This is a genomic window from Enterobacter sp. 4974935 (assembly GCF_058661735.1).
Window position 1 is genome coordinate 3,993,673 of sequence record NZ_JBZWGT010000003.1, and the last position, 56,651, is coordinate 4,050,323.

The following is a 56,651-nucleotide window of genomic DNA, read 5'->3' on the forward strand; positions in this document are numbered from 1 at the left end:
GGCTGATTGAGCTGCATACCGATAATCTTGATAAATTTTTCACGCCCCGCCCGAAGGTCGACTGGCCTGCTCATTCAGCGATGAGCAGCCACGACGCGCTGATGGTCGCCAGCGGCATCACCACGGTGCTGGACGCGGTGGCGATCGGCGACGTGCGCGACGGCGGCGATCGGCTGGAGAACCTGGAGAAGATGATCAATGCCGTGGAGGAGACGCAAAAGCGCGGCCTCAACCGCGCCGAGCACCGCCTGCACCTGCGCTGCGAGCTGCCGCACCACACTACCCTGCCGCTGTTTGAAAAGCTGGTGGGCCGCGAGCCGGTCTCGCTGGTTTCCCTGATGGATCACTCGCCGGGGCAGCGCCAGTTCGCCAACATTGAAAAGTATCGCGAATACTATCAGAGCAAATACGCGCTCAATGATGCCGAGATGGCGCGCTATGAAGAAGAGCAGCTCCAGCTTGCGGCGCGGTGGTCGCAGCCGAATCGTCTCTCCATTGCCGCGATGTGCCGTGACCGTAATATTGCCCTGGCCAGCCATGATGATGCCACGCACGACCATGTTCGCGAATCCCACCAGCTTGGGAGCGTGATCGCCGAATTTCCCACCACGTTCGAGGCGGCAGAGGCATCGCGTAAGCATGGCATGAACGTGCTAATGGGTGCGCCGAACATCGTGCGCGGCGGGTCGCACTCCGGAAACGTGGCGGCAAGCAAGCTCGCCTCCCTCGGCCTGCTGGATATCCTCTCATCTGACTATTACCCCGCCAGCCTGCTGGACGCGGCCTTCCGCGTCGCGGACGACGAAGGCAATAGCTTCACGCTGCCGCAGGCGATTCGCCTGGTGACGAAAAACCCGGCCACCGCGCTCAATCTTCACGATCGCGGGGAAATTGCCGAGGGGAAACGGGCCGATCTGGTGCTGGCGCACCGTAAGGGCGAGCACATTCATATCGACCACGTCTGGCGTCAGGGAAAAAGGGTGTTCTGATGGGAAGACTCATCTGGTTAATGGGCCCGTCCGGCTCCGGGAAGGACAGCCTGCTGTCGGCGTTACGGCAGCGGGAACACTCACAGCTGCTGGTGGCGCACCGCTATATCACGCGCGATGCCAACGCCGGAAGCGAAAACCATATCGCCCTGAGCGAGCAGGAGTTTTTTACCCGCGCCGGACAAAACCTGCTGGCGCTAAGCTGGCATGCCAACGGTTACTACTATGGCGTCGGCATTGAGATCGACCTCTGGCTGCACGCGGGGTTCGACGTGCTGGTTAACGGCTCACGGGCGCATCTCCCGCAGGCTCGCGCCCGGTACGAAGCGGCGCTGCTCCCGGTCTGTTTGCAGGTTTCCCCGGAGGTTCTGCGTAGCCGGCTGCAAAAGCGGGGGCGCGAAAACGCGCGCGAGATCGACCAGCGGCTGGAACGTGCGGCGCGCTACACCCCGTCGGGTTGCCATCTCCTCAATAACGACGGAAGTTTGCTACAGTCAGTCGAGACCTTTCTATCGCTTATTCGCCAGAAGGAGAAACAGCATGCCTGACTGCCAGCTTCGCCCCGCCACCGCCGACGATGCGCCGATCGTTTACGCTCTGATCTGCGAACTTAAGCAGGCCGAGTTCGATCATCAGGCGTTTCACGCCGGGTATCTGGCCAACTTGCAGGATCACAATATGCGCTACCAGCTGGCCGAGCTGGACGGGAAGATCATCGGGATGATCGGCCTGCACATGCAGTTTCACCTGCACCACGCCCGCTGGATCGGCGAGATCCAGGAGCTGGTGGTGATGCCGCAGGCGCGCGGATTGAAAGTGGGCAGCCAGCTGCTGGCCTGGGCAGAGGAGATCGCACGCCAGGCAGGCGCCGAGCTGACCGAGCTTTCCACCAGCGTGAAGCGCGTGGACGCGCACCGTTTTTATGTTCGTGAAGGATATACGCAAAGCCATTTCCGCTTCACCAAACCGCTGTAGAGGTGCGTTATGAGTCTGACGATCACGCTGACAGGAACCGGAGGGGCGCAGCTGGTGCCGGTGTTTGGCTGCGACTGCGCGGCGTGCCGACGGGCGCGTTTGCAGGAAAATTATCGCCGTCGCCCCTGCAGCGCGGCGGTGAAATTCAACGATGCGGTCACCTTGCTGGACGCGGGTATTCCACACCTGATGGACGACTGGCCCGCGGGGAGTTTCAGGCAGTTTTTGCTTACCCACTATCATATGGATCACGTTCAGGGGCTGTTTCCTCTGCGCTGGGGCGTGGGAGCGACCATTCCGGTTTACGGTCCGCCGGACGACGCAGGCTGTGACGACCTGTTCAAACATCCGGGCCTTCTCGATTTCAGCCACACGGTGGAGCCGTTTGTGACGTTTGAACTTCAGGGCTTGCGGGTCACGCCGCTGCCGCTCAACCATTCAAAACTCACATTTGGCTATCTGCTGGAGTCCGCCCACAGCCGCGTGGCGTGGCTTTCTGATACCGCCGGGCTACCGGATAAAACGGTGACGTTTCTGCTAAATAATCAGCCGCAGGCGATGATTATTGACTGTAGCCATGAACCGCGCCAGGAGACGCCGCGCAACCACTGTGATTTGAATACGGTGATTGCGCTGAACGAGGTGATTGGCTGTCCGCAGGTGATCCTGACGCATATCAGCCATCAGTTTGACGTCTGGATGATGGATAACCCGCTGCCGTCCGGCATTGAAGCGGGGTATGACGGGATGGTGCTGGTGCTGGATTAGGTTTTCTCCCTCTCCCGTGGGAGAGGGTTGGGGTGAGGGCAACAGGCCGCACTTAGCCGCGATCGTAATCGTCTTCCAACCGGCGCTCATCCTCCTCTAACCGACGCCGGTCGTCATCCAGCTGCCGCTGACGCTCGTCTAAGCGCTGGCGTCGGTCTTCTAACTGCCGGCGACGGTCGTCGTACTGGCGGCTGTCGGTTTGACGGCTGCGATCGTAACGATCGTCGTCATCGTCATTACGGCTGCTGCCGGGGTTATAGGCGTCGTTGATCGCCTGCTGAATATTGCCAATAGCATCATCAATCACATCGGCATGCGCCAGTTGGCTGGTTAAAGTCAGCAGACCCAATAACAGAGCGGTAGAGTAACGTTTCATAAGGCCAGACTCGCAGGTGAACTGGCCTTAAAGTAATGACTGGCTGTTAGCGGGAGTAGCGGAGGAATCTCAAATTACCATCACCTTGCGCAGCGCCTGCGCCAGCTGTGCGCGGGTGAACGGTTTTCGCAGTAACGGAACGTCCGGCAGCTGCGGGTTATGCGCCGGGCGCAAATCCTGCCCGCTGATCAGCAGAACCGGCAACTGCGGATAGTGGCTGCGTACATGGCCGATCACCTCCGCACCGCTCAGGCCGCCCGGCAACATCAGGTCGCTGATAAACATACCGATATCCGGCGACGCGTCCAGCATGTTCAGCGCCTGCTCGCCGTTTTCGGCTTCAAGTGTCAGGTAGCCAAGCTGGTGCAGTTGCTCGCACAGGGTCTGACGCACGCCCGCCTCATCTTCCAGGACCAGCACAAGCAGCTCACTTTCTGCCGGGGCCGTGGTCGCCAGCACGACATCATCGGAGAACGCGGGCAGCGTCGAGCGCGGCAGCTGGAGCCGCACGGTGGTTCCCTGCCCCGGCGCGCTTTCGATCTCAACGCGACCACCCGACTGGCGCACAAAGCCGTACACCATCGACAGCCCTAGCCCGCTGCCGCTGCCGGTCTGTTTGGTGGTGAAGAACGGTTCAAAGACCTGCGATTTCACCTCCTGCGACATCCCGCAGCCGTGGTCAATCACCTCCAGCGCGACCATATCCTGCCTGCGCCCGTCGCTGCGGGTCACACGCTGGTTCCAGGTGCGGATTTTGATCACACCGTATTGCCCCTCCATTGCGTCACGGGCGTTCATTACCAGGTTGATAATGGCGTTTTCCAGCTGGCTGACGTCAATCCATGCGGGCCACGCCGGGGTTTGCGCTTCAATATCCAGCGTCAGCGTGGCGGGAAGCGAGTGCCGCATCAGCTCGCTCAGGTTCTCCAGCAGCGGCTTCATCTCTACCGCATGGGGTTGCAGGGATTGCTTGCGCGAGAAGGCCAGCAGACGCTGGGTGAGCATGGCTCCGCGTTCCGCGGCTTTAAGCGCACGGGTGATGCGCGGCGCGTCCGGTGATGCCGAATCGGTCAGCTCCAGACTGCCGATAATCACCGCCAGCAGGTTATTAAAATCATGCGCCAGGCCACCCGTCAGTTGCCCGACCGCCTTCATTTTCTGGCTGTGCAGCAGCGCCTCCTCCAGCCCCTGACGTTCGATGCGGTCAACCTCCATCTGTGAGGTCTTCTCCTTCAGCAGCCGCGTGGTGTGCTCCAGCGAAGCGGTATTGCGGGCGAAAACGTTAAACGCGCGCGCCAGTTCCCCCAGCTCATCACGCCGCTGTAGCGCGGGCACCAACACATCCTGCTCCCCGTGAGCGAGACGCGACATCGCCCTTGAGATAGCCGTCAGGTTGGAGCCCAGATTGCGGTAAATATACCAGCAGGCACAGCCGGTGATGATCAGCGCCAGCACCGCGAAGATGCTGATAAACACGCTGATGGATTGCAGCTCGTGATGGCTCTGGGCCGTGCGAAGCCGGGAAGCCTGCGCCACCTGTTCAACGTACTGATTAATGTCGCTGTTTAATATCGCCACCAGCGCCTTGATGTGGAACATGTACCAGCTGATGGACAGATCGCTCTCCTCCAGCTGCGTCGACAGTGGTGCGAGCTTGCGCAGCTCATCATTAAAATCCGGGAGCACCAGGTTGGCCACCGGTTGCAGGGCGCTCGCGGATAACCCCGCGGTTACTGCATCCAGCTGCTGCACCGTGGCGCGCGGTGAAGGGGTATCAATGGCGGCAACGATCAGCCTGTCCATCTCTGCAAGCTGTCGGGCGTCTGGCACATTGCTCGCGTAACGGCGGTTGATATCCTGCAAATGACGCAGGTAGCTTTGGCTTTGATAGAGCGAGCTGAGCAGCGCGTTACGCTCCAGATGCCGCTTTTGCCCGCGCTCCAGCATTCCCGTCACGCTCTGCTGTAATTCATTACTCCTGCGAATAATTCGCGCCACCAGCGCCGGCTCCTGCTGCGCCAGCGGCGCATCGGCAAGTTGATCCAGCGAGTGGCGCAGCGCCATCTGCGTCTGTTTCAGCCGCTCGGCTTCGCCTTTGTACTCCAGCGCACCGACCACCTGCGACAGCCGCACCGCCGCCGTTGCCACATTTGCGGTATCACGGGCGAGGTTCATGCTGCCGGTCATGTCATCCAGCGTTTGCTGTTGGACCTGCTCCTGGATCTGGCTGGCGTGACGAAAGCCGAGCACCGCCACACCGCTGACCATCAGCGTGACGGCGACCACCAGCAGATTAAAAATCAGCAGGCGTCCGCGGGCGCTGGTGAAGAACGGGGGGCGTGAAGACATGGGTTTGGGCTCCTCTGCGGATTGGTGCCTTCACCCTGGCCCTCTCCCACAGGGAGAGGGAAAAGGAAAATGTGATGGCGATTAGCTATTCATAACTATGACAAATATGAACAGCTTCTGACATTTTGCATTTACGCGCCTGTGATGAAGTGCAGATATCGACATTCACAGGAGATCCGCCATGAGCAGAACCCCGGTTTTAGAGATGCGCCACATTGCCAAAACCTTTGGCAATTTCCACGCGCTCAAGGGCGTGGATTTGACGGTTTTCCCCGGTGAGATCCACGCGCTGATGGGGGAAAACGGCGCCGGAAAAAGCACGCTGATGAAGATCCTCGCAGGTGCCTATACCGCCAGCAGCGGCGACATCCTCATCGACGGTAAGCCGTTTCATATCAAAGGGCCGAAGGATGCGCTGGCCGCAGGCATTACCCTGATTTATCAGGAGATGCAGCTTGCTCCTAACCTGACCGTGGCGGAAAACATTTTTCTCGGCAGCGAGCTGTCGCGCGGCGGGCTGGTCCAGCGCAAAGAGATGGCTGCCCAGGCGCAGGCGGTCATTGACCGCCTCGGTGCGCAGTTCAGCGCCACCGACCTGGTCATGAAACTGACCATCGCCGAGCAGCAGCAGGTGGAGATCGCCCGCGCCCTGCACCGCAACAGCCGCATTCTGGTGATGGACGAACCTACCGCCGCCCTCTCCTCACGCGAAACCCACCGTCTGTTCGAACTGATTTTGCGCCTGCGCGATGAAGGCATGGCGATTATTTACATCAGCCACCGGATGGCGGAAGTGTATGAACTCTCTGACCGCGTCAGCGTGCTACGCGACGGGCAATACGTCGGCAGCCTGACGCGCGACAAGCTCAACGCCTCCGAGCTGGTGCGCATGATGGTGGGCCGTCCGCTCAGCGATCTGTTTAACAAAGAGCGCGATATTCCCCTCGGCAGCCCGCGTCTTAACGTCCACCACCTCACCGACGGCAAAAAAGTACAGCCGTGCAGTTTGCAGGTGCGCTCCGGTGAAATCGTCGGGCTGGCGGGGCTGGTCGGGGCCGGGCGTTCCGAGCTGGCGCAGCTGATCTTCGGCGTGCGCAAAGCCACCGGCGGCATGATTGAGGTGGACGGCGAACCGGTGGTGATCCACTCCCCGCGCGCGGCCATTGAGAACGGCATCGGTTTTCTTACCGAGAACCGCAAGGAGCAAGGTCTGTTTCTGGAGCTGGCGGCGCAGGAGAACATCACCATGGCGACGCTGGAGCGCGACGCCACCTTCGGCTGGCTGAACCGCAAAAAAGCGCAGTCTATTTCCGACGACGCCATCGCCCTGCTCAATATCCGCGTGCCCCATTCACAGGTGCGCGCGGGCGGGCTCTCCGGCGGCAACCAGCAAAAACTGCTGATCTCCCGCTGGGTGGCGATAGGCCCGCGCATTCTGATTCTGGACGAGCCCACGCGCGGCGTAGACGTCGGCGCAAAAAGCGAGATCTACCGCATCATGAACCAGATGGCGCGCAAAGGCGTTGCGATACTGATGATCTCCAGCGAGCTGCCGGAAGTAGTAGGGATGAGCGACCGGGTGTACGTGATGCGGGAAGGCAGCATTGCGGGTGAACTGCACGGGCGCGACATCTCTCAGGAAAACATCATGACGCTGGCAACCGGCGTAAACGACACACATCATCAGGCGGTGTAATTATGACAACTCCAACCCATCCGCAGCAGGTGGCGAAATCCGCCTCCGCCAAAAAAATGCTGATGAGCGATCTGATGCAAACGATCGGCATTTTGCCGATTTTAATCCTGATTGTGGCGGTATTTGGCTTTATCGCCCCGAACTTTTTCACCGAGAGCAACCTACTCAACATTACCCGGCAGGCGTCGATCAACATTGTGCTGGCGGCCGGGATGACCTTCATCATCCTGACCGGCGGGATTGACCTCTCCGTGGGCTCGATTCTGGGCACCACGGCAGTGGCGGCGATGGTAGTGTCGCTTATCCCTGAATTTGCGATGCTCTCCATTCCGGCGGCGCTGATGCTCGGTATGGTGCTGGGGCTGTTCAACGGTGCGCTGGTGGCCTTCGCCGGACTTCCGCCGTTTATCGTCACGCTCGGCACCTATACGGCGCTGCGCGGCGCGGCCTACCTGTTGGCGGACGGCACGACGGTTATTAACTCCAACATTAACTTCGAGTGGATCGGCAATAACTACCTCGGCCCGATTCCGTGGCTGGTGGTGATCGCCCTGGCGGTGATTGTGGTGTGCTGGTTCATCCTGCGCCGCACCACCCTCGGCGTTCACATCTATGCGGTTGGTGGCAACATGCAGGCGGCACGCTTAACCGGCATTAAGGTCTGGCTGGTGCTGCTGTTTGTCTACGGCATGAGTGGCCTGCTCTCGGGCTTAGGCGGCGTGATGAGCGCTTCACGTCTCTACAGCGCCAACGGCAACCTCGGCACGGGGTACGAGCTGGATGCGATTGCGGCGGTGATCCTCGGCGGCACCAGCTTCGTCGGCGGGATCGGCACGATCACCGGCACCCTGGTGGGCGCGCTGATCATCGCCACCCTCAACAACGGCATGACGCTGATGGGCGTCTCCTATTTCTGGCAGCTGGTGATCAAAGGGGCGGTGATCATCATAGCGGTGCTGATCGACAAATACCGTACCCGACACCATCAAAGTGCATAACAACAATACCCTACGTGAGGAATACAGCATGAGATTGAAGCCCTTAGTGACCGCGCTCTGTGCTGGCGCGCTGCTGGCCGCAACCCCGTTTGCGCAGGCAAAAGATCTGAAATCCATCGGCGTGACGGTGGGTGACCTGGCTAACCCATTCTTCGTGCAGATCACCAAAGGTGCCGAGCTGGAAGCGCGCAAGCTGGCGGGGGACAACGTCAAGGTGACGCTGGTCTCCAGCGGGTACGATCTGGGCCAGCAGGTGTCGCAGATCGATAACTTCATTGCGGCGAAAGTAGACATGATCATCCTCAATGCCGCGGATTCCAAAGGGATCGGCCCCGCGGTAAAACGCGCTAAAGAGGCGGGGATCGTGGTCGTGGCGGTGGACGTGGCGGCGGAAGGGGCCGATGCGACCATCACCTCCGATAACACTCAGGCGGGAGAAATGGCCTGTAAGTACATTACCGACCGCCTGAAAGGTAAAGGCAACGTGGTGATCATCAACGGACCGCCGGTTTCTGCGGTACAAAACCGCGTGGAGGGCTGCCAGACCGAGTTCAGGCGCCACCCGGATATCAAAGTGCTCTCGGATAATCAGAACGCCAAAGGCAGCCGCGAAGGCGGCCTGGAGGTCATGACCTCCCTGCTGGCGGCCAATCCGAAGATCGACGGCGTATTCGCGATTAACGATCCGACCGCGATCGGCGCCGATCTGGCGGCTAAACAGGCGCAACGCAATGAATTCTTTATCGTTGGCGTGGATGGCAGCCCGGATGGTGAAGAAGCCCTGAAGCGCGAAAACTCGCTGTTTGTTGCTACCCCGGCGCAGGATCCGCAGGTGATGGCGGCGAAGGCGGTGGAGATCGGCTATGACATTCTTCAGGGCAAACCTGCGCCGAAAGAGCCCGTGCTGATCCCGGTGACGATGATCGATAAAAAGAACGTCGGCACATATAAGGGTTGGACGGTTAAGTAAGCCCCTCACCCCGGCCCTCTCCCCAAAGGGGAGAGGGTGTTCAAGTTCCCTCTCCCCTTTGGGGAGAGGGTGTTCAAGTTCCCTCTCCCCTTTGGGGAGAGGGTTAGGGTAAGGGGGCGGCAAAAACTCAAGGAGTCCCCATGAAACGCTCCGACATAAATGAAATCCTCGGCCACACGCGGCAGTTCTTCTCCATGCACGGCGTGCATCTCCCGCCGTTTGCCAGCTTTCCGCCGACAAAATGGCAGCAGCTTGACCAGGCAGCATGGCAGGAGGTGTTCGACCTCAGGCTCGGCTGGGACGTGACGGCGTTCGGCGGCAACAGCTTTGCCACCCAGGGCCTGACGCTTTTCACCCTGCGCAACGGCTCCCCCAACGGCGTGCCCTATGAAAAGTGCTATGCCGAAAAAATCATGCATGTCCGCGACGGCCAGGTGACGCCGATGCATTTTCACTGGCGCAAGCGGGAGGACATTATTAACCGCGGCGGCGGGAATCTGATTATTGAGTTATGGAATGCGGGCGCGCATGAAGAGACCGAAAACACCGACGTGACCGTCACGATAGACGGCTGTCGGCAGACGCACGCGCCCGGCAGCCAGCTGCGCCTCACGCCTGGGGAGAGCATCTGTCTGACGCCCGGCCTGTACCACAGTTTCTGGGGTGAACGCGGCTTTGGTGACGTGCTGGTGGGCGAAGTGTCGTCGGTCAATGACGATGAACACGACAACCACTTTTTACAGCCCATTGACCGCTACAACACCATTGAAGAAGACGAACCGGCGGTGCTGGTGCTGTGCAACGAGTACACCCTCTTTCGGATATAAGGAGTGAATGATGCCATTGATTTCTCTTGCCGACGGTCTGGCCCACGCCAGGGAACACCGCTACGCCCTGGGCGCGTTCAACGTGCTCGACTCCCATTTCCTGCGCGCGCTGTTTGCCGCCGCGAAGCAGGAACGCTCGCCGTTTATCATCAACATCGCCGAAGTGCATTTTAAGTACGTGTCTCTGGAGTCGCTGGTGGAAGCGGTGAAATTCGAAGCTGCCCGTCACGATATTCCCGTGGTGCTTAACCTCGACCACGGGCTGCATTTTGAGGCCGTCGTGCGCGCCCTGCGCTTAGGGTTCAGCTCGGTGATGTTCGACGGCTCGACGCTGAGCTATGAGGAAAATATCCGCCAGACGCGGGAAGTGGTGAAGATGTGCCACGCGGTGGGCGTCTCGGTAGAGGCGGAGCTGGGCGCGGTAGGCGGGGATGAAGGGGGCGCGCTTTACGGGCATGCGGATGAAGCCTTCTTCACCGATCCGCGGCTGGCGCGCGAGTTTGTCGATTTAACCGGTATCGACGCGCTGGCGGTCGCCATTGGCAACGCGCACGGCAAATACAAGGGCGAGCCGAAGCTTGATTTTCCGCGTCTGGACGCCATTCGCCAGCAGACGGGCCTGCCGCTGGTTTTACACGGTGGCTCTGGCATAAGCGACACTGATTTCCGCCGCGCCATTGAACTCGGTATTCATAAAATCAATTTCTATACCGGCATGTCGCAGGCCGCACTTGCCGCCGTTGAGCAACGCATGGCGAACCGCCAACCGCTTTACGATGAGTTTGCCGAGCTGCTGCTGGGCATTGAAGAGGCCATTACCGATACGGTTGCGGAACAGATGCGCATCTTCGGCAGTGCGGGGCAGGCCTAATGGAACGCAAAGGGATCGTCGCCGCAGGCAATATGCTGGTGGATCACGTCCACCAGATCGTACAGTGGCCGGAGCGCGGCTGGCTGGCAGAAATCACCCACAGCGAACGCTCAACCGGCGGTGCGCCGCTCAACGTTCTGCTGACGCTGGCAAAAATGCACGTCGGCCTGCCGTTACAGGCGGTGGGGCTGATTGGGGAAGACAGCGACGGAGACTATATTCTGGCGATGCTCGACCAGTATCACGTCAATCGCCAGCGCGTGCAGCGCACGACGTTCTCCCCAACGTCGATGTCGCAGGTGATGACCGACCCCAGCGGACAGCGCACCTTTTTCCACTCGCCGGGCGCCAACCGCCTGCTGGATCTTCCCGCCTTCGATCGTTTAGACGGATCGCTGAAGATCTTCCATCTCGGCTATCTGCTGCTGCTCGACAGCCTGGATATGCCGGACGAGGAATTTGGCACCCGCAGCGCGCGGTTACTGGCACAGATGCACGATCAGGGGTATGAAACCTCGCTCGATCTGGTGTCCCGCAAGGGCGACCCGCGCTATCAGCCGCTGGTGCTCCCTGCCCTGCGCCATCTTGATTATCTGGTGATTAACGAGCTGGAAGCCGGTGAGTTTAGCGGGCTTGAGATCCGCGACAGCCATGATGCGCTGAACATGGCCCATATCGCCGACGCTGCCGCACAGCTGCTGGCGGCAGGCGTGCGGCAGCGGGTGGTGATCCACTGTCCGGAAGGGGCATGGGGTGAATCGCCGGGTGAAAAAGGGCAATGGGTTCCGTCGTGGAAGCTGACGCAGGACGAGATTATCGGCAGCGTCGGCGCGGGCGACGCGTTTTGCGCGGGCTTTTTATACGGCTGCCATGAATCCCTGCCGCTGACGGAGAGTATTTATCTGGCGCACGCCTGCGCGCGGGCCAGCCTGCTGGCGGCTAATGCAATTGACGGCGCGAAAACGCTGGCCGAGCTTCAGACGTTTATTCAGGAGAACGGTCAGGCGGCTTTCTCATGATGGGAAACGTCCGTGGCAAAAACATAGCCCAGACCGCGAATGGTTTTGATCAGCAGAGGCTGGTGCGGATTGACCTCAATTTTTCGCCGCAGCCGCATGATCAGCACGTCGATAGTGCGGTCAAAGACCTCGGCGCTTTCGCTGTGGGTCAGTTCAAGCAGCTGTTCACGGCTCAGTACCCGGCGGGCGTTTTGCGTTAATGCCAGCAGCAGGCCATATTCGCCCTGGGTTAACGGCACGGTATTACGCTGCGGATCGCTCAGCTCGCAGCGGGTGGTGTCCAGCGTCCAGCCGTTAAAAGCAATACCCTCAACGCGCGGCGCGGCAGGCTCCGCGGCCAGCGCGCCGGTACGACGCAGCACCGCCTTAACGCGGGCGACCACCACGCGCGGATTGAACGGTTTTCCGATGTAATCATCAGCGCCCATTTCCAGCCCGACAACCACATCTGATTCACTTCCCAGCCCCGTCAGCATCACCACCGGTAGCGACGGTCGCCGCTTTTGCATCTGCAGCAAAACCTGTAATCCGTTGATATCCGGCAGCATCATGTCCAGCAGAACCAGCGCAATGCCGGAGTCCTGCTGGACACGGTTCACCGCTTCCTGACCGGTGTGACACGTCAGCACGGTAAAGACGTGCTCGCTGAGCACATCCTGTAGCAGTTCGCAGACTGCGACATCATCATCAACCACCAGAATCGCCGGTTTCATCGCATGCTTCCGTCAGGGAATTATGTTAAGTCTGAACCATTCTGCCGCCGGCTCCAGCCGAATTGTTTTTTACGTGACGGAAATTCAATCCATGTCACATCCCCTGCCCTTTCGACACGTCAATTTTGACGATTGGCTGTTTTTCGTCAGGGTTTTGCCCCGCAAAGGGTCGTAAAGTCAGGAAATACCCATAGTAAAAACATGGCATAGAAGCTGCATATTGGGCAGGTAAGAACTGTTTAACTGGAGCAAAGCGATGAAAAAAGTCGTCACGGTTTGCCCTTATTGTGCCTCAGGTTGCAAGATCCACCTGGTGGTCGATAACGGCAAAATCGTCCGGGCGGAAGCGGCGCAGGGTAAAACCAATCAGGGCACGCTGTGCCTGAAAGGGTACTACGGCTGGGATTTTATTAACGATACCCAAATCCTCACCCCGCGCCTGAAAACCCCTATGATCCGCCGCGAGCGCGGCGGCAAGCTGGAAGCCGTCTCCTGGAATGAAGCGCTGGATTATGTTGCCACGCGCCTTAGCGCCATCAAGGCCAAGTATGGCCCGGATGCGATTCAGACCACCGGCTCCTCACGCGGAACCGGGAATGAAACCAACTATGTGATGCAAAAATTCGCGCGCGCCGTTATTGGTACCAATAACGTCGACTGCTGCGCTCGCGTCTGACACGGCCCATCGGTTGCAGGTCTGCACCAGTCGGTCGGTAACGGCGCAATGAGTAATGCCATCAATGAGATAGATAACACCGATCTGGTGTTCATCTTCGGCTATAACCCGGCGGATTCTCACCCTATCGTCGCGAATCACGTGATTCGCGCCAAACAGAACGGGGCGAAAATCATCGTCTGCGATCCGCGCAAAATTGAAACCGCGCGCATTGCCGATATGCACATCGCACTGAAAAACGGCTCGAACATCGCGCTGTTAAATGCAATGGGGCACGTCATTATTGAGGAGAACCTCTACGACCAGGCGTTTGTCGCAAGCCGTACGGAAGGGTTTGAAGAGTATCGCAAGATTGTCGAAGGCTATACGCCGGAGTCCGTAGAGGCGATAACCGGCGTCAGCGCACAGGAGATCCGCCAGGCGGCGCGGATGTACGCCGGAGCGAAAACCGCCGCTATTCTGTGGGGTATGGGCGTGACCCAGTTCTACCAGGGCGTGGAAACCGTGCGCTCGCTCACCAGCCTCGCCATGTTAACCGGCAATCTGGGTAAAGCGCATGTGGGCGTGAACCCGGTACGTGGTCAGAATAACGTGCAGGGCGCGTGCGACATGGGCGCGCTGCCGGACACCTATCCGGGCTACCAGTACGTCAAATTCCCGGAAAATCGCGAGAAATTCGCGAAGGCCTGGGGCGTGGAGAGCCTGCCTGAGCACACGGGGTATCGCATCAGCGAGCTGCCGCACCGCGCGGCGCACGGTGAAGTGCGTGCGGCCTACATCATGGGTGAAGATCCGCTCCAGACCGACGCCGAGTTGTCTGCGGTGCGTAAAGGGTTTGAGGATCTGGAGCTGGTGATTGTTCAGGATATCTTTATGACCAAAACCGCGGCGGCGGCGGATGTGATTTTACCGTCGACCTCCTGGGGAGAGCATGAAGGTGTCTATACGGCGGCAGACCGCGGCTTCCAGCGCTTCTTCAAGGCTGTCGAGCCGAAGTGGGATCTGAAAACGGACTGGCAGATCATCAGCGAAATTGCCACCCGCATGGGCTACCCGATGCACTACAACAACACACAGGAGATCTGGGACGAGTTGCGGCATCTGTGCCCGGACTTTTATGGGGCAACCTATGAAAAAATGGGTGAGCTAGGCTACATCCAGTGGCCATGCCGGGATGAGTCAGAGGCGGATCAGGGAACGTCGTACCTTTTTAAAGAAAAATTCGACACCCCGAACGGGCTGGCGCAATTCTTCACCTGCGACTGGGTCGCGCCGATCGATAAACTCACCGACGAGTATCCGATGGTGCTCTCCACCGTGCGTGAAGTGGGCCATTACTCCTGCCGTTCCATGACCGGCAACTGCGCCGCGCTGGCGGCGCTGGCGGATGAACCGGGCTACGCGCAGATCAACACCGCCGATGCCGAACGGCTCGGTATTGAAGATGAAGCGCTGGTGTGGGTGAACTCGCGTAAAGGCCGCATCATTACCCGCGCGCAGGTCAGCGACCGTCCGAACAAAGGCGCGGTCTATATGACCTACCAGTGGTGGATTGGCGCCTGTAACGAGCTGGTGACGGAGAACTTAAGCCCGATAACCAAAACGCCGGAGTATAAATACTGCGCCGTAAACGTGGAGCCCATAGCGGATCAGCGCGCAGCGGAACAGTACGTGATCGACGAATATAACAAGCTGAAAGCCCGCCTGCGTGAAAGCGCAATGGGATGAAGCTGTTAATTAATCGCTGACTAAATGGGGTGAGATATTCACCCCATTATTATTTCTGGCATCGCTATTAATAATATCAATATATTTCTCTGAAGACGTCTCGCAGAAAAATGTAATTTGCGCGAAAATTAATTACATCTTTGCATTTTAATTCAGAGGGATAAGATATGCGGCGGGTGCTTAAGACTTTCTGTCTTGAGCATTGTTGAGGGACAGAAAGTGGAAAGCCCCGGGAAATTTGCATTTACCCGAGGCTACCCCTCAACCCCCAACAGGTTGAGAGTAGCCTCTTATTCTTTTTTTCACAAGGAGTAAAAGGCATGACGCCATTAAAAACTGCGTTAGGCATCGTCTTTATTATTTGCCTGACGATAGTGATCTTTACCTTTATTACTCGCGGTAACTTATGTGAGTTTTCAATAAAGAGTGAACATCAGGAGGTGGCGGCTAAATTAGCCTGTAATGCAGGCTAACCTCTTCGGGCGGAACCCGTGTTCCGCCCGGCTTGTGGGATGCTGAGGTCTTAACGCACCCGTTTTTTTCTTCTGTCACCGCGATTATACTGCGCGGCGTGTACCCAGATGATAAGAATCCATGAAAACCCTTTTTCTGTTGTTGTTATTTTTAACCGCGTTTGCCCATGCCGATGAGATAGGCAGCCAGTATAAAAAGCAGGCTGAAGCGGGCGATGCGCGCGCACAGTATTATCTTGCCGATACCTGGTTCAGTTCCGGCGACAGCGCGCAGGCGGCGCTGTGGGCCGAGAAAGCGGCGAAAGGCGGCAATGTCGACGCCATGGCGCTGCTGTCGCAAATCCTCTTTACGCAGGGCGACTACGCACAGGCCAAAGCTCTGGCCCAACAGGCAAACATTGCGGGCAGCAAACGCGGCGCGATCATGCTGGCGCGGGTGCTGGTGAACACGCAAGCAGGCAAGACCGACTACCCGCAGGCCATTAAACTGCTGCAAACGTCGACCGAAGACATCGATAGCGACTCGGCGGTAGACGCGCAACAGCTGCTGGGGCTGATCTATGCCAACGGCGTTGAAGTCCCTCAGGATGACGTGCAGGCTGCGGCGTGGTTCAAGCGGAGTTCGGCTCTGTCCCGGACGGGCTATGCGGAGTACTGGGCAGGCATGCTGTTCAGGCAGGGTGAGAAAGGCTTTATCACACCGAATAAACAGAAAGCGCTTTACTGGTTAAACCTGAGCTGTACGGAAGGGTTTGATACCGGGTGTGAAGAGTTTGATGCGTTGAGCGGGGAGTAAATTATTGCCCGGTGGCGCTGCGCTTACCGGGCCTACGGTTATGTAGGCCGGGTAAGGCGAAGCCGCCACCCGGCATTTTTACATCACTGGTCAGCCGTTTTATCAAAACGACCCAGCACCTCGCGTTCATACGCCAGCGCTTTTTTACGGTCGAACTTGTGTTCCCACTTGGAGATTACCAGCACCGCCAGCGCATTACCCACCACGTTCAGCGCGGTACGCGCCATGTCGAGGATACGGTCCACACCGGCGATAAACGCCAGGCCTTCCAGCGGAATACCGACGCTGCCCAGCGTCGCCAGCAGCACCACGAAGGAGACGCCCGGCACGCCTGCGATACCCTTTGAGGTCACCATCAGGGTCAACACCAGCACGATTTCCTGCCACAGCGACAGGTCAATGCCGTACAGCTGAGCGATAAAGATTGCCGCAATACTCTGATACAGCGTTGAACCATCCAGGTTGAAGGAGTAACCGGTCGGTACAACGAAGCTGGTAATGGACGCCGGTGCACCGTAGGCCTCCATCTTCTCAATGATACGCGGCAGCACGCTCTCGGAGCTTGCCGTGGAGTACGCCAGAATCAGCTCATCTTTCAGAATGCGGATCAGGATCCAGATGCTCAGCCCGCACAGGCGCGCCACAATCCCCAGCACCACCAGCGCGAAGAACAGGATCGCGAAGTGCACCAGAATCACCAGCTTCGCCAACGGCCACAGGGAAGCAAAGCCGAAGTTCGCCACGGTTACGGCGATCAGTGCAAAAACACCCACCGGCGCATAGCGCATCACCATGTGGGTGACTTTGAACATGGTTTCAGAGATAGAGCGGAACACCGTTACCAGCGGTTCACGGTGCGTCGCGGGCAGGGAAGAAAGCCCCAGACCAAAGAGCACTGAGAAGAAGATGATCGGCAGCATCTCGCCCTTCGCCATTGACGCGATAATGTTGGTCGGAACCAGTGACAGAATTGTGCCCATCAGACCGTGCGAATGGCTCTGCACGTCGGCGGTGGTGCTTTGATATTTCGAAATATCCACCGTCGCCAGCTGCGACATATCAATCCCGGAACCTGGCTGGAACACGTTCGCCAGGGTGATACCAAGAATGATGGCAACCGTGGTGATCACTTCGAAATAGAGAATGGTTTTAACGCCGATGCGGCCTAACTGTTTCGCATCACCTACCCCGGCAATACCGACCACCAGCGTCGAGATCACAATCGGCACAACAATCATCTTGATCAGATGAATAAAGATATCGCCCGCTGGCGAGAGAAGGTTCGCAATCAGCCACTCGCGGCTGTCGCTATGGTAATGGAGGTAACTGCCCAGCAAGATGCCCAGCACAAGGGCCAGCAGGATCTGCCAGGCCAGGCTGACTTTCAAATTTTTCATAGAAACTGACTTCCTCAATGAAATCTCCGCACCAGCAAAACTGCATGAATATGGAGACATACTGAAAGGGTATGAATTGTGTTGCGTTGGTTTATGGGATTTTTTAACGCGCCGTATGAGTATCATTTGCACGGCATGCTGCGCAAGCCTTAAAGAACAAGGCATTTCACTGCAAAAAGCGTCATTGACGGTAATTAATAGCAATCCACATCAATAACCGATTGTTATGAAAAAACTTTTACAAACAAAAAAGTGAATAATTCTTCAGATGAATTATTTCCCTTCAAAGTTTCATTCGCTCAATTTTCATACTCTTCAGACATTGCGTGATCTGTCGCCCAAATACTAAACAAAGCTTGTAAAGCCCCTACTATTAACGTTTTTGCGACATATTATTAACATCTTACAAGGAGAAAAAAAGCCATGAGCCAAATACACAAACACGACATTCCCGCAAACATTGCGGACCGTTGCCTGATAAGCCCGGAGCAGTACCAGGAGAAATACCAGCAGTCCATTTCCAGCCCTGACGCATTCTGGGGTGAACAGGGCCACATCCTCGACTGGATCAAACCTTATCAGAAGGTAAAGAACACCTCTTTCGCGCCGGGCAACGTCTCCATTAAATGGTATGAAGACGGCACGCTGAACCTGGCGGCGAACTGCCTGGACCGCCATCTTGCCGAACGCGGCAACGAAACGGCCATTATCTGGGAAGGCGATGATGCCTCTCAGAGCAAACACATCTCATATAAAGAGCTTCATCGCGACGTCTGCCGCTTCGCCAACGTGCTGCTGGCCCAGGGCATTAAAAAAGGCGATGTGGTGGCGATCTATATGCCGATGGTGCCGGAAGCCGCGGTGGCTATGCTGGCCTGCGCGCGCATCGGCGCGATCCACTCCGTTATTTTTGGTGGCTTCTCGCCGGAGGCGATTGCCGGACGTATCGTCGACTCGAACTCAAAGCTGGTGATCACCGCTGACGAGGGCGTGCGTGCCGGGCGCGGCATTCCGCTGAAGAAAAACGTCGATGAAGCGCTGAAAAACCCGAACGTGAAATCCATCCATAACGTCATTGTCTTCAAACGCACGGGCGGCAACATCGACTGGCACGAAGGCCGAGACCTGTGGTGGAGCGATCTGATTGAAAACGCGAGCGACCAGCATCAGCCGGAAGAGATGAACGCGGAAGATCCGCTGTTTATCCTTTATACATCCGGATCCACTGGTAAGCCGAAAGGCGTGCTGCATACCACCGGCGGCTATCTGGTTTACGCGGCCACCACCTTTAAATACGTTTTCGACTACCATCCGGGCGACATCTACTGGTGTACCGCCGACGTGGGCTGGGTCACCGGTCACAGCTACCTGCTGTACGGCCCGCTGGCCTGCGGCGCAACGACGCTGATGTTTGAAGGCGTACCTAACTGGCCAACGCCGGCGCGTATGTGCCAGGTGGTCGATAAGCATCAGGTCAACATTCTCTACACCGCGCCAACGGCGATCCGTGCGCTGATGGCGGAAGGCGATAAAGCCATCGAAGGGACCGACCGCTCTTCCCTGCGCATCCTCGGTTCCGTGGGCGAGCCGATCAACCCGGAAGCCTGGGAGTGGTACTGGAAGAAGATCGGCAACGAGAAGTGCCCGGTGATGGACACCTGGTGGCAGACCGAAACCGGCGGCTTCATGATCACCCCGATGCCGGGCGCCACGCAGTTGAAAGCCGGTTCGGCCACCCGTCCGTTCTTCGGCGTGCAGCCCGCGCTGGTGGACAACGAAGGCAATCCGCAGGAAGGGGCCACCGAAGGCAACCTGGTAATCGTCGATTCCTGGCCTGGCCAGGCGCGTACCCTGTTCGGCGACCATGAGCGCTTCGAACAGACCTACTTCTCAACCTTTAAAAACATGTACTTCAGCGGCGACGGCGCGCGCCGGGACGAAGACGGTTATTACTGGATCACCGGACGCGTGGACGATGTGCTGAATGTTTCCGGCCACCGTCTGGGCACGGCGGAGATTGAGTCTGCGCTGGTGTCGCATCCGAAGATTGCCGAAGCGGCAGTTGTCGGCATTCCTCACAACATCAAAGGCCAGGCGATCTACGCCTACGTCACCCTGAACCACGGCGAAGAGCCGTCGCCAGAGCTGTATACCGAGGTGCGCAACTGGGTGCGTAAAGAGATCGGCCCGCTGGCCACGCCGGACGTGCTGCACTGGACCGACTCACTGCCGAAAACCCGTTCCGGCAAGATTATGCGCCGTATTCTGCGCAAAATCGCAGCAGGCGACACCAGCAACCTCGGTGATACCTCAACGCTTGCCGATCCTGGCGTGGTAGACAAACTGCTCGAAGAGAAGCAGGCCATCGCAATGCCTTCCTAGTGTTTTCTCCCTCTCCCCGTGGGAGAGGGCCGGGGTGAGGGCATCAGACCGCACCTTCCTTCCATCACCCTAACCCTCTCCCCATAGGGGAGAGGGGATAAAAACAAACCAACCTTACCTTTGGAGACTCTGTGATGAATAACGATATTTGTCAGCAGATAGAGAATAGTGCGCACTACAAGGAGCTCGTCGAAAAACGGCAACGGTTTGCCTTTATCCTTTCCATCATCATGCTGGTTATTTACGTCGGCTTTATTCTGCTGATCGCCTTTGCGCCGCAGTGGCTCGGTACGCCGCTGCACGCCGGAACCAGCGTTACGCGCGGCATCCCAATTGGCATTGGCGTTATCGTTATTTCGTTTGTGCTGACAGGTGTGTATGTCTGGCGTGCGAACGGTGAATTCGATCGTCTTAACAGAGAAGTTCTGCGCGAGGTAAAAGCATCATGAAGCGAGTCCTGACGGCGCTTGCCGCCACACTTCCCTTTGCTGCCCATGCGGCAGATGCCCTTACCGGCGAGGTCCAGCGCCAGCCAACCAACTGGCAGGCGATTATCATGTTCCTGATTTTCGTGGTGCTAACGCTTTACATCACCTACTGGGCGTCGAAACGCGTGCGCTCCCGTAACGATTACTACACCGCGGGCGGCAACATTACCGGCTTCCAGAACGGGCTGGCGATAGCGGGAGACTTTATGTCTGCCGCCTCGTTCCTCGGGATCTCCGCGCTGGTTTATACCTCGGGGTATGACGGCCTGATCTACTCCCTCGGCTTCCTCGTCGGCTGGCCGATCATTCTGTTCCTGATTGCCGAGCGCCTGCGTAACCTTGGCCGCTACACCTTTGCAGACGTAGCTTCATACCGCCTCAAACAAGGCCCCATCCGCATGCTCTCCGCCTGCGGTTCGCTGGTGGTGGTGGCGCTGTACCTGATTGCGCAGATGGTGGGCGCGGGTAAATTGATCGAGCTGCTGTTCGGTCTGAACTACCACGTCGCGGTGGTGCTGGTAGGCGTGCTGATGGTGATGTACGTCCTGTTCGGCGGCATGCTGGCCACCACCTGGGTACAGATCATCAAAGCGGTACTGCTGCTGTTCGGCGCCAGCTTTATGGCCTTTATGGTGATGAAACACGTCGGGTTCAGCTTCAATAATCTGTTTACCGAAGCCATGTCAGTGCACCCGAAAGGGGAAGCGATCATGAGCCCGGGCGGGCTGGTGAAAGATCCGATATCCGCGCTCTCGCTCGGTCTCGGCCTGATGTTCGGTACCGCTGGCCTGCCGCATATCCTGATGCGTTTCTTCACGGTGTCTGATGCACGTGAAGCGCGTAAAAGCGTGTTCTACGCCACCGGGTTTATGGGCTACTTCTACATACTGACCTTTATCATCGGCTTTGGCGCGATCATGCTGGTGGGGGCAAACCCGGCGTTTAAAGACGCGGCGGGCGCGCTTATCGGCGGTAACAACATGGCGGCGGTGCATCTGGCCGACGCGGTAGGCGGTAACCTGTTCCTCGGCTTTATCTCTGCCGTGGCCTTCGCCACCATCCTCGCGGTGGTTGCAGGGCTGACGCTGGCTGGTGCGTCTGCGGTATCGCACGATCTCTACGCCAACGTTTTCCGCAAAGGCGCAAGCGAGCGCGATGAGCTGAAAGTCTCCAAAATCACCGTACTGGTGCTGGGCGTCGTCGCCATCCTGCTGGGGATTTTGTTCGAGAAGCAGAACATCGCCTTTATGGTGGGGCTGGCCTTCTCGATTGCGGCAAGCTGTAACTTCCCGATCATTCTGCTCTCCATGTACTGGTCAAAACTGACCACCCGTGGGGCGATGATTGGCGGCTGGCTGGGGCTGCTGACGGCGGTGATTCTGATGATCCTCGGCCCGACCATCTGGGTGCAGATCCTCGGTCACGAAAGCGCTATCTTCCCGTATGAATACCCGGCGCTGTTCTCCATTGCCGTGGCGTTTATTGGGATCTGGTTCTTCTCAGCGACCGACAACTCGCCGGAGGGTAACCTGGAGCGTGAGAAATTCCGCGCCCAGTTTATCCGCTCGCAAACCGGCCTGGGTGTTGAGCAGGGCCGCGCGCACTAAACCTTTTCTCCCCGGTCGCTCTGGCCGGGGAACTTAAAACATCACCCACGCCACCAGCGGCGCGATTAATACCATTGTCACGCCCGAGAGCATCATCACCAGGCTTGCAACAACGCCTTCCTGCTGTCCCAGCTCATACGAACGTGCCGTCCCCGCCCCGTGCGACGCCGCGCCAAACCCCGCCCCTTTCGCCATCCCTTCGCGAATGGAAAGGCGCAGAAACAGCACATCCCCCACTGCCATGCCGAACACGCCGGTCACCACCACAAACAGCGCCACCAGATCCGGCTGTCCGCCGAGCGGTTTAGCCGCCGCCAGCGCGAACGGTGTGGTCACCGAGCGTACCGCCAGGCTGCGCTGGATTTCATCAGACAGGGTAAACAGCCGCGCCAGCCAGACCGAGCTGCACACCGCCACTACCGTCGCGGTGACGACACCCGCGCTGAGCGACATCCAGTGGCGTTTAATAATTGCCAGGTTGTCATACACCGGCACCGCAAAGGCGATAGTCGCCGGGCCGAGCAGCCACAGCAGCCAGTGGGATTCACCAATGTAGTTCTGCCAGGAGATATGGCCGAAGACCAGCATCAGCACCAGCAGGATCGGCGTAAAGACCAGCGGCATCAGCGGCAGCGTGCGAAAGCGGCGATACAGGCGCTTGTTGGCAAAGTAAATGACGACTGTCGCAATCAGGCATAGCACGCTTATCTGAAAGTTAGTCATGCTTCTGCCTGCTGATTTCAAAGCGATACACTTTATCCACCACCCAGGCGGTGGCGCCCAGCACCATCAGCGTGCTCAGGGCGATAACCGCAAAGATGCGCCAGCCGTCGACCATCAGCAGTTGCGCATAATTCACCACCGCCACCACGGCCGGAACGAAGAACAGCAGCATCTCCGCCAGCAGCCAGCGCGCACCGGCCCGCACCCAGCTAAGGGGCAACGCGCGACAGAGGATCAGCGTCAGCATCAGCACCATTCCCACCAGGTTGGCGGGTAAAGGCAGGTTCAGCCAGTCGACAAGATATTCAGCAAAAACAAATAGTCCCGCGTAGAGCAGTACCTGAACCGGTACCTGGAGTCGTTGAACAACGGCAGGCGTAACACGGCTTAACGCCACGGCCATGGGGGTTTTCCTCAGAAATGAGACGAGGCGCCAGTATAGTGAGCGTACGGTATCGACTGAAATGAATTAAAATCATCGAAGGTATAGTTTCGAGGAATAATCATGGACATAAGAACGCTGCGCTATTTTGTCGAGGTGGTTCGCCAGCAAAGTTTTACCCGCGCAGCGGAGAAGTTATTCGTAACCCAGCCTACCATCAGTAAGATGCTGAAAAACCTCGAAGATGAGCTGAACTGTACCCTGCTGATCCGCGACGGGCGCAAGCTGCTGCTGACCGATACCGGTCGCGTGGTGTTCGAGCGCGGGCTGGCAATTCTGGCGGAGTTCCGCCAGCTGGAGGCCGAGCTTGGGGACATCAACCACCTGACAAAAGGGCTGCTGCGGCTCGGCATTCCGCCGATGGTCGGCATGATGATGGCCGGACCGATTAGCCTGTTTCGCCAGCGCTATCCCGGCGTTGAGCTAAAAATTTCTGAATTTGGCGGCCTGACCGTGCAGCAGGCGGTGATGAACGGTGAACTTGACGTGGCCATGACGGCCCTTCCCGTGGAAGAAGAGAGCGGGCTGGCAACGCTGCCGCTGTTCAGCCACCCGCTGTGCGTGCTGGTGCCGCGCTCCGGCGACTGGCTGAAGATTGAATCAGTAAAACCCGAGCTGCTCGGCGAACACCCGCTGCTGATTTACAACGAAGATTTCGCCTTAAGCCGCCAGCTGATGGCGCTGTTTAACCAGCACAACGTAAAGCCGCGCATTGCGGTGCGCAGCGGCCAGTGGGATTTTCTGGCAGCGATGGTACAGGCGGGCGTGGGGATAGCCATTCTGCCGCAGCCGATCTGCGAGCGGCTGGATAAAAACACGCTGCGCTGGATCCCGCTGGAGAGCGATCTGCACTGGCAGTTAGGGATGATCTGGCGTGAAGGGGTGTATCTGTCGCACAGCGCACAGGCGTGGTTGCAATGCTGTGAGGGGTTTTGGGTACCCTCACCCTAACCCTCGCCCCTCCGGGGAGAGGGTTAGGGTGAGGGGAACATACGGCGGTGGTGGTCATTCCGTTCACTTTATGTTCCTTGCTACTCTGTAACGACATGACCGGTGAACGTGCCAGGGTGGCTCAGTCGCCACCACCCTGGCGACCCGGGCTCCCGGCGGTAAATCGCCGCTTCGCGGTGCCCTCGGCTTATTCCTTCCGGCTTATCGGGTACGGGCGGAGGCAACGTCCCTGTAAAGCCGCCCTCTCGGCGCATCCCTGCGCCTCGCCCCGGCCTGCAGGAAACGCCTCAGCGATTTACAGCCGGACCAGGGCATCGCTGACAGCCCTCAGCCATTTAGAAAGCAACTTTATTGCTTCTGCATAAAAAAATTACTGGGGATCCCTCAGCCCATAGGGAGAGGGAACCGATCGAGCACGTAGGCCCGGTAAGCGCAGCGCCACCGGGCAATTACAGCGCTACTGATTCTCTATCAACAACGCTTCCAGCAGATCCAGATCGTGCAGCAGCTTTTGCAGCGTCTCGTTGCTGATCTGCCGCGTCGCGCGCAGGTGATACAGCTCGGCACGCTCGGAGCGCAGCGCCGCCAGGCGGAAACGGCGCTCGAGGTTCTCTTCCTGCAACGAACTTTCCACGTCGTTACGTCCGTCAGCACGGCGACGCAAATTACCGATCACGCGTGAACTGACTTCCTTCAGCAGCTGGTTATCAATGTTCTCTTCGGCATCGGCGGCCAGACGCTCCTCCATCTTCTCGATGGCGACAATCGCTACTTCCGCCGTCGCCGCACGGGCAATCCGCTCTTCCTTATGCTGCTGCGAGGTGTCACCCGCATCAATATGCTGCAGCAGAATCGGCAGCATAATTACGCCGACAAACAGGGAGAAGAGGATCACGCCCGCCGCCAGGAAGACCAGCTCGTAGCGCGCCGGGAAGACGTCGCCCGTCGGCAGAAGCAGAGGAATGGAGAGCACACCAGCAAGGGTGATCGCCCCGCGAACGCCCGCGAAAGAGGCAATCAGCAGCTCGCGCGTGGTCCAGGAGCCGAACTCCATCGGCTTTTTGGTCAGGAAGCGAACGCTGAACTTCTTCATCGTCCACAGCCAGCCGAAACGCACCAGCATCAGCGAAAGGTAGATGAGTACGATATCGGTAAACAGCATCCAGACTTCAACGTTTGGATCCGCTTCGGCCGCGATCAGCGAAGATTCCATAATGCCCGGCAGTTGCAGGCCCAACAGCAGGAACACCATGCCGTTAAAGACAAACTCGAGCATCGCCCAGGTACTGTTCGCGCGCAGACGCATCGCCAGTGGCGCCCGGCGCATCACGCCGGAGCGGGTGATGGTCATCCCCGCGGCTACCGCCGCCAGAATGCCCGACACGCCGATATGTTCGGCAATCAGGTAAGAGGCGAACGGCAGCAGGAACAGCAGGACGATCTGCGTCGCCGGTTCATCGCCGCCCCAGCGGCTGAGGAAGCGCAGCGAACGACCGTACAGCCAGCTTACAACAAAGCCTGCGAGGATACCGCCAATCGCCACCTTGAAGAATTCGAGGGTTGCACCGCCGACGGTAAAGACCATGGTGCCCATGGCTACCGCCACGGCAAACTTCAGGGCGACCAGGCCGGAAGCGTCGTTCATCAGCGCCTCGCCCTGCAAAATGCCCATGATTTTCTTAGGAATGCGCCCTTCGCCCACAATGCCGGACAGCGCCACGGCGTCGGTCGGCGACAGCACGGCAGCCAGCGCAAAGGCGGGTATAAGCGGGATCCCCGGTACGGCCCAGTAGATCAGGAAACCAATCCCGACCACGGTAACGACCACCAGCGCCAGCGCCAGACCGAAGATCTCTCGCCCGTGCTCAAGAAATTCGCGCGTCGGCGTTTTCCAGCCATCGGCAAACAGCAGCGGCGGGATAAACAGCACGAGGAACAGTTCCGGATCGAACTCCACGTGCAGACCGAACGTCGGCCACGCCAGCAGCGCGCCGATAGCTATTTGCATTAAAGGCAGGGGGACCTGGAAGGGCAGTACGCGTGTAACCACCCCGGATAATGAGACCACAAGGGTCATGATGAGTATTGTGAAGAAAATTTCCATGCGTTCCCTGTTTGCTGTGTTTCTTTTCAAGCCAAACCTGAGGCGTCGTGCCTCTTATTCTATCCTCTCCAGAGTAACGTAAAAGACAACGGGATGGGTCCTGAAAATAAAAACGGGCGGCCTGAGCCACCCGTTTTCGCATCAATGGATAACTTAAATTGCCCAGCCGCCCGCGTAGAACGCTACCAGCGCAACGGCGATGACAACGGTACCGATGTTCAGCTTGCGCCACTCACCGGAGACCAGACGCCCAATCACCAGCGAGGCGAAACCGATCATAATGCCGGTCACGATGTTACAGGTCAGCACGATAAAGACCGCGGTGATCAGACCAGACATGGCATCAACAAAGTCAGCAAAGTCGATTTTCGCCACGTTGCTCAGCATCAGCAGGCCGACGTACATCAGCGCAGGTGCGGTCGCGTAAGCTGGCACCAGATAAGAGAGCGGAGAGAGGAACAGGATCAGCAGGAACAGTACGCCAACGGTAATAGCCGTCAGGCCGGTTTTGCCGCCTGCCGCCGTACCCGCTGCGGACTCAATGTACACTGCCGCTGGCGCTGCACCCACCAGGCCAGAGAAAACGCTGCTCAGGGAGTCGGTGGTCAGCGCTTTGCCGCCGTCAATGATCTGGCCGTCTTTGTCCAGCAGGTTAGCCTGCCCCGCCACCGCGCGGATGGTGCCCGTGGCGTCAAACACCGCGGTCATTACCAGCGCCAGCACGCTTGGCAGGATCACCGGGTTCAGCGCGCCCACAATATCCAGGCTGCCAATCAGGGAGTTACCGTTGTCATCGCTCAGCGACGGCATGGCGAAAATCCCGGAGAAATGAACGGACGGGTCGAAAATCAGGCCGACGATGGACACGCCGATAATGGTCAGCAGAATGCCGCCCGGCACTTTCAATTTTTCCAGGCCAATGATCACCGCCAGCCCCACCAGCGACATAATTACCGGGAAGCTCGCGAAGTTACCCAGCGCAACCGGCAGGCCGTCCAGCGGGTTCTTGATGACCAGACCCACGCCGTTGGCGGCGATCAGCAGCAGGAACAGGCCGATGCCGATACCGGTGCCGTGCGCCACGCCCTGCGGCAGGTTGCGCAAAATCCAGCTACGGATGCCGGTAGCAGAGATCACGGTGAACAGTACACCCATCAGGAACACCGCGCCGAGCGCTACCGGGACGCTGATATGCTGGCCCAGCACCAGGCTGAAGGCGGTAAACGCGGTCAGGGAGATGGCGCACCCGATCGCCAGCGGCAGGTTCGCCCACAGGCCCATCACAATCGAACCCACACCCGCAACCAGGCAGGTGGCAACAAAGACCGCCGCTGGCGGGAAGCCCGCTTTGCCGAGCATGCCCGGCACCACGATGACGGAGTACACCATCGCCAGAAACGTCGTCAGACCGGCAACAACTTCCTGGCGCACGGTGCTGCCGCGAGCAGAAATTTTAAACATGGCGTCAAGTGAACCGCCGGTACGCGCAGATGGCGTAGACATAGAAAACATCCCCTGAAAATTTTTATTGAAAGTCCGTAAGCGTGGTGGAGACTCCACTGCCAGCGAAACGTCAAATCCTTGTGCTGCGTTTGCGACGAAAGGGGCGTCACAAAAAAAGCAAACGTTTAGCTCCGCGCTTACAAAACGGGTGGTCAAATGTAGGCAAACGATTATCTAGCCTAATACCCGCCCTTTTCAACTGAACTTTCTCGTTTTTCGCTAAAATTGCCTCATGACGATGAAGAATTAAGCAGAGGATGCGCAAACGTTATCGTCCATGCGCAATTTCGTTACATTTCATCCCCCGCCGGGTATCGTCAGCGGGCCGCCTTTCGCAAGCGTTGTCTGCCAGCCCGGACGTGCCTCCACTCTCTGTTTCCACGCCGCTATGTGGTCGAGATTGTCGATGCCGCCTCTCGCCAGCAGGGCGAAGAGGGGAAAACTCATCTGGATATCAGCCATGGTCAGCGTATCGCCGGCAAACCAGCTGTTTTCGGCAAGATGGTCGTTAATAAAGCGCGCATGCGTTTCCAGCTGGCGGTTGAGATACGCTTTTTGCACCCCCTGCCCCAGCGCCTTACCCAGCGTGCGCAGGCCAAACGGGACGGGGGGTTTGCCGAGGCTGTTAAATACCAGCTTCATTAACAGCAGCGGCATCAAGGACCCTTCGGCGTAATGCAGCCAGAAGCGATACTGCACTTTATGGGCGGGATCTAACGGTTTGAATCGTGACGCCGAATCGTACGTTTCCTGAAGATATTCCAGAATCGCGCCTGATTCAGCCAGAACCAGTCCGTTATCTTCCAGTACCGGGGATTTTCCCAGCGGATGCACTTTTTTGAGCGCGTCTGGTGCGAGCATGGTTTTTTCGCGCTGGTAGCGCACAATCTCATATGTCAGACCCAGTTCTTCCAGCGCCCAGAGGACGCGATGAGAACGAGACTGGTTAAGGTGGTGGACCGTTAGCATGATGTTCTCCGGTGATTCATACTTTTTAACTATAGAAAACTGAACAACTTCACGAAAAAAATTCGGCTAAAATCTCATCATCTCCGGTGGCAAAAACGGCGGCCGGGCATAGAATTAAAGTGTCAGTACAAACCGGAACCTCCTCCACAAGCTCGACACGAGGAGTACTGATGTCGGGGGAAACCCTCCCGTGAGCCAGCGGGATAGAGAGAAAGACAAAGACCGGAAAAAACTAAAGCGCCCTTAGTGGCGCTTTAGTTCTTTATGCTTGTTGCCGGGTGGCGGCTGCGCCTTACCCGGCACACACCTCTCAATCCTCCTCCAGCAACCGCGCCCCTGTTCCCTGCTCGCCCAGCCTGTCACCCGGGTTACGCAGCGGACAATCGCTACGTGATAAACACCCGCAACCAATGCAGCCATCCAGTTCATCGCGCAGGGCCACCAGCGTGTGAATACGACGATCCAGTTCTTCTCGCCACTGGGACGACAGCTGCTTCCACTCTTTCGCGCTCAGCGAGTGTCCTTCCGGCAATACGCCGAACGCGTCGCCGATGGTAGCCAGGGGGATGCCGATACGTTGCGCAATTTTGATAATCGCCACGTAGCGGAGCACATCGCGGGTATAGCGCCGCTGGTTTCCGGCGTTACGGATACTTTTTATTAACCCTTTGCTTTCATAGAAGTGGAGCGCCGACACCGCCACGCCGCTTCGTTTCGCCACTTCACCGGGGGTTAACAGCGCTTTGATGCGCGGTAATCTCTTTTCCATAAAACCTCTTTACCTCAAGTTAACTTGAGGAATTATACTCCCCCGCAGAGAAAACGACGAATCAACCAGGACAGATGTCTCCACAGAGGGGTAACCTTATGTCGCATCAGCAAATTATTCAGACGCTTATTGAATGGATTGATGAACATATCGACCAGCCGTTGAACATTGATGTGGTCGCTAAGAAGTCGGGCTATTCGAAATGGTATTTACAGAGAATGTTCCGCACCGTAATGCATCAAACGCTGGGTGACTACATTCGCCAGCGCAGGCTCCTGCTGGCGGCGCAGGCGTTACGCTCAACTCAGCGGCCCATTTTTGATATCGCAATGGATCTGGGCTATGTGTCGCAGCAGACCTTTTCCCGCGTCTTCCGCCGCGAGTTTGACCGTACGCCGAGCGACTACCGCCATCAGCTCAATTAATGCGTGTTAACGCAAGGGTTGCTGCTGCCAGGCCATAAATGCCTGGGGCGGCATCGCTTTCGCGAAGTGCCATCCCTGACAATACTGCACGCCACGCTTCAGCAGCCAGCTCACCTGCTCCCCCGTCTCGACCCCTTCCGCAATGGTTTTCAGCCGCAGGCTTTGCGCCATCTCAATGATGTGCTCGGCAATCAGGTGGCTGGTGCTGTTGGTGGTTAAGGTATCGATAAAAGATTTGTCGATTTTCAGGATATCGACGTTCAGCGAATAGAGGTTATGCAGGTTAGAGTAGCCGGTTCCGAAATCATCAATCGCCACTTCATACCCCGCCTGGCGAAACGCCTGAATGACCGGCGTGGTTTTCGGCACGTCAATAAACCCCCGCTCCGTCACCTCAATTTTTATTTGCTGCGCGCGAACCGAGTAAAAGCGGGCTTTGTCGGAGATCAGGGCGATAAGACGCGAAGAGTGAAAATCCGACGCCGACAGGTTAATCGAGACATACAGATCGGGGTGAGCGGCAAGAAAATGGCCCAGATCGGTGAACACCTCCTCCACGACGTAATCCGTAATGCGCTCAATCATCCCCTCTTTTTCGGCCAGGGGAATAAATTCCGCCGGGCTCATAACCTGACCGTTGAATCCTGGCCAGCGCAACAACGCCTCTGCTCCCACGCACTGGTTATTTTTTATATCAATAATGGGCTGATAATGGACGCACAGCTGGCGTTTATTCAACGCCCGGTGCAGAAGTCGGCCAGGCGAATTGAATTCACGGTGTGTTCGCGACCACACCAGCAAAATAATAATGCTGCAAATCATCCCCAGCGGTAGCGTCAGAGTAGCCTGATGATAAAGCGTTTTATAAAAACGGGCATTGGAGGTTGAAACGATGGCCGCAATGGGCCTCTGCTCTGATTTTACAATCGTATAAAAACGGTCATCTTTCTGAAAAGTCGTTTCCTGATGTCGGAGCATCGAATGCAATAAAGAAATATTGGCTTTCTGACTCACAGAAAAGAATGCATTGCTGACGGTGTCATACACTCCCCACGACAGGGAACGATCGTCTGACATCACCTCACTGTACGAAAGCGGGTTGACCACTGCGACATAATTTCCGCGCTGCATATATATCATTTTATAACCATTAAAAAATGGTGTATCGCGAAAATAATAGATAGCAACGTCGGGTTTACGTGTGTAATTGGCAGCGGGGATGATGTAAGGATGATCCGGCGTAAAAAGGGTCGAGCAGAGAAAGTCCTGGCCTTCAGCATAAATTAAATCGGCAACAAAAAGGCGACCGCGGGAAACGTTCAACATATATTGACGATGCTCCGGCGTACACACTTTACCCTGATATTTTTCCGCGTCTTCCCGGGCCATATCAACCTGTTGAATAACCCGTTCAGTTTTGTTTAAAGCAAGTTCAGCAAACGTGCGCAGCTGAGCGCTGATTTCCGACACGGCTCTAAGCTGGGCAAACCATAGCGCAAGCATCACCGGCAGCATAACTACCATGATAATCCCGACCGCTTTGAGCATTTTGCGCCGCGCGCTACGATTCATTTCCCGCTCTGTATCCCTGCATGTTGTACGCCTGTAGCAATGAAGACCGGCTGCTTTGATAAACAGGTGATTACGTTGCATGAATCATGGGAAGTTAGCAACTGACTTTTGGTATTAAAAATCCTAAAATTCGTGATGCCGATAATATTTTCCCGTAAGCCAAACTAAAAGTATTCATTTCGTTTCTGATAAGGATAATAATTACCCGCGACAGGTGTGGAAAATTCGTTGGCTGAAATAGCCTGCTCTTTGTTCTTATGCTGATTTATAAATAATCAGACGCCAGAACCGTTTTTCCTCTTCCCGTACGCTTGGCGTCATATAATGCCTTATCAGCACGCATCAGTATGGCAGAAGTATCCCGTTGCCCCTGACAGACTTCAACCACCCCGGCGCTGAAAGAGAGTACCAGCGTTTTATCGCCCACACGCAGCGGTTTTGAGATCAGCGCGGCACGCAGCCGGGAAGAGAGCAACGTAGCGGCCATACCATCCGTACGCGCCAGCAGAAGAACAAACTCTTCGCCCCCTACCCGTCCCAGTGCTGACCCGGCCGGGCTCACTTCGCGAATACGGTCGCAAAAGTGAATCAATGCCGCATCGCCAACCTGATGTCCCCACCGATCGTTGATCTGCTTGAAATAATCGAGATCGAACATCAGGAGACAGAAATGGCTACTGACATCCTGCGGCGAACTGGCTGCCAGCGCCATTTTGAGCCGCTGTAAAATTGTCGAGCGATTCAGACAGCCCGTCAGATCGTCCGTGGTGGCTTTGACGGTCAGCTGCTGTTCTGCTTTTTTACGTTCGGTGATATCGAGGCCAATATTGAGAATGGAGTTATCCGGTAAAAGGATGTTTGACCAGAGGATGGTTAACGGCGTCCCGTCTTTACGCACCGGGTGCCATTCGTACATATCCTTAAGTGGTGCGAAACGAACCGACTCCTGCACGCGCTGTCGCTCCTCGGGATCCGGGTAAAACAGGGCCAGCGGATCGGGGTGCTCGCCGATTTCAGTCATACTCCAGCCAAAGACTTTTTCGCATTCGGCGTTCCACAATACACACCGGTTATGCCTGTCAAAGGCGTTCATCAATACCGGAGCACGTTCAAATAAAGTTTTATATTGCGTGACGACGCGCTGCATCTCTTGCGCTGTTTTTTCCCGCACGATGATGTCATCAAAATAATCTTTTAGCTTCTCGACCAATACCACCACGATATTTTTCAATATCGGCAACGAGGTCAGTTTTTCATTAAAAGCCAAAAAGAAATAACCACTGCACTGTCTGCCATGCGCTGAGAGTTTACACAGCACGCCGCTTTGCAGCCGCGCATAGCCAGGATGCTGAGGGGAAAATACCGCCCGGCCAATATGCTCTTTCCAGTAGATAACGCGCCAGGCGCGGTGATGCCGTTGCAACAGGGTGCTGGCAAGAAAATCCGCCACGTTGAAGGCGTGACACGTCACGTCGCCGGCACAAACCACGCGCGGCCCGTCTGCGGATTCGACACTGACCCACGAGAGATTTGCCCCCAGTGCGCTGTTGATGATTTCCAGCATTTCAACCGGCGAACACTGCGCGTTGAGTTGTGGCATCAGCTTCGCCAGGGCGTGCAGAGCCTGCATGCTGTCGTTAATAATCTCGCGTCTTTTTTCTTTCATTATCTTTTCGCAGGTCATTAATCGAGAGAGCAACCGCAATAACTCATATCTGAATAAAAGAATAAGACCACGAAATCAAAGAGTATGCTGAGTGTTAAAAAAGAATAAAAATCCAAAAAAACCAAATAATTCAATGTGATGAATTATTTTTGCGGGTACATTTATTGTTCCACACAAGCATAATCCATAGACATACTGCTGTAAACGCTATACAGCCGAGGGTGTTTTGCAAAGGTTTTGCTATCTGAATGAATTAAAAATAAAAATTCCGGCTTAGCGCCGATCTGAACGAGGACGATATATTTTACCCGGTTATAAACCCACTTTTACCTCATACGATACTGGCGAATAAAACAGCAAATGTGATATAGTTCACACATCTTATGTAACGAGAAACATTGTTTCATTCCAGTTCGTCTGTTTTGTCGAGGATGGGTTTTATGGCAACCATTACCACCAGTATGGTGCTCCTGCGCTGGCCGTTGTTGAGCGCGGTTTTGATGTTCCTGGCCAGCACGTTAAACATTCAGTTCCGAAAGTCCGACTACGCAGGTCTTGCTGTGATTAGCACCCTGTTAGGGTTGGGTGCCGCATGCTGGTTCGCGACAGGTTTGCTCGGCATTACGCTGGTGGATATGGCCGCCGTCTGGGAAAACATTAAAGTGGTGATGGTTGAAGCCATGAGCCACACTCCGCCAGACTGGCCGATGGTGATTACCTGATAGCCTGTTATAAAAAACCCAGACATTGTCTGGGTTTTTTGTGTTTCACGCGTCTGGATATCAGAACGGGATATCGTCGTCGAAGTCCATTGGCGGTTCGTTAGACGGTGCCGGAGCAGACTGCTGCTGAGGACGAGACTGCGCGCCGCCGCTGAACTGATTGCCGCCCTGAGGCTGTTGAGGCTGACCCCAACCGCCCTGCTGCTGGCCGCCACCTGCCGGTGCGCCACCGCCCTGACGACCACCCAGCATCTGCATGGTGCCGCCTACGTTGACCACCACTTCCGTGGTGTATTTTTCCTGACCGGATTGATCGGTCCATTTGCGGGTACGCAGCTGGCCTTCGATATAGACCTGAGAACCCTTACGCAGATACTCACCGGCCACTTCAGCCAGTTTGCCAAACAGCACAACGCGGTGCCATTCGGTCTGCTCTTTCATTTCACCGGTCGCTTTATCACGCCAGGATTCGGAAGTAGCCAGCGTAATGTTGGCAACTGCGCCACCACTCGGCATGTAGCGTACTTCCGGGTCCTGGCCCAGATTACCGACGAGAATCACCTTGTTTACGCCTCTGCTGGCCATGTTCGTGTCTCCTGAATACGTTTCTTAATAGTGTAAACGCGCGAGTGTACCATTTCCATGCGACACTTTGATAGTTGCGTAGCATGTTCCAGAGTTCTCTCGCGGACTCGACATTGTTACACAGTGAATCAGAAAATGCATTCCAATACTGTATATTCAAACAGGTCATTTTGTGTCATAATTAGCCGTTTCTGACAGCCGTTTGTCCTTCAAACAAATCAGGCAATCCGTGTTCCAACCGGGAAAGGTGAATGGATAAGATCGAAGTTCGGGGCGCCCGCACCCACAATCTCAAGAATATCAACCTCATAATCCCTCGCGACAAACTCATCGTCGTGACCGGGCTTTCGGGGTCTGGCAAATCCTCACTGGCTTTCGACACTTTGTATGCCGAAGGACAGCGTCGTTACGTTGAATCGCTCTCGGCGTACGCGCGTCAGTTCCTGTCGCTGATGGAAAAACCGGATGTCGACCACATTGAAGGGTTGTCTCCTGCTATCTCCATTGAGCAGAAATCCACATCGCATAACCCGCGTTCTACGGTCGGTACCATTACCGAAATCCATGACTACCTGCGTCTGCTGTATGCGCGCGTGGGCGAGCCGCGTTGTCCGGATCATGACGTTCCGCTGGCGGCCCAGACCGTCAGCCAGATGGTGGATAACGTGCTGTCTCAGCCGGAAGGCAAACGCCTGATGCTGCTGGCGCCAATCATTAAAGAGCGTAAGGGTGAACACACCAAAACGCTGGAAAACCTGGCAAGCCAAGGCTATATCCGCGCCCGTATCGATGGCGAAGTGTGTGACCTGTCCGATCCGCCAAAGCTGGAGCTGCAAAAGAAACACACCATCGAAGTGGTGATTGACCGCTTTAAGGTACGTGAAGATCTGGCGACGCGTCTGGCGGAATCCTTTGAAACGGCGCTGGAACTGTCGGGCGGCACGGCGGTGGTGTCAGACATGGACGATGCGAAAGCGGAAGAGCTGCTCTTCTCCGCCAACTTCGCCTGCCCGATTTGCGGCTACAGCATGCGCGAGCTGGAACCGCGCCTGTTCTCGTTCAACAACCCAGCGGGCGCGTGCCCGACCTGTGACGGCCTCGGCGTTCAGCAATATTTCGACCCGGACCGCGTGATCCAGAACCCGGAGCTGTCGCTGGCGGGTGGCGCCATTCGCGGCTGGGATAAGCGTAATTTTTACTACTTCCAGATGCTGAAATCGCTGGCAGAGCACTATAAGTTCGACGTTGAAGCCCCGTGGGCCAGCCTGAGCGCGAACGTACATAAAGTGATCCTGTTCGGTTCCGGCAAAGAGAACATCGAGTTCAAGTACATGAACGATCGCGGTGACACTTCCGTGCGTCGCCACCCGTTCGAAGGGGTGCTGCACAACATGGAGCGCCGCTACAAAGAGACCGAATCCAGCGCGGTGCGCGAGGAGCTGGCGAAGTTCATCAGCAACCGCTCCTGCGCCACCTGCGAGGGTACACGTCTGCGTCGCGAAGCGCGTCACGTGTTTGTCGAAAACACGGCGCTGCCGACCATCTCAGACATGAGCATCGGCCACGCGATGGACTTCTTCAACAACCTGAAGCTCTCCGGCCAGCGCGCGAAAATCGCCGAAAAAGTGCTGAAAGAGATCGGCGATCGCCTCAAGTTCCTCGTGAACGTCGGCCTGAACTACCTGACGCTTTCCCGATCGGCTGAAACGCTCTCCGGCGGTGAAGCCCAGCGTATCCGCCTGGCGAGCCAGATTGGCGCGGGCTTAGTCGGCGTGATGTACGTGCTGGATGAGCCGTCTATCGGCCTGCACCAGCGCGACAACGAACGCCTGCTCGGCACGCTGGTTCACCTGCGTAACCTTGGCAACACGGTGATTGTGGTTGAGCACGACGAAGACGCCATTCGCGCCGCAGACCACGTGATCGACATCGGCCCGGGCGCTGGCGTGCACGGCGGACAGGTGGTGGCAGAAGGGACGCTGAAAGACATTATGGCGGTGCCCGAGTCGCTGACCGGCCAGTACATGAGCGGCAAGCGCAAAATTGAAGTGCCAAAACAGCGCGTGGCGGCGAACCCGGAAAAAGTGCTGAAGCTAACCGGGGCGCGCGGCAACAACCTGAAAGACGTGACCCTGACGCTGCCTGTCGGGCTGTTTACCTGCATCACCGGCGTGTCCGGTTCCGGTAAATCGACGCTGATCAACGATACGCTGTTCCCGATTGCGCAGACGGCGCTGAACGGCGCGACGCTGGCCGAGCCTGCACCGTACCGCGACATTCAGGGGCTGGAGCATTTCGACAAGGTTATCGATATCGATCAGAGCCCGATTGGCCGCACCCCACGTTCCAACCCGGCGACCTATACTGGCGTCTTTACGCCCGTCCGTGAACTCTTCGCGGGTGTACCGGAAGCGCGTTCGCGCGGCTACACGCCAGGACGTTTCAGCTTTAACGTGCGCGGCGGCCGCTGTGAAGCGTGCCAGGGCGACGGCGTAATCAAGGTTGAGATGCACTTCCTGCCGGATATCTACGTGCCGTGCGACCAGTGTAAAGGCAAGCGCTATAACCGCGAAACGCTGGAGATTAAGTACAAAGGCAAGACCATCCACGAAGTGCTGGATATGACCATCGAAGAGGCGCGCGAGTTCTTTGACGCCGTCCCTGCGCTGGCGCGTAAGCTGCAAACCCTGATGGATGTGGGTCTGACCTATATTCGTCTGGGGCAGTCAGCGACAACGCTGTCCGGCGGTGAAGCGCAGCGCGTGAAGCTGGCGCGTGAGCTGTCCAAACGCGGTACCGGTCAGACGCTGTACATTCTGGACGAGCCGACCACCGGCCTGCACTTTGCGGATATCCAGCAGCTGCTGGACGTGCTGCACCAGCTGCGCGATCAGGGCAACACCATCGTGGTGATTGAGCACAACCTGGACGTGATTAAAACCGCGGACTGGATTGTCGATCTCGGCCCGGAAGGCGGCAGCGGCGGCGGTGAAATCCTCGTCTCCGGTACGCCAGAGACCGTTGCAGAGTGCGAAGCCTCGCACACCGCGCGCTTCCTTAAACCGTTGCTGTAATCGTTACACGGAGAGCTGCTGTCGGATCGTTTCCGGCAGCAGTTCTACCGCCTGTTGATACGACGCATCTACCAGGTAGTAAATTTGCGAATCTGGCAGCGAGCCGTCGAGAAACACCGTACTCCAGTGTGCTTTATTCAGATGCTTGCTTGGCCTGACATCATCGTGCTGCTGGCGCAGTAAGTCGGCCAGTTCAGGACTGGTTTTCAGCGATGCCGCAGGACGTCCCTCAACCTCTTTTACCATCGCGAACAACACATCACCCACTTTGATCTGCGTGGCTTTCCAGTCGCTGTGAACGCTCTGTTCTGCGCCCGGCTTGCTCATGCAGTACTGAAGTATCTCCGAAATTGTCATCTTTATTCCCCTTGTAGCGTTGCGATAATTTTACGCGAACCACCGTGAATGCGATGTTCTCCCAGCCAGATCCCCTGCCACGTTCCCAGCAGCAGCCGTCCGTTGTGGACCGGCAGCATCAACGAGACCCCCAGCAAAGAGGATTTGATGTGCGAAGGCATATCATCCGCCCCCTCGTAATCATGGTCATACGGGGCGTTATCCGGGACGGTTTTCAGAAAATGCCGCTCCATGTCAGACCGGACGGTGGGATCGCAATTTTCATTGAGCGTGAGAGAAGCAGACGTGTGCTGAAGCAGCAGATGCAGCAAACCCGTTTTGACGCGCGACAGGTCGCGGATTTGCCCGATGACTTCGTCCGTCACCAGGTGAAATCCGCGTGGTTTTGCGCTTAAGGTCAGGGTCTGTTGATACCACATGTGCTGCTCCGTGTTGAAAGATGAATCTTTCTAAGTGTGCAGCAAGAAAGCGAAAGGTAAAACCCGCGCGGCGAGATTTGCTTAAAAAAGCATTCACCCCGCCGTTAATGCATCAGTATTCGGAGTTAACGATCACCTCTTCACCAAATTTTCCGGCCATTGGCAGCGGCCGGTAGGTGGAGTTCGAGGCGCGTAACACCCGGATGCCTCTGGCTCCCACATCGTGCGCCGCGGTGATGTCGTTATCTGAATCACCGTAGAACACCTTGATATTTTTCTTTTCCAGCCACTGGGTTTTGGTGTTTTGCCCTTCCTGGTCCCCGGCAAAAATGACCGGATTCATGCTGGCCGCCGGGATCAGAAAATCATCCTGTAGCGTTTTCGAGACGGTTTCGGTTTTGGTCTGGCTACGTCCGGTCACGAAGTAAATGCTGTCGCCGCGCTTTACGTGCATGGCGATCAGCGCGCGGGCAACCTCTTTCGGGATACTGAACTCATCCCAGCCGTTGTTCATCTTTTCCCAGAATTCCGGGTTTTTCAGATAGGCTTCGCTCTCAGGGGAGTACGTTTTTTTGCCGCGCCAGAAACCGGGACTGGAGAAGAGAACGGTATCGTCAATATCGAAGCCCACGGCCATCGGCGGGCGACCCGTCAGGCTGTTTTCGATTTGTGCCACTGAAACCCAGTGAATGGGGGCCTGTTCGGCAAGAATGGCGGCGGTGGTGCCGGTATAAAGCGGCGTGGGTGCAGAAGCCCGCGCAACAACGGTACTATTAAGCGAGAACAATAAGCAGGCGGCGCTGAGCGCCAGTGTGATCTTGCGCATGTTTTCCCCTGAATATTCAGTTTGTTATCTTTTTATTTTGAGCGGATGGTCAAAAACTATCCGACCATAACCCCAGCGGGAGGGGAAGAAAAGGAGTTTTTACTTATGAAGCTGAATAAAAAGAAGACGATCACAAAGCGCAGAAGAAACGTGTAGACCCGGTAAGCGAAGCACCGCCGGGCAATGACTGGCACCGGCGCGAACAAAAAAGCCGGGTGGCGGCTGCGCCTTACCCGGCCTACATATAGCATGCAAGTAAGTGAATACTTACATTACGGATGCAAACGCCTGCGCCACGCGCTGGACGTTGCCAGCATTCAGCCCCGCCACACACATACGGCCGCTGGCGATCAGGTAGACACCGAACTCTTCGCGCAGGCGATCGACCTGCGCTGCGCTCAGTCCGGTATAGCTGAACATCCCGCGCTGCTTGAGAAGATAATCAAAGTTATGTCCAGGCACGGCCTCTTTCAGAACGTTAACCAGCTCCTGACGCATCGACAGGATGCGCTTACGCATGCCTTCCACTTCCGCAAGCCAGGTGGCTTTCAGCTGATCATCGCCCAGTACGGTCGCGACCACCTGCGCACCAAAGTTCGGCGGGCTGGAGTAAATACGGCGGACCGTCGCTTTCAACTGACCGAGTACGCGTCCCGCGGCTTCGGCGTCTTCACACACCACGGACAGACCGCCGACGCGCTCGCCGTAGAGGGAGAAGATTTTTGAGAAAGAGTTGCTGACCAGCGCAGGCAGACCCGCGCTGGCAATCGCGCGAATGGCGTAGGCGTCCTCCTCCATGCCCGCCCCAAAGCCCTGATAGGCGATGTCGAGGAACGGGATCAGGTTACGCGCCTTCAGTACCTCGATCACCGCATCCCACTGGGCATTGGTGAGGTCCGCACCGGTCGGGTTATGGCAGCACGGATGCAGCAATACGATACTGCGCTCCGGCAGGGTGTTCAGTTTTTCCAGCAGCGCATCAACGCGTACGCCGTTGGTTTCGCTGTCGAACCATGGATAGGTCGCAACCTTAAAGCCCGCGCCTTCAAAGATGGCCACGTGGTTTTCCCACGTCGGGTCGCTGACCCACACGCCGGAATCCGGGAAGTACTTTTTCAGGAAATCTGCGCCTACCTTCAGCGCACCCGAGCCACCCAGCGTCTGGATAGTCGCCACGCGCTTTTGCGCGAGCACCGCGTGATCCGCACCAAACAGCAGCGGCGCAATGGTATTACGGTAGGTATTTAACCCTTCCATCGGCAGATAAAGCGAAGCCCCGTGCGGGGTTGCGTTAAGACGCGCTTCGGCTTCGGCAACGGCTTTCAGTTGAGGAATGATGCCGTCCTCGTTGTAATAAAGACCGATGCTGAGGTTCACTTTGTCGCTGCGAGGATCTTCTTTGAAACGCTCCATCAAGGAGAGGATAGGGTCGCCGGCGTAGGCGTCTACTTTCTGAAACACGCGATGTTCTCCGGATTGTTATGAGGCAGGGCATTCAACAATAAACCGGAAGCGGAAGAAGATCGAGGGGATGTTAACAGAAGCGGGATGCATCGCATCCCGCTCATGCTTAGTCGACGTATTTCATTGCGACCCTTGAAGTAAGGCGCGTGATAAGTTCGTAAGCACTCACTTTTGTTATTTCAGCAATACGCTCTACCGGCAGGCCTTCGCCCCACATCACCGCATCGTCCCCCGCTTTATCCTGCGCGTCGGGTCCCAGATCGACACAAATCATGTCCATCGCCACACGGCCGACAATCTTCACTTCGCGACCATTGACCAGTACCGGCGTACCCGTTGGCGCGGCGCGCGGATAGCCGTCGCCGTAGCCCATCGCTACCACGCCAAGCCGCGTGTCGCGCTCACTCGTCCAGGTGCCGCCGTAACCTACCGGCTCCCCTGCTTTGTGCTCACGCACGGCAATCAGCTTTGAAACCAGCGACATCACCGGCTTAAAGCCGAAGTCCGGTCCCCAGGGTTTGTTCTCAAGCGGGGAAACGCCATACAGTATAATCCCCGGACGCGCCCAGTCGAAGTGCGACTGCGGCCACAGCAGAAGGCCGCCGGACGCCGCAATGGAGCGCATCCCCGGTTTGCCTTCGCAGAAGGTGGTGAAGATATCAAGCTGCTGTTCCGTTGCGCCGCATTCAGGCTCATCGGCGCGGGCAAAGTGGCTGACGATATTCACCGGTTGACGCACGTTCTTGCACTGGCACAGCCGCTGATAAAACGCTTCGGCATTCTCCGGGCGCACGCCCAGGCGGTGCATGCCCGTGTCGAGCTTCATCCACACGGTGACCGGCTCGCTCAGTTCGGCCGTTTCCAGTGCGGCCAGCTGTTCTTCGTTATGCACCGCCGTGTGCAGGTGCTGATCGGCAATGGTCGGCAGGTCCGAGGCTTCAAAAAAGCCTTCGAGGAGCAGAATCGGTTGCGTAATTCCACCTGCGCGCAGGCGGAGAGCTTCTTCGAGACGGGCGACGCCAAAAGCGTCGGCATCGGGGAGCGTTCGCGCGGTCTCAAGAAGACCGTGTCCGTAAGCGTTCGCTTTCACGACTGCAACGAGCTTACTGGCGGGCGCCAGTTCTCGCAGACGTTGCAGGTTGTGTCGCAGAGCGCGGCGGTTAATCACAACAGTTGCCGCTTGCATTTGAATTCCTTAGAAATTACTCATCATCATATTGAGGACCGGCATAGTTGTCGAAACGCGACCACTGGCCGTTAAAGGTCAGACGTACCGTACCGATGGGGCCGTTACGTTGCTTACCAATAATAATTTCGGCGATCCCTTTCAGATCGCTGTTCTCGTGATAAACCTCATCACGGTAGATGAACATGATTAAGTCGGCATCCTGCTCGATGGAGCCGGATTCACGCAGGTCGGAGTTGACCGGGCGCTTGTCTGCACGTTGTTCCAGAGAACGGTTTAGCTGCGACAGCGCCACCACCGGCACGTGCAGCTCTTTGGCTAACGCTTTGAGCGAGCGGGAAATTTCGGCAATCTCCAGCGTACGGTTGTCGGAAAGCGACGGAACACGCATCAGCTGGAGGTAGTCAATCATGATAAGGCCGATGCCACCGTGTTCACGGGCGATACGGCGCGCGCGGGAGCGCACTTCCGTCGGCGTCAGGCCGGAGGAGTCATCAATATAGATGTTCCGTTTTTCCAGCAAAATCCCCATGGTGCCGGAGATCCGCGCCCAGTCCTCATCGTCGAGCTGACCGGTACGGATGCGGGTCTGATCCACGCGCGACAGGGATGCCAGAGAACGCATCATGATCTGTTCTGAGGGCATCTCAAGACTGAAGATAAGAACCGGTTTATCCTGCAACATCGCCGCGTTTTCGACGAGGTTCATCGCAAATGTCGTTTTACCCATCGACGGACGCGCCGCGACGATAATCAAATCCGATGGCTGAAGACCTGCCGTTTTCTTGTTGAGATCGTCATAACCGGTGTTCACCCCCGTCACGCCATCGTGCGGCTGCTGGAAAAGCTGCTCAATACGCGCAACGGTGGCGTCGAGCACATCGGCGATGTTTTTCGGGCCTTCGTCTTTGTTCGCACGGCTTTCGGCGATTTTAAAGACGCGGGACTCGGCAAGATCAAGTAGATCTTCGCTGGTGCGCCCCTGGGGATCGAAACCGGCCTCGGCGATCTCATTCGCCACCGAGATCATCTCGCGGACAACGGCACGTTCACGGACGATATCAGCGTAAGCGCTGATGTTCGCGGCACTTGGCGTGTTTTTTGACAGTTCTGCCAGATAGGCAAACCCGCCGACACTGTCGAGCTGTCCCAGACGCTCCAGCGATTCTGCGAGTGTAATCAGGTCGATCGGGCTGCCCGACTCCTGCAAACGCGCCATTTCAGTAAAGATGTGGCGGTGCGGGCGGGTATAGAAGTCTTCCGCAACAACGCGCTCGGCGACGTCGTCCCAGCGTTCGTTATCCAGCATTAAACCGCCCAACACCGACTGTTCCGCTTCAATCGAGTGCGGCGGGACTTTTAACCCGGCGACCTGATAATCACGTTCACGGGGTTCAGTCTGTTTGTTGAAGGGTTTGTTTCCTGCCATAGTGAATGGAGTTACCGAGATAAAGAGTGGGTCGAAAGATTACCATAATTTTCTAACGGAGGGAGCATGGCAACACGCATTGAGTTCCAGAAACATGGCGGGCCAGACGTACTGCAAGCCGTGGAGTTTACCCCCACGGCACCTGGCGAGAACGAAATCCAGGTTGAAAACAAAGCGATCGGCATTAACTACATCGATACCTATATTCGCGGCGGTCTCTATCCGCCTCCGTCGATGCCGAGCGGACTGGGCACCGAGGCGGCCGGTATCGTCAGCAAAGTGGGCAGCGCGGTTAAGCACATTAAGGAAGGCGATCGCGTGGTGTACGCGCAGTCGGCGCTGGGCGCTTACAGCTCCATCCATAACGTTCCGGCCGAGAAAGCGGCGCTTTTGCCAAATGCGATCGGCTTCGAGCAGGCTGCCGCCTCATTCCTGAAAGGGCTGACGGTCTATTATCTGCTGCGCAAAACCTACGAAATTAAGCCTGACGAGCAATTCCTGTTTCACGCAGCCGCAGGTGGCGTAGGGCTGATTGCCTGCCAGTGGGCGAAAGCCCTGGGGGCGAAGCTGATCGGCACCACAGGCAGCGCGCAAAAAGCGCAGCGCGCGCTGGACGCGGGCGCATGGCAGGTGATCAACTACCGGGAAGAGAGCATCGTTGAGCGGCTGAAAGAGATCACTGGCGGCAAAAAGGTACGCGTGGTGTATGACTCGGTGGGGAAAGACACCTGGGAATCTTCGCTGGACTGCCTGCAACGTCGCGGGCTGATGGTGAGCTTCGGTAACGCCTCCGGGGCTGTCACCGGCGTGAACCTGGGCATTCTGAATCAGAAAGGGTCGCTGTATGTCACCCGCCCTTCCCTGCAAGGTTACATCACTAATCGGGAAGAACTTGAGGAAGCCAGCAACGAGCTGTTCTCGCTGATCGCCAGCGGGGTGATCAAAGTGGATGTAGCAGAAGCGCAGAAATATCCGCTGACCGATGCGCAACGTGCGCATGAGGTGCTGGAGAGCCGGGCAACCCAGGGCTCAAGTCTGTTAATTCCCTGAGCCATAAAAAGAAATTGGGCTTCCCATGGGAAGCCCTTTCTTTTTTTTAGTTCGGCTGTATGTAGGGTACAGCTCGATGAATTCTTTAGCGGCAGCCATAGTGACAGATTCGATAAGTAAATCCTATTCTGTTCTAAAGATTGCTGCCGGAAAAGTTGCAGGTATGTGACGTACCCCTCAATACCTTAGTAACGGAAGCGGTTATTACGCTGATAAGTCGGCAGTTTTGGTGATTTAATCGCCCGTATGGCCCATACCACCGCAATCGCCAGAAGTAACCACGGCAAGAGTTTAATCGTCAGGGCAAATAAACCGCCGACAAACATCACCACCGTGGCCACGACGAGCGCGGCCAGGATACCGAGCAGCGATACGCCCGTGACCATCAGCATGATAAAGAAGCCAATCACAAAAAGTAGTTCCAGCATGATGCTCTCCCACGAGTTCCCGAATGATGCTGCGATCATTACAAGAATCATGCCAAAAATAAGTTGTTGTTCTGAAAGCAAAACGCCCCGCAATGTGTTGCAGGGCGTGGCGTATTTGACCATCTTTTAGCGAAATTTAACGTTTATCCGCAACCAGACGCAGCGCGTGTTCCAGTACCTCAATATCCGCACCGGCTTTATGCGCGTTCTCGCTGAGATAACGACGCCACTGACGCGCACCAGGAATGCCCTGGAACAGGCCAAGCATATGGCGGGTAATGTGGCCCAGATACGTACCATGACTCAGCTCGCGCTCAATGTACGGATACATGGCGCGCACTACGGCCACGGGATCGGTGTCAGCACCCTCAACGCCAAAGATTTCCCGGTCAACCGTCGCCAGAATGCCCGGATTCTGATACGCCTCGCGTCCGACCATCACGCCATCCATATGTTCGAGGTGCGCTTTGGCCTCGTCCAGCGACTTAATACCGCCATTGATCGACATGGTCAGGTGTGGGAAGTCGCGTTTCAGCTGGTACACGCGCGGGTAGTCCAGCGGCGGGATCTCGCGGTTTTCTTTCGGGCTGAGGCCTGAGAGCCAGGCTTTACGGGCGTGGATGATAAACATCTCGCATTCACCCTTCCCTGATACCGTGTTGATGAAATCACACAGAAACTCATAGCTGTCCTGGTCGTCTATGCCGATACGGGTTTTGACCGTGACCGGGATAGAGACGACGTCGCGCATCGCTTTGATGCAGTCCGCCACCAGGTGCGCATTTCCCATCAGACACGCGCCGAACATGCCGTTTTGCACACGGTCGGACGGACAACCGACGTTGAGGTTAATCTCGTCATAGCCGCGTTCTTCGGCCAGCTTCGCGCACTGCGCCAGCGCAGCCGGATCGCTGCCACCGAGTTGCAGCGCAACCGGATGCTCCTCTTCGCTGTACGCCAGATAGTCGCCTTTGCCGTGAATAATTGCGCCGGTAGTGACCATTTCGGTGTATAGCAGCGTATGGCGGGAGAGCTGACGCAGGAAATAGCGGCAATGTCTGTCCGTCCAGTCGAGCATTGGCGCAATGGAGAAACGATGTGCAGGGAAAGCGGTCTGAAATTCTGACGACATGGCGAACTTTTAAGCATCTGGTGGAAAAGGGGCGCTACTATAGCACAAAGAAAAGCCGGAGGCGCAGCGCCTCCGGTGCACTTTAGAACGTCATGCTCAACTGTGCCCCTGCACCCCAGGTCTCGTCTTCGCCATAAAGCCCCATCAGGTCAACGTGGACGGAGTTGAACGGCGCGAAACCGACACCGCCGGTAAAGACGTTGCTGTCGTTCCCTTTCATATCCGCACGATAACCGGCGCGTACTGCCAGCCAGCTCAGTGGCGTGACTTCAGCACCGACGCCAACGTACTGGGAGGTGTCTTCGCTTTTAAAGCCCTTGGTTTCGGTCAGATCGCCATCTGCGGTCAGCGTGACCAGATCGTTGTGCCAGGCGGCCCCGGCAGTGACCAGCGGACGGATCTGATAGGTGTCTTTATAACTCACCACCTCTCCTGTGCGCCCGTTGCGAATTCGGATATCTTTGGTATCGATATCGCGCGACATCAGGTTTTGCCCGCTCACGCCGACCGTCCAGTTTTCACCGAAATCAGCAGCAATACCGGCATCGACGTTGAAGCCAGTGTCGTCGGTACGGTAGCGGCTGTCGTTCCACTTATTACTGTCGTAATCGTAGATTGAGGTAGTGTAGTTATAGAGCCAGGTTTTTTGCAGCTTCGGCGTGACGCCAACGGAAACCGGAACGCCGCCAAGATCGAACTGACGGGCTACCGCAATACCGTAGTCGGACACAATCGCCGCCCGGCCAGACGCCGTAGAGTTAAGGTTTTTGGTGATCTGATCGGAACCGTTTAGCGCGGCATCCAGCGCCACACCGGCAGCCACCGCATCGCTTCGTTGTATGCCGCGCAGATAATCAATGTCCTGCTGATCGATTGAAGAGCTGACGCGGCCATGTGCATAGCCTTTTGCCATAAAGGCCACGGAAAGGACATCGTTAGGGATACTGACGGCAATCCCCGCCCCTGCGGTGGCGTGTGCGGTTTTGCCTTTCAGGTAGTCCAGCTCATCAGCGAGATCTTTCGCTGCGCCCTGGAACTGATTGATCGAACCTAATGGATCCGTGATGATATCAATGGGGGTCAGACTATCAACCACGTCCTTGTAATGATTGATTTTATCGTTAATGGTATCAATCTCGTCCTGAAGATTGTCTTCATCGGTCACCTGCACGCCAACGGACGGCAAAATGACCGTCACATCATCCTCGGGCTTAGATTTTGCCAGTAACGCGGGGTTGATTAACGCCCCGCTGCCATAGCTCCCTGCCGCGACACCCGTTCCGCCCATTGCGTCGCTACGCGCTTCCGTCCAGGTAATGGCTGCTCCCGCCTGATTTGCCATAAAAAAGGAGACAGCAATGCTAACCATCGAAAATTTAAAATGTTTTTTCACAGTGTGCTCGTAAATAGTTTGTTATTAGTTAACCCTGTCTGTTATCACCCAAACAGGAACGAACTATTGCTGTGAATAAGTACAAAAAGACCCGCTATTTCCCTAAGTTAAATTCCATCCCGGCCTGTTCTAATGTGTGACGACCATCAATATTTATAGAAGAGGAAATTATTTTCGCCCAGGTTTTCCATCGTGCGGGCCAAAAAACTGAGGCGGATGGTCTACCCAGTGGTCTTCGCGCGTCACGGCATACACCGGATTGAGGGGATAGTAGATGCGGTTATGTTTTTTATTAGCCTCACCCACCACCAGTAAGCGCACCTCTTCATCGGTGTTGTTGATAAAGGTATGGCATACCCCCGTGCCGGCAGGAAATCCCACGCTGTCTCCGGGTTCAAGCTTCCACAGATAACCATTGATCCAGGCCTCAGGGTAACCCTCCAGAACGTAAACAAACTCCTCTTCGTCGCTTTCCGCATGCGGATAAGAAGTACGGCGTCCGGGCGGCAGCCGTTCATGGTGAATACCAATGCGGCCGAGACCCAGCTTGCGGGCCAGCGGCGCGCCAATAGAAAACCGTTCATTGCTGTCCGGATACGTTGCGTCATCGGCGCCTTCCACGTCCCGCCAGTGCCGAATACAATCAGGTCTTTTCATCATGCGATCTCCCGATTTGCGATGCGTCAGGTATAGCACAGCCCGGCGGATCTCGGTGTTTTTAGCAGAACATGATAAAGTGAGGGTTTTCACCCCTTACCACATCCGAGGTGCCCGATGGACAAGTCCACAAAAGAGCTGTTAGCGCAAGCTGAAAAGCTCTGTGCGCAACGCAATGTGCGCCTGACCCCGCAGCGCCTTGAGGTACTGCGTCTGATGAGCCTGCAACAGGGTGCCATCAGCGCTTACGATCTGCTCGACCTGCTGCGTGAAAGCGAGCCGCAGGCAAAACCGCCGACCGTCTATCGGGCGCTGGATTTTCTGCTGGAGCAAGGGTTTGTGCATAAAGTGGAATCAACAAACAGCTATGTGCTGTGCCATCTTTTTGACCAGCCTACTCACACGTCCGCCATGTTTATCTGCGATCGCTGTGGCGTGGTGAAGGAAGAGTGTGCGGAAGGTGTGGAAGATATTATGCATACGCTGGCAGCCAGAATGGGCTTTGCGCTGCGCCATAACGTGATCGAAGCCCACGGCTTATGTTCTGCCTGCGTGGAGGTGGAGTCATGCCGTCATCAGGATGCCTGTCAGCACGATCACTCTATCCTGGTGAAGAAAAAGCCGCGTTAAGGCCAAAGAAAACGGCGGCTCAGAGCCGCCCTTGGGGATAGTGCCGGTTACCAGCGGTAGTCGTTACGGGTTTCCCAGTCTTTGACTTCGTTTTCCGCCTGATCTTTTTCATAACCGTAGCGCTCCTGGATTTTACCTACCAGCTGATCGCGCTTACCTTCAATGACGGTCATATCGTCATCTGTCAGCTTACCCCACTGTTCTTTCGCTTTACCTTTGAATTGCTTCCAGTTGCCGCCGATTTCGTCTTTATTCATAATCGTGTCCTCGTGTTAAGCGTCTATGAGTGTCGTCCGCTTCGTTCTATTCTGCTGGACGTGATTATTATTGTAGTTAAGGATTCGGCATTTATTTTTATATTCGGAATCTTTAACCGTTACGATATATCGTGCGGGGCTGGAAACCAGGTATTGTTTCGCCAGTGACGACGCCAGATAACGGCCAGCGAAAGGCCACGCAGTGAGAGAAACACCGCCAGCGCGAGCCACAGACCATGATTGCCGAGATACGGCAAGGTCAGCAGCGTCAGGCCGAACCCCGCCGCAGCGACGGCCATGCTGTTGCGCATCTCCGCCCCTCGCGTCGCACCAATAAACATGCCGTCCAGCAAATAGCACCACACGCCCACCACCGGTAATACTACCTGCCAGAGGATGTAGCGATCGGCCAGCTCACGTAGCGCGGGCAACGAGGTGAGAAGCGCGACAATATGCCCACCAAAACAGGCGTAAACCAGAGCAAAGACCAGCGCCACCAGACCCGCCTGACGACAGGCAGCACGCCAGACTTCGCGTAACTGGCCGCTTTCACGCGCGCCATAAGCCTGCCCTGAATGCGCCTCGACGGCGTAAGCAAAACCATCCAGCGCGTAAGCGGTAAAGGTCAGTAACGTCATGAGCACTGCGTTGACGGCGACGATCTCAGGCCCAAGACGGGCACCAAAAACGGTTAATGCGCCGAAGCAGAGTTGCAGCAGGAGCGAACGGAGCATGATGTCGCGATTAAGCGCCAGCAGCTTACGCATATTGCCGCGCCAGGCCGATTTCAGCAGATCCAGGGTGATACCGCGCATCGCCAGCACGCGCCAGACCATCCCCAAACCGATCAGCAGCGTCCCGTACTCGGCAATTGCCGTAGCCAGCGCCGCGCCCCGGACGTTCATGTGCAGTCCCATCACCAGCCAGAGATCGAGCACAATGTTAAGCAGGTTGCCCACCACCAGCAGGATCACTGGCGCGCGGGCGTACTGCACGCCCAGCAGCCAGCCCAGAAGGACCAGGTTTGCCAGTGAAGCGGGCGCGCTGAGCCAGCGAATTTCGAGGAACCGCCGGGCTTGTTCCAGTACGGCATCGCTGCCGCCTACAATATGGAGCGCAAGATCAATCAGTGGCGTACGCAACAGAACGATTAACGCGCCAGCACCGAACGCCAGAATGAGCGGCTGAACCAGCGCACGCGCCAGACGCAGGGGATCTTTTGCACCATACGCCTGGGCCGTCAGGCCTGTCGTACTCATGCGCAGAAAAAGTAGCAGCATAAAGAGGAAGCTGGTCGCCGTTGCGCCGATCGCGACGCCGCCGAGATAAATCGGCGAATCGAGATGCCCGATAACTGCCGTATCCACCAGCCCCAGCAGAGGAACGGTAATATTGGAAAAAATCATCGGTAGCGCAAGACGCCACAACGCCTTATCGGCAGAAGTTAGCAATGCCATGGAAATTACCGGAATCAGAAAACAGGCCAGGCTGTAGAGGAACTACAGCCTGTCAGGAAGAGATTACAGCCATTCACCGTTGCGGATAACGCCGACCGCCAGCCCTTCAATAGAGAAGCTCTGCTCGCGGAGATCCACCACAATCGGGGAGAATTCATTGTTTTCAGGCAGAAGCTGCACGGTATTGCCTTGTTTTTTCAGGCGCTTAACCGTCACTTCATCATCAATGCGCGCCACCACGACTTGCCCGTTACGCACGTCCTGGGTTTTGTGTACCGCCAGCAGATCGCCATCCAGAATACCGATATCTTTCATGGACATTCCGCTAACGCGCAGCAGGAAATCGGCGCTCGGCTTGAACATGCCTGGGTCAACCTGATAGTGCCCTTCGATGTGCTGCTGCGCCAGCAGAGGTTCACCTGCGGCTACGCGACCCACCAGCGGAATACCGCTCTCTTCTTCCACCAGCAGACGGATGCCGCGTGAGGCGCCGGAAACAATCTCAATCACGCCCTTACGCGCAAGCGCCTTAAGGTGCTCTTCGGCAGCATTAGGAGAACGGAAGCCCAGACGCTGCGCAATTTCTGCACGCGTGGGTGGCATACCCGTCTGGCCGATATGATCCCGAATGAGATCAAACACCTCTTGCTGCCTGGTCGTTAACGCTTTCATACCGCCCCCTGGGTGTATATACAGTTATGCTGTGAGTATATACAGTCAAAGGCGATTTTGGAACCAAAAACTGCACAAAAAACCAGGGACTTAATTATTCCTCGAGGCTCATCGGAAATGCGACCAAAGTAGCGTGACCCAAGTGATCGCCGCCGTGATAATCGACAGCAGTACGGCAGCGGAACCCATGTCTTTCGCCCGGCCAGACAGTTCATGGAATTCCGACCCGATTCGGTCAACAACGGCCTCAATAGCGCTATTCAGAATTTCCACTATCATCACCAGAAGGACAGATCCGATGAGCAGTACGCGGGTGATAGCATCAACATCAAGGAAGCAGGCGATGACAACGGCAACGATTTCGGCAACCGCTTCCTGGCGGAAAGCGGCTTCATTAACCCATGCGGCGCGGAAACCTTTCCATGAATAACCGGCAGCTTTAATGATTCGAGTTAACCCAGTGGTATTATTGGCCATTAAAAGAACCTTTTATGATAAATAGCGTCAGTAACTAAAGCCGCAGCGCGTTTTGCTGCGACCTGAAGTATGACGGGTAACAACAGAAATTTTGCGCGCTTTCTGTTATCCTTGCGCCGCAATTGCATTATTAACCAGAGGCTTTACATCGTTTATGTCCGGCTGGCCACGAATTTACTACAAATTACTTAATTTACCATTAAGCGTACTGGTAAAAAGTAAGTCTATCCCAGCAGAACCTGCGCTGGAATTAGGGCTCGATACGTCGCGCCCTATTATGTACGTTTTGCCTTATAACTCGAAGGCAGACCTGCTAACGCTTCGCGCTCAATGTCTGGCGCACGATTTACCTGACCCGCTTGAACCGCTGGAAGTCGACGGTACGCTGCTGCCGCGCTACGTGTTCATCCATGGCGGACCGCGCGTGTTCACCTATTACACGCCGAAAGAAGAGTCCATTAAGCTGTTCCATGATTACCTCGATCTGCACCGCAGCAACCCCGATCTGGACGTGCAGATGGTGCCGGTGTCGGTGATGTTTGGCCGTCGTCCGGGGCGTGAAAAAGGGGAAGAGAACCCGCCGCTGCGTATGCTCAACGGCATTCAGAAATTCTTCGCCGTCTCATGGCTGGGACGCGACAGCTTTGTTCGCTTCTCGCCTTCCGTTTCACTGCGCCGCATGGCGGATGAACACGGTACTGACAAAATCATTGCGCAAAAGCTGGCGCGCGTTGCGCGTATGCACTTTGCACGTCAGCGTCTGGCGGCCGTTGGGCCACGTCTCCCGGCGCGTCAGGATCTGTTTAACAAGCTGCTGGCTTCCAAAGCGATTGCCCGTGCCGTAGAAGACGAAGCGCGCAGCAAGAAGATTTCGCACGAGAAAGCGCAGCAGAACGCAATCGCGCTGATGGAAGAGATCGCCGCAAACTTCTCCTACGAGATGATTCGTCTCTCTGACCGTATCCTCGGTTTCACGTGGAACCGCCTCTATCAGGGGATTAACGTCCACAACGCCGAGCGCGTGCGTCAGTTAGCGCATGACGGCCACGAGATTGTCTATGTGCCCTGCCACCGCAGCCACATGGACTACCTGCTGCTCTCTTACGTGCTCTATCACCAGGGCCTGGTGCCGCCGCATATTGCTGCCGGTATCAACCTGAACTTCTGGCCAGCAGGTCCGATTTTCCGCCGTCTGGGTGCGTTCTTCATTCGTCGTACCTTCAAGGGTAACAAGCTCTACTCCACCGTCTTCAGGGAGTATCTGGGCGAGCTGTTCAGCCGCGGTTATTCCGTGGAGTACTTTGTTGAAGGCGGTCGCTCCCGTACCGGTCGTCTGCTCGATCCGAAGACCGGCACGCTGTCGATGACCATTCAGGCCATGCTGCGTGGCGGTACGCGTCCTATCACGCTGGTGCCTATTTACATCGGTTATGAACACGTGATGGAAGTGGGCACCTACGCGAAAGAGCTGCGCGGTGCGACCAAAGAGAAAGAGAGTCTGCCGCAGATGCTGCGTGGTCTGAGTAAATTGCGCAACCTCGGTCAGGGCTACGTGAACTTTGGCGAGCCCCTGCCCCTGATGACATATCTGAACCATCATGTTCCGGAGTGGCGCGAGTCTATTGATCCTATCGAAGCGGTACGTCCGGCCTGGCTGACGCCAACGGTCAACGGCATTGCATCCGAGCTGATGGTACGCATCAACAATGCTGGTGCGGCAAACGCCATGAACCTGTGTTGTACCGCGCTTCTGGCCTCTCGCCAGCGTTCACTGACTCGCGAGCAGCTGACCGAGCAGATTGATTGCTATCTGGATATCATGCGCAACGTGCCGTATTCCGTGGATTCGACCGTGCCGTCTGCCACCGCCAGCGAATTGATCGATCACGCGTTGCAGATGAACAAGTTCGAAGTCGAGAAAGATACGATTGGTGACATCATCATTCTGCCGCGCGAGCAGGCCGTGCTGATGACCTACTACCGTAATAACATCACGCACATGCTGATGCTGCCGTCACTGATGGCAGCCATTATTACCCAGCACCGCCGTATTTCGCGTCAGGAGCTGCTGCGCCATATTCAGGCCATCTATCCGATGCTGAAAGCGGAGCTGTTCCTGCGCTGGAGTAAGGATGAGCTGGCGGCAGAGCTCGATAAAATGTCCGCAGAGATGCGTCGTCAGGGGCTGATTACCATCAGTGATGACGAACTGCATATCAATCCGTCACGTTCCCGAACCTTGCAGCTCCTGGCTTCCGGTGCGCGTGAGACGTTGCAGCGCTACGCCATTACCTTCTGGTTATTGAGTGCTAACCCGTCAATCAACCGCGGTACGCTGGAAAAAGAGAGTCGGACGCTGGCCCAGCGCCTGTCCGTTCTGCATGGCATTAACGCCCCGGAATTCTTCGACAAAGCGGTATTCAGCTCCCTGGTGCTGACGCTGCGCGACGAAGGTTACATTAGCGATACGGGCGATGCTGAGCCGGAAGAGACGATGAAGGTTTACCAGATGCTGGCAGAGCTGATTACCGCGGATGTGCGTTTAACGATTGAGAGTTCGACGCAGGGCGAGTGATGTTAAAGCCGGGTGGCGCTAACGCTTACCCGGCCTACATATTCTGCTAAATCGTAGGCCGGGTAAGGCGAAGCCGCCACCCGGTTTTTTTATGACCAGTAACTCATCGCCAGCCCCATAAACAGCACCAGCCCGACGTAGTTATTATTCAGAAACGCTTTAAAGCAGGCTTCACGCTCGCGCTTCACGATCAGCTTCTGCTGATACGCAAACAGCAGACCCGCCACCAGCACGGACCAGTAAAACTCCCAGTTCAGCCCGTTCAGGCGACCAATCGCCACCATCAGCGCCAGCACCGACACCTGCAATATGCCGATGATCAGTTTGTCGTGACGGCCAAACAGGATCGCCGTCGATTTGATGCCAATCTTGAGATCGTCATCGCGATCGACCATCGCGTATTGGGTATCGTACGCAACGGCCCAGAGAATATTCGCCAGGAACATCAGCCAGCAGCTGAGCGGAACGGACTCGCTGACCGCGGCAAACGCCATGGGAATCGACCAGCCAAATGCCGCACCCAATACCACCTGCGGCAGATGGGTGTATCGCTTCATAAATGGGTAGACCCAGGCCAGCGCCAGAGCAGCGACGGACAGCAGAATGGTCATGGTGTTAAGGGTTAACACCAGCATGAAAGAGAGAAGCACCAGCACCACAAACAGGATGCGCGCCTCTTTCCCGGTCACCTGACCGCTCGGCAAAGGACGATTCGCGGTGCGCTTAACATGTCCATCAAATTTCCGGTCAGCATAGTCGTTGACCACACAGCCCGCAGCGCGCATCAGCCAGACACCCGCCACAAACACCGCCAGGATCCACAGCGGCGGTACGCCCGGCGTGGCAACCCACAGCGCCCATAAGGTCGGCCACAGCAGCAGCAGCGCGCCAATGGGTTTATCAGTACGCATCAGGCGGTGATAGGCCAGCAGCTTATTCTGCGTCAGACTCCACTCCATTTTTTCTCCCTCTTAGTACAACGGCGATGCAGGCAAAAAGAGTTCCGTCAGTATTAACGGCTTGCCACTCAAACGAAGGCGGGAACGGCGCCCCCACAAATCGGCATCGCAACCAATTTCAATAAAATCACGGGTCAGTTCAGACGAGGTGAACAGATATCGCCCCAGCGGCGTTTTGCCGAGGCGTTGCAGTGCAAGCTCCGGCCCGGAAAGTGTAGACTCAGGAACCACCGTTCGCCCGGCAAGCCACGGCTCGCCATCCGCACAGAGTAAAATTTCACGCAGCCAGTAGCGTTCTTCCTGCGGCAGCAGCGGCAGCTCGCTGGCAATCGCTTCAGCCGAGACAAAACCTTCCTGAATCATCGTCACCGTGACCGTTTTACCCTGTTGCTCAAAACGTTTTGTCATGGAATCTTCCAGCAACAGCCAGTCCAGTTGCTCCGGGTCAAGCGCGGGTATTTGGTCGAAATAGCGTAGCGCACGCAGCTGCGTTAGCGCGGGGTGTGACATGCCAGACTCTCCGATACATAACGTAAAAGCATTGTATCGCAGATTGGCAAAATGAGGACGGACAAACAGAATTTAACGATCACTATCGCAACAAAGGTGCAACTTAGCCAAAAAAAGTGCGCCCGCGAAGGCGCACCAAACGACTAACAAAATCAGCACTGTGGGGAGACGGTTACCCCTTGCCTTTTACACTGCTGATAAAGGTGGAACGGGCAGTGGTTGAACCTAAACGCTCGGCTTCATCAAGCAGTTTCAGCGCTTTATCGACATCGCCGTTTTTAACTGCCTGCTTGATGGCGTTGTTAAAGTAAGTTTCAGTATCGTTAAGCACCGGCTCGGCTTTTTTCGCCGGGGCCGGGGCTGCGGCTGGTGCTGCGGCTGGCGCGGCATACACAGGCGCGGCAGTATTACCCACCGTTACCGGACCCGGGCCAGATGAGCCAAACAGTGGGCCTACGAGTACGCTGGAGCTGCTGTTGGTTTTCACCTTCAGCTTAAGCAGGCCGTCGGTGGTATGGCGCGCAATCGGATCGGGAATATCGGGAATGGCGTTACCAACCCCTTTGGCATAGGCTTTTGCCGGATCGAGCAGAGTGGTGGTTTGCTGCAAATCTTTTTCAGTGGTGAAGACCAGTACGTAGAGCTTTTGCTGCCCGAGCGCCGGGGTCAGACGCATTACCCCTTCCAGGCGGTCCGCGCTCATTACACCCGGCTCTTGATAGGTAAAATAGCTGCTGGGGAAATAGGCGGAAGGCGTCATGTTCTGATCGAGGATCAGAACGTTCGGCGCAAAAACGCTGGTCTGTTTGTTAACTTCACTGGATAAAGTCAACGTTAGCTCACCGATATTAGCCGGTACGCTATAGGCGGCTACCGGCCCGGTAATGCCAGCCACATTGAGCTGTTGGCCACCCGTCGCAAGCTGTGTGCTCTGCGTTTTGGACTGATCCACCGGCGTCCAGGTTAATTGCTGTAGAGCGGCTGTCGGAATGGCAGGCGCTGCGCTGGTATTCTGCGGTACATAATTGACGTCAGCGAGCGTGACGCCAGGCACACAGGCCAGCAGACCCGCTGACAGGCACAGCGCGACGAGATTTTTCTTCATTTTCATTGTTATCACCTCAGAAAGCGTAAGCACTGCGGTGGCCAGGCAATAGCGCGCAGTACCTC

The 56,651-nt window shown here is 56.5% G+C and carries 53 protein-coding genes (1 of these 53 running past the window's edge); 23 read left to right on the top strand and 30 right to left on the bottom strand.

All coding sequences use genetic code 11. The features are described 5' to 3' along the window. The 4 genes in view from phnM to phnP are tightly spaced (at most 9 nt apart) and all read left to right on the top strand, a layout consistent with a single transcriptional unit that may run on beyond the window. Positions 1 to 989, top strand: the 3' portion of a protein-coding gene (gene phnM / locus AC4OVS_RS20355; RefSeq protein WP_491922675.1) for an alpha-D-ribose 1-methylphosphonate 5-triphosphate diphosphatase. Its footprint begins 148 nt before the window's first position; the window shows 989 of its 1,137 coding nt (coding positions 149-1,137); its start codon lies beyond the left edge, outside the window; it ends in the stop codon at positions 987 to 989. Continuing rightward, positions 986 to 1,537, top strand: coding sequence for a ribose 1,5-bisphosphokinase (gene phnN / locus AC4OVS_RS20360; protein WP_032621424.1), 552 nt, complete (start codon positions 986 to 988; stop codon positions 1,535 to 1,537). Before phnM ends, phnN begins: the two co-directional genes overlap by 4 nt. Continuing rightward, positions 1,530 to 1,964 (top strand): aminoalkylphosphonate N-acetyltransferase, encoded by a 435-nt coding sequence (phnO, locus tag AC4OVS_RS20365; RefSeq protein WP_022646777.1) that lies wholly within the window; start codon positions 1,530 to 1,532, stop codon positions 1,962 to 1,964. Before phnN ends, phnO begins: the two co-directional genes overlap by 8 nt. Before the next feature lie 9 nt (positions 1,965 to 1,973). Further along, the gene (phnP, locus tag AC4OVS_RS20370) at positions 1,974 to 2,732 is read left to right on the top strand and encodes a phosphonate metabolism protein PhnP (RefSeq protein WP_023305273.1); all 759 of its coding nucleotides are present in this window, start codon (positions 1,974 to 1,976) and stop codon (positions 2,730 to 2,732) included. Between the two features lie 52 nt (positions 2,733 to 2,784). Here phnP and yjdP read toward each other — a convergent pair whose 3' ends face one another. Then, positions 2,785 to 3,108, bottom strand: coding sequence for a DDRRRQL repeat protein YjdP (gene yjdP / locus AC4OVS_RS20375; protein WP_161177876.1), 324 nt, complete (start codon positions 3,106 to 3,108; stop codon positions 2,785 to 2,787). 69 nt (positions 3,109 to 3,177) lie between these two features. Then, on the bottom strand, positions 3,178 to 5,457 hold the full coding sequence (locus tag AC4OVS_RS20380; protein WP_491922676.1) for an ATP-binding protein: 2,280 nt from the start codon (positions 5,455 to 5,457) through the stop codon (positions 3,178 to 3,180). Positions 5,458 to 5,638: 181 nt separating this feature from the next. Between AC4OVS_RS20380 and AC4OVS_RS20385 the strand changes: the two genes are divergently transcribed. The 6 genes from AC4OVS_RS20385 to AC4OVS_RS20410 all read left to right on the top strand — a co-directional run bounded on the left by AC4OVS_RS20385 (position 5,639) and on the right by AC4OVS_RS20410 (position 11,838). Next, positions 5,639 to 7,153, top strand: a complete 1,515-nt coding sequence (locus AC4OVS_RS20385; protein WP_045309105.1) for a sugar ABC transporter ATP-binding protein — start codon at positions 5,639 to 5,641, stop codon at positions 7,151 to 7,153. Between the two features lie 2 nt (positions 7,154 to 7,155). After that, a complete protein-coding gene (locus AC4OVS_RS20390) occupies positions 7,156 to 8,151 on the top strand; it encodes an ABC transporter permease subunit (protein WP_003860239.1) in 996 nt (331 codons plus the stop codon). Between the two features lie 28 nt (positions 8,152 to 8,179). Continuing rightward, a complete protein-coding gene (locus AC4OVS_RS20395; protein WP_003860240.1) occupies positions 8,180 to 9,121 on the top strand; it encodes an ABC transporter substrate-binding protein in 942 nt (313 codons plus the stop codon). A 140-nt stretch (positions 9,122 to 9,261) separates the two neighbouring features. Continuing rightward, positions 9,262 to 9,948, top strand: a complete 687-nt coding sequence (locus tag AC4OVS_RS20400) for a D-lyxose/D-mannose isomerase (protein ID WP_023299106.1) — start codon at positions 9,262 to 9,264, stop codon at positions 9,946 to 9,948. Between the two features lie 10 nt (positions 9,949 to 9,958). Then, entirely contained in the window at positions 9,959 to 10,819 is an 861-nt protein-coding gene (locus AC4OVS_RS20405; RefSeq protein ID WP_491922765.1) for a ketose 1,6-bisphosphate aldolase, read from the top strand. After that, complete coding sequence (locus AC4OVS_RS20410) at positions 10,819 to 11,838, top strand: carbohydrate kinase family protein (protein ID WP_022646770.1); 1,020 nt, start codon at positions 10,819 to 10,821, stop codon at positions 11,836 to 11,838. The genes AC4OVS_RS20405 and AC4OVS_RS20410 overlap by 1 nt, the downstream gene beginning before the upstream one ends. Here the strand turns inward: AC4OVS_RS20410 and AC4OVS_RS20415 are convergent. After that, a complete protein-coding gene (locus AC4OVS_RS20415) occupies positions 11,820 to 12,551 on the bottom strand; it encodes a response regulator (protein ID WP_022646769.1) in 732 nt (243 codons plus the stop codon). The genes AC4OVS_RS20410 and AC4OVS_RS20415 overlap by 19 nt on opposite strands. Before the next feature lie 256 nt (positions 12,552 to 12,807). On the opposite strand from AC4OVS_RS20415, the gene fdhF reads away from it, so the two are divergent. The 3 genes from fdhF (at position 12,808) to AC4OVS_RS20430 (ending at position 16,224) form a co-directional block, all read left to right on the top strand. Beyond that, positions 12,808 to 14,955 carry a formate dehydrogenase subunit alpha gene (fdhF, locus tag AC4OVS_RS20420; protein ID WP_080298763.1) on the top strand — a complete coding sequence of 716 codons (2,148 nt, stop codon included), beginning with the start codon at positions 12,808 to 12,810 and terminating at the stop codon, positions 14,953 to 14,955. 320 nt (positions 14,956 to 15,275) lie between these two features. Then, positions 15,276 to 15,428 carry a Hok/Gef family protein gene (locus tag AC4OVS_RS20425; RefSeq protein WP_022646767.1) on the top strand — a complete coding sequence of 51 codons (153 nt, stop codon included), beginning with the start codon at positions 15,276 to 15,278 and terminating at the stop codon, positions 15,426 to 15,428. Between the two features lie 121 nt (positions 15,429 to 15,549). After that, on the top strand, positions 15,550 to 16,224 hold the full coding sequence (locus AC4OVS_RS20430; RefSeq protein WP_063149668.1) for a tetratricopeptide repeat protein: 675 nt from the start codon (positions 15,550 to 15,552) through the stop codon (positions 16,222 to 16,224). An 83-nt stretch (positions 16,225 to 16,307) separates the two neighbouring features. Here the strand turns inward: AC4OVS_RS20430 and gltP are convergent, their stop codons facing one another. Next, on the bottom strand, positions 16,308 to 17,621 hold the full coding sequence (gltP, locus tag AC4OVS_RS20435) for a glutamate/aspartate:proton symporter GltP (RefSeq protein WP_022646765.1): 1,314 nt from the start codon (positions 17,619 to 17,621) through the stop codon (positions 16,308 to 16,310). Positions 17,622 to 18,044: 423 nt separating this feature from the next. Here gltP and acs point away from each other — a divergent pair, with 423 nt between their 5' ends. The 3 genes from acs (at position 18,045) to actP (ending at position 22,098) form a co-directional block, all read left to right on the top strand. Beyond that, positions 18,045 to 20,003, top strand: a complete 1,959-nt coding sequence (acs, locus tag AC4OVS_RS20440; protein WP_491922677.1) for an acetate--CoA ligase — start codon at positions 18,045 to 18,047, stop codon at positions 20,001 to 20,003. Positions 20,004 to 20,137: 134 nt separating this feature from the next. Further along, on the top strand, positions 20,138 to 20,452 hold the full coding sequence (locus AC4OVS_RS20445) for a DUF485 domain-containing protein (protein WP_038415083.1): 315 nt from the start codon (positions 20,138 to 20,140) through the stop codon (positions 20,450 to 20,452). Then, complete coding sequence (gene actP / locus AC4OVS_RS20450) at positions 20,449 to 22,098, top strand: cation/acetate symporter ActP (protein WP_023299099.1); 1,650 nt, start codon at positions 20,449 to 20,451, stop codon at positions 22,096 to 22,098. Before AC4OVS_RS20445 ends, actP begins: the two co-directional genes overlap by 4 nt. A gap of 33 nt (positions 22,099 to 22,131) precedes the next feature. Here actP and AC4OVS_RS20455 read toward each other — a convergent pair whose 3' ends face one another. Together AC4OVS_RS20455 and AC4OVS_RS20460 are read right to left on the bottom strand one after the other, a co-directional pair. After that, entirely contained in the window at positions 22,132 to 22,821 is a 690-nt protein-coding gene (locus AC4OVS_RS20455) for an LrgB family protein (RefSeq protein ID WP_022646761.1), read from the bottom strand. Next, positions 22,814 to 23,224, bottom strand: coding sequence for a CidA/LrgA family protein (locus AC4OVS_RS20460; protein WP_022646760.1), 411 nt, complete (start codon positions 23,222 to 23,224; stop codon positions 22,814 to 22,816). Before AC4OVS_RS20460 ends, AC4OVS_RS20455 begins: the two co-directional genes overlap by 8 nt. A 102-nt stretch (positions 23,225 to 23,326) precedes the next feature. On the opposite strand from AC4OVS_RS20460, the gene AC4OVS_RS20465 reads away from it, so the two are divergent. After that, positions 23,327 to 24,214, top strand: coding sequence for a LysR family transcriptional regulator (locus AC4OVS_RS20465; protein WP_022646759.1), 888 nt, complete (start codon positions 23,327 to 23,329; stop codon positions 24,212 to 24,214). Between the two features lie 457 nt (positions 24,215 to 24,671). On the opposite strand, the gene AC4OVS_RS20470 is transcribed toward AC4OVS_RS20465, so the two are convergent. From AC4OVS_RS20470 to soxR, 4 genes are all read right to left on the bottom strand, one after another. Further along, positions 24,672 to 26,318, bottom strand: a complete 1,647-nt coding sequence (locus AC4OVS_RS20470) for a Na+/H+ antiporter (protein ID WP_022646758.1) — start codon at positions 26,316 to 26,318, stop codon at positions 24,672 to 24,674. Positions 26,319 to 26,471: 153 nt separating this feature from the next. Next, positions 26,472 to 27,821, bottom strand: a complete 1,350-nt coding sequence (gene ghxP / locus AC4OVS_RS20475; protein WP_022646757.1) for a guanine/hypoxanthine transporter GhxP — start codon at positions 27,819 to 27,821, stop codon at positions 26,472 to 26,474. 297 nt (positions 27,822 to 28,118) lie between these two features. Further along, complete coding sequence (locus AC4OVS_RS20480; protein WP_022646756.1) at positions 28,119 to 28,790, bottom strand: glutathione S-transferase family protein; 672 nt, start codon at positions 28,788 to 28,790, stop codon at positions 28,119 to 28,121. A 310-nt stretch (positions 28,791 to 29,100) separates the two neighbouring features. Further along, a complete protein-coding gene (gene soxR, locus AC4OVS_RS20485; protein ID WP_003860275.1) occupies positions 29,101 to 29,559 on the bottom strand; it encodes a redox-sensitive transcriptional activator SoxR in 459 nt (152 codons plus the stop codon). Between the two features lie 98 nt (positions 29,560 to 29,657). On the opposite strand from soxR, the gene soxS reads away from it, so the two are divergent. After that, positions 29,658 to 29,984, top strand: coding sequence for a superoxide response transcriptional regulator SoxS (gene soxS / locus AC4OVS_RS20490; RefSeq protein ID WP_003860277.1), 327 nt, complete (start codon positions 29,658 to 29,660; stop codon positions 29,982 to 29,984). 6 nt (positions 29,985 to 29,990) lie between these two features. Here soxS and AC4OVS_RS20495 read toward each other — a convergent pair whose 3' ends face one another. After that, positions 29,991 to 31,556, bottom strand: coding sequence for an EAL domain-containing protein (locus AC4OVS_RS20495; RefSeq protein ID WP_023299098.1), 1,566 nt, complete (start codon positions 31,554 to 31,556; stop codon positions 29,991 to 29,993). 265 nt (positions 31,557 to 31,821) lie between these two features. Continuing rightward, on the bottom strand, positions 31,822 to 33,222 hold the full coding sequence (locus AC4OVS_RS20500) for a sensor domain-containing diguanylate cyclase (protein ID WP_063850406.1): 1,401 nt from the start codon (positions 33,220 to 33,222) through the stop codon (positions 31,822 to 31,824). A 440-nt stretch (positions 33,223 to 33,662) separates the two neighbouring features. Between AC4OVS_RS20500 and AC4OVS_RS20505 the strand changes: the two genes are divergently transcribed. After that, positions 33,663 to 33,944, top strand: a complete 282-nt coding sequence (locus AC4OVS_RS20505) for a YjcB family protein (RefSeq protein WP_022646751.1) — start codon at positions 33,663 to 33,665, stop codon at positions 33,942 to 33,944. A gap of 60 nt (positions 33,945 to 34,004) precedes the next feature. On the opposite strand, the gene ssb1 is transcribed toward AC4OVS_RS20505, so the two are convergent. Beyond that, positions 34,005 to 34,529 (bottom strand): single-stranded DNA-binding protein SSB1, encoded by a 525-nt coding sequence (gene ssb1, locus AC4OVS_RS20510; protein WP_003860284.1) that lies wholly within the window; start codon positions 34,527 to 34,529, stop codon positions 34,005 to 34,007. A gap of 251 nt (positions 34,530 to 34,780) precedes the next feature. Between ssb1 and uvrA the strand changes: the two genes are divergently transcribed. Continuing rightward, complete coding sequence (uvrA, locus tag AC4OVS_RS20515; RefSeq protein WP_003860287.1) at positions 34,781 to 37,603, top strand: excinuclease ABC subunit UvrA; 2,823 nt, start codon at positions 34,781 to 34,783, stop codon at positions 37,601 to 37,603. A 3-nt stretch (positions 37,604 to 37,606) separates the two neighbouring features. Here the strand turns inward: uvrA and AC4OVS_RS20520 are convergent, their stop codons facing one another. The 6 genes from AC4OVS_RS20520 to dnaB form a co-directional block, all read right to left on the bottom strand. Then, positions 37,607 to 37,960: an MmcQ/YjbR family DNA-binding protein gene (locus tag AC4OVS_RS20520; protein WP_006810472.1), complete on the bottom strand. Its 354-nt coding sequence runs from the start codon at positions 37,958 to 37,960 to the stop codon at positions 37,607 to 37,609. Positions 37,961 to 37,962: 2 nt separating this feature from the next. Next, positions 37,963 to 38,379: a secondary thiamine-phosphate synthase enzyme YjbQ gene (locus tag AC4OVS_RS20525; RefSeq protein WP_023305263.1), complete on the bottom strand. Its 417-nt coding sequence runs from the start codon at positions 38,377 to 38,379 to the stop codon at positions 37,963 to 37,965. 112 nt (positions 38,380 to 38,491) lie between these two features. Continuing rightward, the gene (gene aphA, locus AC4OVS_RS20530; RefSeq protein WP_048966216.1) at positions 38,492 to 39,205 is read right to left on the bottom strand and encodes an acid phosphatase AphA; all 714 of its coding nucleotides are present in this window, start codon (positions 39,203 to 39,205) and stop codon (positions 38,492 to 38,494) included. 267 nt (positions 39,206 to 39,472) lie between these two features. Further along, positions 39,473 to 40,666: an aromatic amino acid transaminase gene (tyrB, locus tag AC4OVS_RS20535; RefSeq protein WP_023305262.1), complete on the bottom strand. Its 1,194-nt coding sequence runs from the start codon at positions 40,664 to 40,666 to the stop codon at positions 39,473 to 39,475. 109 nt (positions 40,667 to 40,775) lie between these two features. Beyond that, positions 40,776 to 41,855 carry an alanine racemase gene (gene alr, locus AC4OVS_RS20540; RefSeq protein WP_032627027.1) on the bottom strand — a complete coding sequence of 360 codons (1,080 nt, stop codon included), beginning with the start codon at positions 41,853 to 41,855 and terminating at the stop codon, positions 40,776 to 40,778. 16 nt (positions 41,856 to 41,871) lie between these two features. Beyond that, positions 41,872 to 43,284: a replicative DNA helicase gene (gene dnaB, locus AC4OVS_RS20545; RefSeq protein ID WP_003860298.1), complete on the bottom strand. Its 1,413-nt coding sequence runs from the start codon at positions 43,282 to 43,284 to the stop codon at positions 41,872 to 41,874. A gap of 66 nt (positions 43,285 to 43,350) precedes the next feature. Between dnaB and AC4OVS_RS20550 the strand changes: the two genes are divergently transcribed. Continuing rightward, positions 43,351 to 44,334 (top strand): quinone oxidoreductase, encoded by a 984-nt coding sequence (locus AC4OVS_RS20550; protein ID WP_022646744.1) that lies wholly within the window; start codon positions 43,351 to 43,353, stop codon positions 44,332 to 44,334. A gap of 185 nt (positions 44,335 to 44,519) precedes the next feature. Here AC4OVS_RS20550 and pspG read toward each other — a convergent pair whose 3' ends face one another. The 4 genes from pspG to AC4OVS_RS20570 form a co-directional block, all read right to left on the bottom strand. Next, entirely contained in the window at positions 44,520 to 44,762 is a 243-nt protein-coding gene (gene pspG / locus AC4OVS_RS20555; protein WP_017382623.1) for an envelope stress response protein PspG, read from the bottom strand. A gap of 136 nt (positions 44,763 to 44,898) precedes the next feature. Beyond that, positions 44,899 to 45,894 carry a tRNA dihydrouridine(20/20a) synthase DusA gene (gene dusA, locus AC4OVS_RS20560; RefSeq protein ID WP_003860304.1) on the bottom strand — a complete coding sequence of 332 codons (996 nt, stop codon included), beginning with the start codon at positions 45,892 to 45,894 and terminating at the stop codon, positions 44,899 to 44,901. An 82-nt stretch (positions 45,895 to 45,976) separates the two neighbouring features. Then, complete coding sequence (locus AC4OVS_RS20565; protein ID WP_491922766.1) at positions 45,977 to 47,263, bottom strand: conjugal transfer protein TraF; 1,287 nt, start codon at positions 47,261 to 47,263, stop codon at positions 45,977 to 45,979. A gap of 192 nt (positions 47,264 to 47,455) precedes the next feature. Continuing rightward, positions 47,456 to 47,944, bottom strand: coding sequence for a cupin domain-containing protein (locus tag AC4OVS_RS20570; protein ID WP_022646741.1), 489 nt, complete (start codon positions 47,942 to 47,944; stop codon positions 47,456 to 47,458). A gap of 117 nt (positions 47,945 to 48,061) precedes the next feature. Here AC4OVS_RS20570 and zur point away from each other — a divergent pair, with 117 nt between their 5' ends. Continuing rightward, positions 48,062 to 48,574 (top strand): zinc uptake transcriptional repressor Zur, encoded by a 513-nt coding sequence (gene zur / locus AC4OVS_RS20575; RefSeq protein WP_006810484.1) that lies wholly within the window; start codon positions 48,062 to 48,064, stop codon positions 48,572 to 48,574. A gap of 47 nt (positions 48,575 to 48,621) precedes the next feature. Here zur and AC4OVS_RS20580 read toward each other — a convergent pair whose 3' ends face one another. The 4 genes from AC4OVS_RS20580 to AC4OVS_RS20595 all read right to left on the bottom strand — a co-directional run bounded on the left by AC4OVS_RS20580 (position 48,622) and on the right by AC4OVS_RS20595 (position 51,437). Continuing rightward, entirely contained in the window at positions 48,622 to 48,831 is a 210-nt protein-coding gene (locus AC4OVS_RS20580; RefSeq protein ID WP_003860314.1) for a CsbD family protein, read from the bottom strand. A 119-nt stretch (positions 48,832 to 48,950) separates the two neighbouring features. Beyond that, positions 48,951 to 50,288 carry an MATE family efflux transporter DinF gene (dinF, locus tag AC4OVS_RS20585; RefSeq protein WP_022646740.1) on the bottom strand — a complete coding sequence of 446 codons (1,338 nt, stop codon included), beginning with the start codon at positions 50,286 to 50,288 and terminating at the stop codon, positions 48,951 to 48,953. 63 nt (positions 50,289 to 50,351) lie between these two features. Further along, positions 50,352 to 50,960: a transcriptional repressor LexA gene (gene lexA, locus AC4OVS_RS20590; protein ID WP_003860318.1), complete on the bottom strand. Its 609-nt coding sequence runs from the start codon at positions 50,958 to 50,960 to the stop codon at positions 50,352 to 50,354. A gap of 108 nt (positions 50,961 to 51,068) precedes the next feature. Continuing rightward, positions 51,069 to 51,437: a diacylglycerol kinase gene (locus AC4OVS_RS20595; RefSeq protein WP_491922678.1), complete on the bottom strand. Its 369-nt coding sequence runs from the start codon at positions 51,435 to 51,437 to the stop codon at positions 51,069 to 51,071. 154 nt (positions 51,438 to 51,591) lie between these two features. Between AC4OVS_RS20595 and plsB the strand changes: the two genes are divergently transcribed. Then, positions 51,592 to 54,012: a glycerol-3-phosphate 1-O-acyltransferase PlsB gene (gene plsB, locus AC4OVS_RS20600; protein ID WP_023299088.1), complete on the top strand. Its 2,421-nt coding sequence runs from the start codon at positions 51,592 to 51,594 to the stop codon at positions 54,010 to 54,012. A gap of 89 nt (positions 54,013 to 54,101) precedes the next feature. On the opposite strand, the gene ubiA is transcribed toward plsB, so the two are convergent. The 3 genes from ubiA to malM form a co-directional block, all read right to left on the bottom strand. Beyond that, positions 54,102 to 54,971: a 4-hydroxybenzoate octaprenyltransferase gene (gene ubiA / locus AC4OVS_RS20605; protein WP_491922679.1), complete on the bottom strand. Its 870-nt coding sequence runs from the start codon at positions 54,969 to 54,971 to the stop codon at positions 54,102 to 54,104. A 12-nt stretch (positions 54,972 to 54,983) separates the two neighbouring features. After that, on the bottom strand, positions 54,984 to 55,481 hold the full coding sequence (gene ubiC, locus AC4OVS_RS20610) for a chorismate lyase (protein WP_023299087.1): 498 nt from the start codon (positions 55,479 to 55,481) through the stop codon (positions 54,984 to 54,986). A gap of 172 nt (positions 55,482 to 55,653) precedes the next feature. Then, positions 55,654 to 56,592 (bottom strand): maltose operon protein MalM, encoded by a 939-nt coding sequence (malM, locus tag AC4OVS_RS20615; RefSeq protein WP_022646735.1) that lies wholly within the window; start codon positions 56,590 to 56,592, stop codon positions 55,654 to 55,656. Positions 56,593 to 56,651 lie beyond the last annotated feature (59 nt).

What these genes read in the sequence shown, in the direction of transcription:
- phnO (WP_022646777.1), top strand. Translation starts at nt 1,530, where the DNA reads ATGCCTGACTGCCAGCTTCGCCCCGCCACCGCCGACGATGCGCCGATC.
- phnP (WP_023305273.1), top strand. Translation starts at nt 1,974, where the DNA reads ATGAGTCTGACGATCACGCTGACAGGAACCGGAGGGGCGCAGCTGGTG.
- yjdP (WP_161177876.1), bottom strand. Translation starts at nt 3,108, where the DNA reads ATGAAACGTTACTCTACCGCTCTGTTATTGGGTCTGCTGACTTTAACC.
- AC4OVS_RS20380 (WP_491922676.1), bottom strand. Translation starts at nt 5,457, where the DNA reads ATGTCTTCACGCCCCCCGTTCTTCACCAGCGCCCGCGGACGCCTGCTG.
- AC4OVS_RS20385 (WP_045309105.1), top strand. Translation starts at nt 5,639, where the DNA reads ATGAGCAGAACCCCGGTTTTAGAGATGCGCCACATTGCCAAAACCTTT.
- AC4OVS_RS20390 (WP_003860239.1), top strand. Translation starts at nt 7,156, where the DNA reads ATGACAACTCCAACCCATCCGCAGCAGGTGGCGAAATCCGCCTCCGCC.
- AC4OVS_RS20395 (WP_003860240.1), top strand. Translation starts at nt 8,180, where the DNA reads ATGAGATTGAAGCCCTTAGTGACCGCGCTCTGTGCTGGCGCGCTGCTG.
- AC4OVS_RS20400 (WP_023299106.1), top strand. Translation starts at nt 9,262, where the DNA reads ATGAAACGCTCCGACATAAATGAAATCCTCGGCCACACGCGGCAGTTC.
- AC4OVS_RS20405 (WP_491922765.1), top strand. Translation starts at nt 9,959, where the DNA reads ATGCCATTGATTTCTCTTGCCGACGGTCTGGCCCACGCCAGGGAACAC.
- AC4OVS_RS20410 (WP_022646770.1), top strand. Translation starts at nt 10,819, where the DNA reads ATGGAACGCAAAGGGATCGTCGCCGCAGGCAATATGCTGGTGGATCAC.
- AC4OVS_RS20415 (WP_022646769.1), bottom strand. Translation starts at nt 12,551, where the DNA reads ATGAAACCGGCGATTCTGGTGGTTGATGATGATGTCGCAGTCTGCGAA.
- AC4OVS_RS20425 (WP_022646767.1), top strand. Translation starts at nt 15,276, where the DNA reads ATGACGCCATTAAAAACTGCGTTAGGCATCGTCTTTATTATTTGCCTG.
- AC4OVS_RS20430 (WP_063149668.1), top strand. Translation starts at nt 15,550, where the DNA reads ATGAAAACCCTTTTTCTGTTGTTGTTATTTTTAACCGCGTTTGCCCAT.
- gltP (WP_022646765.1), bottom strand. Translation starts at nt 17,621, where the DNA reads ATGAAAAATTTGAAAGTCAGCCTGGCCTGGCAGATCCTGCTGGCCCTT.
- acs (WP_491922677.1), top strand. Translation starts at nt 18,045, where the DNA reads ATGAGCCAAATACACAAACACGACATTCCCGCAAACATTGCGGACCGT.
- AC4OVS_RS20445 (WP_038415083.1), top strand. Translation starts at nt 20,138, where the DNA reads ATGAATAACGATATTTGTCAGCAGATAGAGAATAGTGCGCACTACAAG.
- actP (WP_023299099.1), top strand. Translation starts at nt 20,449, where the DNA reads ATGAAGCGAGTCCTGACGGCGCTTGCCGCCACACTTCCCTTTGCTGCC.
- AC4OVS_RS20455 (WP_022646761.1), bottom strand. Translation starts at nt 22,821, where the DNA reads ATGACTAACTTTCAGATAAGCGTGCTATGCCTGATTGCGACAGTCGTC.
- AC4OVS_RS20460 (WP_022646760.1), bottom strand. Translation starts at nt 23,224, where the DNA reads ATGGCCGTGGCGTTAAGCCGTGTTACGCCTGCCGTTGTTCAACGACTC.
- AC4OVS_RS20465 (WP_022646759.1), top strand. Translation starts at nt 23,327, where the DNA reads ATGGACATAAGAACGCTGCGCTATTTTGTCGAGGTGGTTCGCCAGCAA.
- AC4OVS_RS20470 (WP_022646758.1), bottom strand. Translation starts at nt 26,318, where the DNA reads ATGGAAATTTTCTTCACAATACTCATCATGACCCTTGTGGTCTCATTA.
- ghxP (WP_022646757.1), bottom strand. Translation starts at nt 27,821, where the DNA reads ATGTCTACGCCATCTGCGCGTACCGGCGGTTCACTTGACGCCATGTTT.
- AC4OVS_RS20480 (WP_022646756.1), bottom strand. Translation starts at nt 28,790, where the DNA reads ATGCTAACGGTCCACCACCTTAACCAGTCTCGTTCTCATCGCGTCCTC.
- soxR (WP_003860275.1), bottom strand. Translation starts at nt 29,559, where the DNA reads ATGGAAAAGAGATTACCGCGCATCAAAGCGCTGTTAACCCCCGGTGAA.
- soxS (WP_003860277.1), top strand. Translation starts at nt 29,658, where the DNA reads ATGTCGCATCAGCAAATTATTCAGACGCTTATTGAATGGATTGATGAA.
- AC4OVS_RS20495 (WP_023299098.1), bottom strand. Translation starts at nt 31,556, where the DNA reads ATGAATCGTAGCGCGCGGCGCAAAATGCTCAAAGCGGTCGGGATTATC.
- AC4OVS_RS20500 (WP_063850406.1), bottom strand. Translation starts at nt 33,222, where the DNA reads ATGAAAGAAAAAAGACGCGAGATTATTAACGACAGCATGCAGGCTCTG.
- AC4OVS_RS20505 (WP_022646751.1), top strand. Translation starts at nt 33,663, where the DNA reads ATGGCAACCATTACCACCAGTATGGTGCTCCTGCGCTGGCCGTTGTTG.
- ssb1 (WP_003860284.1), bottom strand. Translation starts at nt 34,529, where the DNA reads ATGGCCAGCAGAGGCGTAAACAAGGTGATTCTCGTCGGTAATCTGGGC.
- uvrA (WP_003860287.1), top strand. Translation starts at nt 34,781, where the DNA reads ATGGATAAGATCGAAGTTCGGGGCGCCCGCACCCACAATCTCAAGAAT.
- AC4OVS_RS20520 (WP_006810472.1), bottom strand. Translation starts at nt 37,960, where the DNA reads ATGACAATTTCGGAGATACTTCAGTACTGCATGAGCAAGCCGGGCGCA.
- AC4OVS_RS20525 (WP_023305263.1), bottom strand. Translation starts at nt 38,379, where the DNA reads ATGTGGTATCAACAGACCCTGACCTTAAGCGCAAAACCACGCGGATTT.
- aphA (WP_048966216.1), bottom strand. Translation starts at nt 39,205, where the DNA reads ATGCGCAAGATCACACTGGCGCTCAGCGCCGCCTGCTTATTGTTCTCG.
- alr (WP_032627027.1), bottom strand. Translation starts at nt 41,855, where the DNA reads ATGCAAGCGGCAACTGTTGTGATTAACCGCCGCGCTCTGCGACACAAC.
- dnaB (WP_003860298.1), bottom strand. Translation starts at nt 43,284, where the DNA reads ATGGCAGGAAACAAACCCTTCAACAAACAGACTGAACCCCGTGAACGT.
- AC4OVS_RS20550 (WP_022646744.1), top strand. Translation starts at nt 43,351, where the DNA reads ATGGCAACACGCATTGAGTTCCAGAAACATGGCGGGCCAGACGTACTG.
- pspG (WP_017382623.1), bottom strand. Translation starts at nt 44,762, where the DNA reads ATGCTGGAACTACTTTTTGTGATTGGCTTCTTTATCATGCTGATGGTC.
- dusA (WP_003860304.1), bottom strand. Translation starts at nt 45,894, where the DNA reads ATGTCGTCAGAATTTCAGACCGCTTTCCCTGCACATCGTTTCTCCATT.
- AC4OVS_RS20565 (WP_491922766.1), bottom strand. Translation starts at nt 47,263, where the DNA reads ATGGTTAGCATTGCTGTCTCCTTTTTTATGGCAAATCAGGCGGGAGCA.
- AC4OVS_RS20570 (WP_022646741.1), bottom strand. Translation starts at nt 47,944, where the DNA reads ATGAAAAGACCTGATTGTATTCGGCACTGGCGGGACGTGGAAGGCGCC.
- zur (WP_006810484.1), top strand. Translation starts at nt 48,062, where the DNA reads ATGGACAAGTCCACAAAAGAGCTGTTAGCGCAAGCTGAAAAGCTCTGT.
- AC4OVS_RS20580 (WP_003860314.1), bottom strand. Translation starts at nt 48,831, where the DNA reads ATGAATAAAGACGAAATCGGCGGCAACTGGAAGCAATTCAAAGGTAAA.
- dinF (WP_022646740.1), bottom strand. Translation starts at nt 50,288, where the DNA reads ATGGCATTGCTAACTTCTGCCGATAAGGCGTTGTGGCGTCTTGCGCTA.
- lexA (WP_003860318.1), bottom strand. Translation starts at nt 50,960, where the DNA reads ATGAAAGCGTTAACGACCAGGCAGCAAGAGGTGTTTGATCTCATTCGG.
- AC4OVS_RS20595 (WP_491922678.1), bottom strand. Translation starts at nt 51,437, where the DNA reads ATGGCCAATAATACCACTGGGTTAACTCGAATCATTAAAGCTGCCGGT.
- plsB (WP_023299088.1), top strand. Translation starts at nt 51,592, where the DNA reads ATGTCCGGCTGGCCACGAATTTACTACAAATTACTTAATTTACCATTA.
- ubiA (WP_491922679.1), bottom strand. Translation starts at nt 54,971, where the DNA reads ATGGAGTGGAGTCTGACGCAGAATAAGCTGCTGGCCTATCACCGCCTG.
- ubiC (WP_023299087.1), bottom strand. Translation starts at nt 55,481, where the DNA reads ATGTCACACCCCGCGCTAACGCAGCTGCGTGCGCTACGCTATTTCGAC.
- malM (WP_022646735.1), bottom strand. Translation starts at nt 56,592, where the DNA reads ATGAAAATGAAGAAAAATCTCGTCGCGCTGTGCCTGTCAGCGGGTCTG.